The organism is Streptococcus infantis (assembly GCF_047465185.1).
GTDB lineage: Bacteria > Bacillota > Bacilli > Lactobacillales > Streptococcaceae > Streptococcus > Streptococcus infantis_O.
Window position 1 is genome coordinate 171,790 of sequence record NZ_JASHAJ010000001.1, and the last position, 57,671, is coordinate 229,460.

A 57,671-nucleotide genomic window follows, 5' to 3' on the forward strand; every position below is an offset into this window, starting at 1 on the left:
ATGTTGAAAAAGCGAGCATGGATAAGATTTTAGCTAATGAGGAGATCCGCAGTCTTTTCACAGCTATGGGAACAGGATTTGGGGCTGAGTTTGATGTTAGCAAAGCTCGCTATCAAAAACTGGTGATCATGACAGATGCCGATGTCGATGGAGCACATATTCGTACTCTTTTGTTAACTCTGATTTATCGTTATATGAAACCCGTTCTAGAGGCAGGTTATGTTTATATCGCTCAGCCACCAATTTACGGTGTCAAAGTCGGTAGTGAGATTAAAGAATATATTCAACCAGGCGCAGACCAAGAAATCCGCCTACAAGAAGCCTTGGCTCGCTACAGTGAAGGTCGTTCCAAACCAACCATCCAACGTTATAAAGGTCTTGGAGAGATGGATGACCACCAACTTTGGGAAACTACGATGAATCCTGACCATCGTCTCATGGCTCGTGTATCAGTAGACGACGCTGCAGAAGCAGATAAGATTTTTGATATGCTCATGGGTGATCGAGTAGAACCACGTCGAGAATTTATCGAAGAAAACGCTGTTTACAGTACTCTTGACGTATAAAAATATTGGGAAATAGTTCCCAAGGTTTGAAAAATATGATATAATCATTACAATTGTGTCATGTATAAAAGGAGTTTGATATGTCAAATAATCAGTTGATTATTACTTTGATTGGAATTGCTGTCCTGCTTCTTATTGCCTTTGCAGTGGCTATTTTGCTACGTAAACGTAATGAGAGTAGACTTGCAGCGTTAGAAGAAAGAAAAGAAGAATTATATAACCTTCCTGTTAATGATGAGGTAGAGGTTGTTAAAAACATGCATCTGATTGGTCAAAGTCAGGTTGCTTTTAGAGAATGGAACCAAAAATGGGTAGATTTATCTCTGAACTCTTTTGCAGATATTGAGAATAATCTCTTTGAAGCTGAAGGATACAATAACTCATTCCGTTTCTTGAAAGCTAAGCACCAGATTGATCAAATTGAAAGTCAGATTGAACTTGTTGAAGAGGATATTACAGCAATTCGTAATGCCTTGTCTGATTTGGAAAAACAAGAATCAAAAAATAGCGGACGTGTTCTGCATGCCCTAGATTTATTCGAAAAACTACAAAATACGGTAGCTGAAGATTCTGAAAAATATGGTCAAGCTCTTCCGGAAATTGAAAAACAATTGGAGAACATTCAATCTGAGTTTTCTCAATTTGTAACCTTGAATTCTTCAGGGGATCCGGTTGAAGCAGCAGGGATTTTAGATAACGCTGAAAATCATATTTTAGCCTTGACACATATCGTTGAAAGAATTCCAGCTATTGTAACCAAGCTTACGACTGAATTGCCAGAACAACTTGAAGATTTAGAAGCAGGTTACCGTAAGCTACTCGATGAGAACTATCATTTTGTAGAAACAGATATCGAATCTCGTCTTCAACTTCTCTATGAAGCCTTGAAAAATAATCACGAAAATATCCGTACATTGGAGTTGGATAATGCAGAGTATGAAAATACTCAAATCCAAGAAGAAATCAATGCACTTTATGATATTTTCACACGTGAAATTAAAGCACATAAAGCTTTTGAAAAATTGGTAGCTACTCTTCCTACGTATCTTAACCACTTGAAAGAAAATAATCAGGTCTTGGTTAAAGATATTGAACGTCTTGGGAAAACCTACTTGATTTCTGAAAGTGATGTAAATCGAGTTCGTCGTCTTCAAGCTGATATCTCAGCTTTGAATGCTACAATCGAAGAGTTAACAAATGACCAAACAGAAGTTTCAGAAGCATATTCTGTATTACAAGAACGTTTGGAAAATGTTCAATCTACATTAAAAGATATTGAAGATGACCAAATCGGTGTCAGTGAGCGTCTAGTTCAGATTGAAAAAGATGACATCAATGCTCGTCAAAAAGCAAATGTCTATGTCAACCGTCTGCATACGATTAAACGCTACATGGAGAAGAGAAATCTTCCAGGAATTCCACAAAAATTCTTGAAGCTCTTCTTTGATGCAAGTCACAGTACAGAAGACTTGATGGCTGAGTTGGAACAAGCTAAAGTGAATATCGAATCTGTAAATCGTATCCTTGAGATTGCGACAAATGATATGAATATGTTGGAAGAAGAAACATACAGTATTGTCCAATATGCGACACTTACGGAACAATTGCTTCAGTATTCGAACCGTTACAGATCATTTGATGATCGTATTCAACAAGCCTTTCAAGAAGCTTTGAATATCTTTGAAACAGCCTTTGATTATAAAGCATCTTTCGAAAAAATTTCTCAAGCATTAGAAGTAGCCGAACCAGGCGTGACAGATCGCTTTGTTACTTCTTATGAGAAAACAAGAGAAAGTATCCGTTTCTAATTTATAAAAGAATCCTAGATTTTTCTAGGATTCTTTTACTTTTCTTTACCTTTTTCAAATATTTTTATGCCATGTTTTCATTGAAATTATAGCTCGTATTTGATATGATAAGACTATGACAAAAAAGAGATTACCCCAGAATAATGTAAAGAAGAAAAATAATAAAAAGCTTGGCACTCTTGTCTTGCTTTTATTTCTAACAGTGTTAGCACTCGGTAGTGTGATTACCTATAAAGTGATGAACAAACAAGCCTTTGAACAGAAAATTGAGAGCCTCAAGAAGGAAAAAGATGGTGCCTACTCCCAAGGAAGTCAAAAAGAGCATTTCCGCAAAGAGAAAACAGAAATTATCACCTATTATCCACTAGTTGGAGACAACGTTATCACCTCTGTCAAGGATGTCATCGTAAAAGACATCACTGACAAAGTAGAAGGTAAAGAACAGTTGATCTTTTATTACTCAGAAAAAGGGGATTCCTCTTTGACTGGGGTTGAAAATCGTTTGATCAAAAAGCAAGCCTATGACTTGGCCAATTCTAATGTTGTTGAAATAGAAAATACTACTTTAGATCAGCTGTATCTTAAAGAAGATGGTTCTGTCTTTACCCTGGATCAACTTTTTACAGACTCATCCACGGCAAAAGAAAAATTGCTTGAGGGAGTTAAGTCAACTCTTCAAGCTAAAAAAGTAGAGCAATCTGTTGTTGATCAAGTTTCAGCTGATTTCTCTGCTGCAGAATTGTCAAGCTGGAAGTTTGCCTATAAAGATAGTCAATTAGTTCTTTATCCATTCAAAGCAACGACTAATGTTGAAGAAATAGCGATGCCTATTTCAGATTTCTTTGATTTTATTCAGACATCCTATCTAACAGAAAAAGATGCTGAACTTTATAAAAAAGTTCAAGCAGAGAAACATAAAAAAGTTGTAGCCTTAACCTTTGATGACGGTCCCGATGGCAATACAACACCACAGGCCTTGGATATTTTAGCTAAGTACAAAATCAAAGCGACTTTCTTTGTACAAGGAAAAAACATTGCAGGTAATGAAGCTATCCTCAAACGTATGCAGGCTGAGGGGCATGAAGTTGGAAACCATAGTTGGAACCATCCAGTTTTAACTCAACTCTCATTAGAAGATGCTAAGAAACAAATTACAGATACAGAAGATGCTATTAAAAGTGTGCTTGGGAAGAGCACAAAATTGATGCGTCCACCATATGGTGCTATTTCGGATGATATTCGTAATAGCCTCGATTTGAGCTTTATCATGTGGGATGTCGATAGCTTAGACTGGAAGAGTAAAAACGAAGCTGCTATTTTAACAGAAGTCCAACGTCAAACGACAGATGGGTCTATCATCCTCATTCACGATATCCATCAAACATCTGTTAACTCATTGCCAAAAGTTATTGAATATTTGCAGGGACAAGGGTATAGCTTTGTTACAGTCTCTGAATTACTAGGAAATCGTTTAAAACCACATGGTATTTACTATTCTCGTAACCAATAGTTGGGATTAAAATCAAATATTAGAAAAAAACAAAAAAAGATTATTTTTATCTTGACAAGTAGGGAAAAACTTGATATCATATACAAGATGAGAAAAGCAGAAGTGAGAACTTCTCGCCTTGCGACTAACGTTGTCTGGCCCCTACAGATCAAGTTTCAGAAATGAAATATAATCATGTAGAGCGGATTTGCGTTAGCAAGTCCGCTCTTGTTTTTCTCTAAACTAAAAAAAGAGGTGAAAACCATAGCAAAGCAAGACTTATTCATCAATGATGAAATTCGTGTACGTGAAGTTCGCTTAATCGGTCTTGAGGGCGAACAATTGGGTATCAAACCACTTGGTGAAGCGCAAGCACTTGCGGACGACGCTAATGTGGACTTGGTTCTCATTCAACCTCAAGCTAAACCTCCTGTTGCGAAAATTATGGACTACGGTAAGTTCAAATTTGAGTACCAGAAGAAACAAAAAGAACAACGCAAAAAACAAAGCGTTGTGACCGTGAAAGAAGTTCGATTGAGCCCAGTTATTGATAAGGGTGATTTCGATACGAAACTTCGCAGTGCTCGCAAGTTCCTTGAAAAAGGGAACAAAGTGAAGGTTTCCATTCGCTTTAAGGGTCGTATGATTACCCATAAAGAGATTGGAGCAAAAGTTTTAGCCGATTTCGCTGAAGCAACTCAAGATATTGCTATCATCGAACAACGTGCTAAAATGGATGGTCGTCAAATGTTCATGCAGTTGGCCCCAGCAACTGACAAGAAATAATCTGTCAGAAAGTTAAAAAAAGGAGAAAATATCATGCCAAAACAAAAAACACACCGCGCATCAGCTAAACGTTTCAAACGTACAGGTTCTGGTGGACTTAAACGTTTCCGTGCTTACACTTCTCACCGTTTCCACGGAAAAACTAAGAAACAACGTCGTCATCTTCGTAAAGCATCTATGGTGCATGCAGGAGATTTCAAACGTATCAAAGCAATGCTTACTCGCTTGAAATAATCGCGTATTTGTAAGTTAAGAATTCTAGGAAATATTGGAGGAAATATAAATGGCACGTGTTAAAGGTGGCGTTGTATCACGCAAACGTCGTAAACGTATTTTAAAATTAGCAAAAGGTTACTATGGAGCTAAACACATCTTGTTCCGTACTGCAAAAGAACAAGTAATGAACTCTTACTACTATGCATACCGTGACCGTCGTCAAAAGAAACGTGACTTCCGCAAATTGTGGATTACACGTATCAATGCGGCAGCTCGTTTGAACGGACTTTCATACTCACAATTGATGCATGGTTTGAAATTGGCTGAGATCGAAGTAAACCGTAAAATGCTTGCTGACTTGGCTGTTAACGATGCAGCAGCTTTCACAGCTCTTGCTGATGCAGCCAAAGCAAAACTTGGTAAATAATTATTCATAAGACTGGTGCAAGTTTGTCCCAGTCTTTTTTAAAACAAAGGAGAAAAAAATGGCTTCAAAAATGTTACACACTTGCTTGCGAGTAGAAAATCTTGAAAAATCAATTGCTTTTTATCAAGATGCTTTTGGATTTAAGGAATTGCGTCGTCTGGACTTCCCAGAACACGCTTTTACCATTGTTTATCTAGGTCTTGATGGCGATGATTATGAATTGGAGTTGACTTACAACTATGATCATGGACCTTATGTTGTAGGTGACGGTTTTGCTCACATCGCTCTAAGCACACCTGACCTTGAGGCTCTTCATAAAGAACATAGCGACAAGGGTTACGAAGTGACAAATCCAAATGGACTTCCAGGAACACAACCAAACTATTACTTTGTCAAAGATCCAGATGGATACAAGGTAGAAGTGATTCGTGAAAAATAATAAAAACTCCTCATTTGTCAAATTGAGTTAGACCATTTCACCTGACTCAGAAAAACTTGATAGGGAGGACTGTAGGTCATTTATGTTAGTTTCTTTCAGACAAATGTGAGCGTTTGTCTTAGACTAACATAGATGGCTTTTTTCTATCTAGCTTAATGTGACAAATTGGGATATAATAAAAATAACTTAACAAATTAGTGGGAGAAAAAAATGTCAGACCAAAATCCAAATGTAGAGCTAAACAAAGAAGAAGATAAATTAATTGTAGAAAATAATTCGATGGAAGATATGAAGAATGGTCCAAAAGCAGTCAAGAAACCTTCGACTTTTCTATCTTTCTCATTTTATTTGGCACTTACCTATATTCTTCTATTTATAACTCTTGCTTTATTTACTGCTCCATGGGGAATTCTATTCTTGATTTTTCTAGGTCCTAATTTAATTGCTTACGCTGTAGCAACTTTTTTAACTAGGATAGGAATCAAGAAAGTAAATAGAAATTTCTTGTATGCGAGTGCAGGATTTTATTTGCTTTCCGGACTTTTAGCATTCGACCCGGATTGGCAGATGTTTAGGGTTTTTCCTTATCTCTCACTAGTCCTAGTTCTAATCGGGATATTTTTTACGAAAGATACAAGTAAATAAGTTTAAAAAGCTAGGCGCAACTCTTCTTCGAACTTATTTCATATCATAAAACCATAGCTTTTTAGGCTATGGTTTTTTAGTTTAATGATTAGAAAGAAATTGTGTTTCTATTTTCTAAAATGGTATAATATAAAGAGAATAAGGGAGGTGGTAGTGAGTGATTGCCCAACTGGATACGAAAACTGTCTATAGTTTCATGGAGAGTATGGTTTCAATCAAGAGATATGTCAGCCTAGGGAAAGAATATGGCTATTCATCACTTGGAATCATGGATGAAGACAATCTCTATGGAGCCTATTATTTCATCAAAGAATGCCAAAAACAGGGGGTTCAACCTTTATTAGGTCTTGAGATGATAGTTTATCATAAAGAAGAAGTGCTCAATCTACGTTTTCTAGCCCTCTCAAACCATGGTTATCGAAACCTGATGAAGCTGTCGTCTTTAAAGATGACAGGTAAAAAAGAATGGGCTGATTTCTCTTCCTACCTTGAAGATATTTGTGTCATTGTTCCTTACTATCCTGAAGTTGATTCCTTGGACTTAGGGCATGACTACTATATCGGAGTGTATCCAGATACACCTCAATTGAATGTTTTTCACCCTATTCTCCCTCTTTATCGTGTTAACTCTTTCGAGTCTGAGGATTTAGAAGCTCTACAAATGCTTAAAGCGATTAAAGAGAATGTGACCTTGAGAGAGGTTGATGTTCAATCTCAACAGGGCTTGTTTTTGCCTGCTGAACGTCTTGAACAGGTTTTTCTAGAGAAGTTCCCAATTGCACTGGATAATCTTGCAAGATTAATCAAGGATACCTCCTACGAGATTGATAGTAGTCTCAAGCTTCCACGTTTCAATCCAGAGAGACCTGCTGTTGAAGAACTTCGGGAGAGAGCTATCAAGGGCTTGGAGCAAAAAGGCTTGCTTGATTCAGTCTATCAGGAACGTATAGAAGAAGAACTGTCTGTGATTCATGATATGGGATTCGATGACTATTTCTTGGTTGTCTGGGACCTTTTACGTTTTGGTCGTTCTCAAGGTTATTATATGGGAATGGGACGCGGATCCGCAGTTGGAAGTTTAGTGGCCTACGCTTTAGATATTACTGGAATTGATCCTGTAGCTAAAAATCTTATCTTTGAGCGCTTCTTGAATCGTGAACGTTACACCATGCCAGATATCGATATTGATATTCCAGATATCTATCGTCCAGAGTTTATTCGTTATGTTCGTGACCGTTATGGTAGTATCCATGCTGCGCAGATTGTCACTTATTCAACCTTTGGAGCCAAGCAAGCCATCCGAGATATCTTCAAACGCTATGGCGTACCTGAGTATGAGTTGACAGCTATTACAAAAAAAATTGGTTCTAAAGATACTCTAACGACAGCCTATGAAGGAAATCTTGGTTTTAGACAACTCATTCAGAGTAAGATTGAGTACCAAAAGGCCTTCTCTATTGCCAAAAAGATTGAAGGTTATCCACGACAGACTTCTATCCATGCAGCTGGTGTCGTTATCAGTGATAAAAATCTAACAGACTACATCCCTCTCAAGTATGGAGAGGATATGCTGATTACCCAATATGATGCGCATGGAGTTGAAGGAAATGGCTTGCTCAAGATGGATTTCTTGGGCCTACGAAACTTAACCTTCGCTCAAAAAATGCAGGAGCTCTTATATGAAACTCAAGGTATTTCACTAAGAATTGAGGATATTGATCTTGAAGATAAGGCAACCTTAGCCCTCTTTGCTGCAGGTAAGACCAAGGGAATCTTTCAGTTTGAACAACCTGGAGCCATTCGCTTATTGAATCGCGTGAAACCAGAAAACTTTGAAGAAGTAGTGGCGACGACTTCCTTGAACCGACCAGGTGCGAGTGACTATATCGATAACTTTGTGGCCAGAAAACATGGTAAAGAAAAGGTTACGGTTCTGGACCCTGTGCTAGAAGATATCCTAGCTCCAACCTATGGCATCATGCTTTATCAAGAGCAAGTGATGCAAGTAGCTCAACGCTATGCAGGTTTCAGTCTTGGAAAAGCAGATATCTTACGTCGTGCTATGGGGAAAAAGAATGCGGCTGAGATGCATCGGATGGAGGAGAGTTTTATCCAAGGGGCCCTCGAAAAAGGGCATGGACAAAAACAGGCTCAAGAAGTTTTTGCTGTAATGGAAAAATTTGCGGGTTATGGTTTTAACCGTTCGCATGCTTATGCTTATGCTGCCTTAGCTTTTCAGCTTGCCTACTTTAAAACACATTATCCTGCTATCTTTTATCAGGTCATGCTCAATTATGCGAGTGGAGATTATATTCTCGATGCGCTTGAAATGGGGTTTGAACTAGCTCCACTTTCTATCAATACGGTTCCATATCAAGATAAACTAGCAGATAAGACAATCCATCTAGGACTCAAGACTATCAAAGGAATGCCTCGTGATTTTGCCTACTGGATTATCGAGCATCGTCCATTTAGCAGTGTTGAAGATTTTATCACACGATTACCCAAAAATTATCAAAAGATTAGCCTCTTAACCCCTTTAGTGGAAGTAGGTCTTTTTGATGGATTTGATAAAAATCGTCAAAAAATCTTAACCAATCTACCAACTCTATTTATCTTTGTAGAAGAATTAGGTAGCCTTTTTGCGGATTCTAACTATAGTTGGACAGATACAGAGGACTTTTCAAATATTGAAAAATTCCAAAAAGAGCAAGATTGGTTAGGTGTTGGAATTAGCCAACACCCATTGCTGGTTTTAGCGAAGAATCCTTTGTATCCAATTGTGAGTTTATCTGAGCTTTCCGAGGGACAGACAGCTACAGTGCTCGTTGAAATTCAGTCTATCCGAGTGATTCGAACTAAAAAAGGTGAAAACATGGCCTTTTTGAAAGTTACTGATAGTAAAACAAGTCTGGAGGTTACTGTTTTTTCTGAACAGTACCGCCAATTTAAAAATCTTTTGCACGAAGGAAGTTTCTATTACCTAAATGGAAAAGTACAAGCCAGAGATGGTCGCCTTCAATTAGTGTTAAATAATCTAAAAGAAGCAGTGAGTGAACGTTTTTGGATTCAAGTTGCTAATCATAACCATGATTCTGAAATTTATCATTTTTTAGAGCAATACAAGGGACAAATTCCTGTCGTCATTCGCTATGAGGATGAACAAAAAAATGTCCTTTTGCCAGGTTATTTTGTAGCAAAAGACGCAAGCTTACAAGAATCTTTAAGTCAAATCACAATGAAAACGATTTATCGTTAAAAATCAATGAAAATAAAAGAATTTTAACTTTAAATATGGTATAATCAGTTAGAATGTTAAAGAAAAAGGAGCAAAACCAAATGAAACGTATTGCTGTTTTGACTAGTGGTGGGGACGCCCCCGGTATGAATGCTGCCATTCGTGCAGTTGTTCGTCAAGCAATCTCAGAAGGAATGGAAGTTTTTGGTATCTATGATGGATATGCTGGTATGGTTGCTGGTGAAATTTATCCACTTGATGCTGCTTCAGTAGGAGACATCATTTCACGTGGTGGTACTTTCCTTCACTCTGCTCGTTACCCTGAGTTTGCGAAACTCGAAGGTCAACTTAAAGGGATTGAGCAATTGAAAAAACACGGTATCGAAGGTGTCGTAGTTATTGGTGGTGATGGTTCTTATCATGGAGCTATGCGCTTGACTGAGCATGGATTCCCTGCTATTGGACTTCCTGGAACAATCGATAACGATATCGTAGGTACTGACTTTACAATCGGATTTGATACTGCAGTAACAACTGCTATGGATGCAATCGATAAGATTCGTGATACATCATCAAGTCACCGTCGTACTTTTGTTGTTGAAGTAATGGGACGTAACGCTGGTGATATTGCTCTTTGGGCAGGTATCGCAACAGGTGCTGACGAAATCATCATTCCTGAAGAAGGCTTCAAGATGGAAGACATCGTAGCAAGTATCAAAGCTGGATATGAACACGGTAAAAAACACAACATTATCGTTTTGGCAGAAGGTGTTATGTCAGCGGCTGAATTTGGTCAAAAACTAAAAGAAGCTGGAGATACAAGCGACCTTCGTGTAACCGAACTTGGTCATATCCAACGTGGTGGCTCACCAACTGCTCGTGACCGTGTATTGGCTTCACGCATGGGTGCACACGCTGTTAAACTCCTTAAGCAAGGAATCGGTGGTGTCGCTGTGGGTATCCGAAACGAAAAAATGGTTGAAAATCCAATTCTTGGTACAGCAGAAGAGGGAGCTTTGTTTAGCCTAACAGCTGACGGTAAGATTGTTGTCAACAATCCTCACAAGGCTGACTTAGAACTAGCCAAATTGAATAAGAGCTTGTCCTAATTTACTTTCATTAACTTAGTTAATCAGACCTAAAAGGTCTAAAAAATAAAGGAGTTTCATAATCATGAACAAACGTGTAAAAATCGTTGCAACTTTAGGTCCTGCGGTTGAAATCCGCGGTGGTAAAAAATTCGGTGAAGACGGATATTGGGGTGAAAAGCTTGATGTTGAAGCATCAGCAAAAAACATTGCTCAATTGATTGAAGCAGGAGCTAACACTTTCCGTTTCAACTTCTCACACGGTGACCACCAAGAACAAGGTGAACGTATGGCAACTGTAAAACTTGCTGAAAAACTTGCAGGTAAAAAAGTTGGTTTCCTTCTTGATACAAAGGGACCAGAAATTCGTACTGAATTGTTTGAAGGTGAAGCTAAAGAATATTCATACAAAACTGGTGAAACAATCCGTGTTGCAACTAAACAAGGTATCAAATCAACTCGTGATGTCATTGCATTGAACGTAGCTGGTGCACTTGATATTTTTGATGATGTTGAAGTTGGTCATCAAGTATTGGTTGATGATGGTAAGCTTGGTCTTCGCGTTGTTGAAAAAGATGCTGCTAACCGTGAATTTGTTGTTAAAGTTGAAAACGATGGTATCATTGCTAAACAAAAAGGTGTGAACATCCCTAACACTAAAATTCCTTTCCCAGCCCTTGCTGAACGCGATAACGATGATATTCGTTTTGGTCTTGAACAAGGTATCAACTTCATCGCGATCTCATTCGTACGTACTGCTAAAGACGTGAACGAAGTTCGTGCAATCTGTGAAGAAACTGGTAACGGTCACGTTCAATTGTTCGCTAAAATCGAAAACCAACAAGGTATCGATAACTTGGATGAAATCATTGAAGCTGCTGACGGTATCATGATCGCTCGTGGTGACATGGGTATCGAAGTACCATTCGAAATGGTTCCAGTTTACCAAAAAATGATCATCACAAAAGTGAATGCTGCTGGTAAAGTTGTTATCACTGCAACAAACATGCTTGAAACAATGACTGAAAAACCACGTGCAACTCGTTCAGAAGTATCAGACGTATTTAACGCTGTTATCGACGGAACTGACGCGACTATGCTTTCAGGTGAGTCAGCAAACGGTAAATACCCACTTGAGTCTGTCCGTACAATGGCAACAATCGACAAGAACGCTCAAACTCTTCTTAATGAATACGGACGTTTGAACTCAGATTCATTTGAACGTAACTCTAAAACAGAAGTTATGGCTTCAGCAGTTAAAGACGCTACAAACTCAATGGATATTAAATTGGTTGTAACGTTGACTAAGACTGGTCATACAGCACGTTTGATCTCTAAATACCGTCCAAATGCTGACATCTTGGCATTGACATTTGACGAATTGACAGAACGTGGTTTGATGTTGAACTGGGGTGTTATCCCAATGTTGACAGAAGCTCCATCATCAACTGATGACATGTTTGAAATTGCTGAACGTAAAGCAGTTGAAGCAGGCCTTGTACAATCTGGTGACGACATCGTTATCGTTGCAGGTGTGCCACTTGGAGAAGCAGTTCGTACTAACACAATGCGTATCCGCACAGTACGTTAATCTGACATTAAAAACCTATCATATCAAGCTTTCCAGCTTGTGTGATAGGTCTTTTTTTGTTTCATAAGGTCCAGAACCCCATTCGTTTAGGACAAGAAAAAACTCTCTGGAAAACCAGAGAGTGTGAGAGGCATCTCCATGAGAGAAACTGGTTCACACAATTTCTCAAGGTCCGCTCCTGCGTTATGACCTCCTTTGCGCAATTGTAGCTTTCGCTACATATCGACTCATCGCAGACTTTATTTTACTATAGAGCCAATACTTTGTCAAGAAAAAAACAGCTCCCCACATAGGAACTGCTGAATTGATGCTAATTGCCGGGATCGAACCGGCGACCTCATCCTTACCATGGATGCGCTCTGCCTACTGAGCTAAATCAGCTTACTTTGAAAGTATACTATAGATTTAAGCTTTTGTCAATATGCTAATTAGTATGCTAACTCATTGGAAAAGCCCAAGTAAGAAACTTGAGCTTGTGGAGATTCGATTATTGTAATTGCTCTCTCTTTTTATCTGGATTCCAAACAAAACTTGCAACAAAGGTAAAGAGGATTGTCAGAATTCCGATTACAATTGCGAGGATCAAGGCCGGGATACGGATGAGCCACCACAGTGGGTTTGGTTTTTTATTGTTGTGCCACTCTTTTGTTTCCTCATCCAGGCGTTGAAACTCAGATTGGATGCGATCTGCAACCATCTCAATTCCCTCATCATTCATCTTTTTAATGTCTGAGATATCAATAGGATTTCCAAAATTCATATCAATTCGCTCGCGGCTGATGAGTCCTTTTAGAGTCATAGGTCCAGTATAAGTAACTGGCACAATACGAACCTTAGCCATTTTCGCAATCAGAGCAACACCACCCTTAACATCGTTGGAATGGCGACTACCACTTGGGAACATAATCAGTGAGCGATTGCTCTTTTTAAGGACATTGATTGGATATTTGATGGCAGAAGAACTTGGATTTTCACGATCGATAGGGAAGGCACCGCACATACGAATCCACCACCCAAAGATACGATTTGCAAAGAGTTCTTTTTTTGCCATAAAAACAAATTGTTTTGGTTTGGTTGCAAAAGCCATGTAGACGGGGTCCCACCAAGTACGATGAGGGGCAACAAGGATATAATTCTCATCCATACTTGGAATTTTATCAGTATTGTGAAAGTGAGCATTTCCATTGATTGACCATAGAATCAACATAACCAACCCACGTAGATAAGTATAAAACATGGTGTCTCCTTCAGTTTTCTTTCTTTTATTATACCTTATCATAGTAGGACAGGCAAATGTTTTTTGTTTAGGCGGAATAGCTTTTCATATGAAATTAGAAATATTCCAAAAAAAATGATATGATATAATTTATGGATAAAAATAAAATGATGGGCTTAAGCCAATCAGAAGTTAAAGATCGTCAGAAACAGGGACAGGTCAATGATTTCAAAGCTTCAGCTAGTACCAGTACCTGGCAGATAGTGAAGAGAAATGTCTTTACTTTATTTAATGCTTTAAATTTTGCCATTGCCCTAGCTCTCGCCTTTGTTCAAGCTTGGAGCAACCTAGTTTTCTTTGCAGTTATCTGTTTTAATGCTTTTTCAGGGATTGTTACCGAGCTACGTGCCAAACATATGGTTGATAAACTCAACCTCTTGAATAAAGAAAAGATTACGACTATTCGTGATGGACAAGAGATTGCTTTGGACCCTGAAGAGCTTGTTTTGGATGATGTGATTCGCTTGTCTGCAGGGGATCAGATTCCAAGTGATGCAGTTGTATTAGAAGGCTTTGCTGAAGTCAATGAGGCCATGTTAACAGGCGAGAGTGACTTGGTACAAAAAGAAGTAGAAGACTTGATGTTGTCAGGTAGCTTTCTTGCAAGTGGGTCTGTCTTAGCACAGGTCCATCATGTTGGGGCGGATAACTATGCTGCTAAACTCATGCTTGAAGCCAAGACAGTGAAGCCAATTAACTCTCGTATCATGAAATCGCTAGACCAGTTAGCCGGCTTTACTGGGAAAATTATCATTCCTTTTGGTATTGCTCTCTTGCTTGAAGCCTTGATCTTAAAAGGTCTGCCACTGAAGTCTTCTGTAGTCAATTCTTCTACAGCTCTTTTGGGAATGTTGCCTAAGGGGATTGCCCTCTTGACCATTACCTCTCTTTTAACCGCTGTTATCAAGCTTGGTTTGAAAAAGGTCTTGGTGCAGGAGATGTACTCTGTTGAAACCCTAGCGCGCGTGGATATGCTCTGTTTGGATAAGACAGGAACCATTACTCAAGGAAAGATGCAGGTTGAGACTGTTCTTCCTCTGACCCAGGCTTATGACAAGGATGCTATTGCAAAAATACTAATCAGCTATATGGCACACAGTGAGGATAAAAATCCAACTGCTCAAGCTATTCGAAAGCGTTTTGCGGGAGAGGTAGCCTATCCAATGATTTCTAGTCTTCCATTTTCAAGTGATCGAAAATGGGGAGCGATGGAATTGGAAGGTCTCGGAACTGTTTTCCTAGGTGCACCTGAGATGTTGTTGGATGCTGAAGTTCCTGAAGCTAGGGAAGCTCTTGAACGAGGGTCTCGTGTCTTAGTTCTGGCTCTAAGTCAAGAAAAACTTGACCACCACAAACTGCAGAAACCATCGGATATGCAAGCCTTGGCTCTGCTTGAGATTCTAGATCCGATTCGAGAAGGTGCTGCTGAGACGCTAGACTATCTTCGTTCTCAGGAAGTGGGATTGAAAATTATCTCTGGTGATAATCCAGTCACTGTTTCAAGTATTGCTCAAAAAGCAGGTTTTGCAGACTATCAGAGCTATGTAGATTGCTCGAAAATTAATGATGAAGAATTGATAGCCATGGCTGAGGAAACAGCCATTTTCGGACGTGTCTCGCCTCATCAAAAGAAACTCATCATCCAAACTCTGAAAAAAGCAGGACATACGACTGCAATGACAGGGGATGGTGTCAATGATATCCTAGCTCTCCGTGAGGCAGACTGTTCCATTGTTATGGCTGAAGGAGACCCAGCAACTCGTCAGATTGCAAATCTGGTCCTCTTGAATTCAGATTTCAATGATGTTCCTGAGATTCTCTTCGAAGGTCGTCGTGTGGTCAATAACATTGCCCACATTGCTCCGATTTTCTTGATTAAGACAATCTATTCCTTCTTGCTAGCAGTTATCTGTATTGCCAGTGCTTTGTTGGGACGTACTGAATGGATTTTGATTTTCCCATTCATTCCGATTCAGATTACCATGATTGACCAGTTTGTGGAAGGATTCCCACCGTTTGTATTAACTTTTGAACGAAATATCAAACCTGTGGAACAAAACTTCCTCAGAAAATCCATGCTCCGTGCACTACCAAGTGCCTTGATGGTAGTTTTTAGTGTTCTCTTTGTTAAAATTTTTGGAACAAGTCAAGGCTGGTCAGCCATTGAAATTTCGACTCTTCTGTATTATCTGCTAGCATCGATTGGTTTCATGTCAGTAGTTAGAGCTTGTTTGCCATTTAGTCTGTGGCGTGTGCTCTTGATTATTTGGTCAGTTGGTGGTTTCCTTGGAACTGCTCTATTTCCAAAACTTCAAAAATTACTTGAAATTTCAACACTGACAGGACAAACATTACCTGTCTATGGCATTATGATGGTCATATTTGCTGTCATTTTCATCCTGACAAGTCGTTATCAAGCTAAAAAATAAAGAAAGGCTGCAATCTTTGATTGCGGTCTTTTTTAGGTACAGGATTGCTAGATAAAATATGGTATAATAAAGGGAAATAGAGTTTTTGAAAGTGAGAGAAGATGATTTCAAAGAGATTAGAAACGGTAGCTTCCTTTGTACCTCAAGGAGCCGTTTTGCTGGATGTCGGGAGCGATCATGCTTATCTGCCTATTGAATTAGTTGAAAAAGGGAATATTGAAGCTGCCATCGCGGGTGAAGTTGTAGAGGGGCCCTATCAATCTGCAGTTACAAATGTTGAGAGTCATGGTTTGACTGAGAAAATTCAGGTTCGTTTAGCCAATGGTTTGGCTGCTTTTGAAGAGGCTGACCAAGTTTCTGTTATCACTATTGCTGGAATGGGTGGTCGCTTGATTGCTACGATATTAGATGATGGTTTGGACAAACTAGCAACCGTTGAGCGATTGATTCTTCAACCAAATAACCGTGAAGATGAGTTACGTAGTTGGTTACAAGAGCATGGATTTCAGATTGTAGCTGAAAGTATCCTAGAAGAGGCTGGCAAATTTTACGAGATTCTAGTAGTAGAAGCTGGTGAAATGAATCTATCAGCTAGCGATACCCGTTTTGGACCTTTCTTGTCCAAAGAAGTCAGTCCAGTCTTTGTTCAAAAATGGCAAAAAGAAGCTGCTAAGCTTGAGTTTGCCCTTAGTCAAATCCCCGAAAAAAATCATGAAGAACGTCAAGTTCTAGCAGATAAAATTCAAGCCATCAAGGAGGTGCTTCATGAAAGCAAGTGAAGTGATAAATCGTTATGAAGCCTATTGCCCCCAAGAATTTTCTATAGAAGGCGATAGTCGTGGACTACAAATTGGAACATTAGACAAAGAAATCAAAAAGGTCATGGTTGCCCTCGATATTCGTGAAGAAACGGTTGCAGAAGCCATTGAAAAGGGAGTAGATTTGATTATCGTCAAGCACGCGCCTATCTTTCGTCCAATCAAGGACTTGGTAGCTAGCCGTCCTCAAAATCAGATTTATATTGATCTTATCAAGCATGATATTGCAGTCTACGTTAGCCATACCAATATTGATATTGTTGAAAACGGCCTTAATGACTGGTTTTGCCAACTATTGGATATTGAGGACACAACTTATCTACAGGAAACAGGTCCTGAACGTGGGATTGGCCGTATTGGAACTATTAGACCTCAAACCTTTGAAGAATTTGCCAGTCATGTTAAGGAAGTCTTTGGTCTAGATAGTCTCCGTATGGTGTTTTATCATGAGAGTGATTTGCAAAAAACAATTTCAAGAGTGGCTATTTGTGGCGGAAGTGGGCAGTCTTTCTACTCTGATGCTTTAGTAAAAGGAGCGGATGTCTACATTACTGGAGACATATACTACCACACTGCCCAAGATATGCTATCAGATGGTTTATTAGCTCTAGATCCGGGACACTATATCGAAGTGCTTTTTGTGGAAAGAATCGCGGCACTTCTGAACGAATGGAAGGAAGAGAAAGCTTGGTCTCTAGAGGTTGTCGCAAGTCAAGCGTCCACCAATCCTTTCCGTCATATCTAATTAGAAGGTAAAGACAATGAAAAAAGTTGCCATTGTAGGTGCAGGAATTGTAGGTGCAACAGCTGCCTACTATCTTTCTAAAGAAGCTGATATTGAAGTAACAGTTTTTGATTATGGAAAGGGCCAAGCAACTAAGGCCGCAGCAGGAATTATTAGTCCCTGGTTTTCTAAACGACGCAATAAAGCCTGGTATAAGATGGCGCGACTAGGAGCTGATTTCTATGTGGATTTATTAGCTGACTTGGAAAAATCGGGTCAAAAGGTTGATTTCTACCAGCGCTCAGGAGTCTTACTTCTCAAAAAAGATGATTCCAAGCTCGAGGAACTCTATGACTTAGCCTTGAAACGTAGAGATGAATCTCCCTTAATTGGCGAATTAGCCATTTTGGACCAAGCTACTGCAAGTAGTCTATTCCCTGGATTAGAGAGATTTGAGAGATTGCTCTATGCTTCTGGAGGGGCTCGAGTAGATGGACAACTTTTAGTTAGTCGCTTGCTTGAAGCCAGTCAAGTGAAGGTCGTAAAGAAAGAGGTCAGTCTAAAACCCTTAGCATCGGGTTATCAAATAGACAACCAAATGTTTGACCAAGTTATCTTGTCCACAGGAGCTTGGCTTGGACACATGTTAGAGCCTTTAGGCTATGAGGTTGATGTTCGTCCTCAAAAGGGGCAACTTCGAGATTACCAAGTGGAACAAGACATGGGAGCTTATCCTGTAGTTATGCCTGAAGGGGAGTGGGATTTGATTCCATTTCCAGGTGGGAAGTTGTCTCTAGGAGCTACTCATGAAAATGATATGGGATTTGACCTAACAGTTGATGAAAATTTACTTCAGCAAATGGCTGAGGCAGCGAGTCCATTTTATCCTAACTTAAAAGATACAATGATAAGTGGTGAGCGCGTGGGGATTCGTGCCTATACAAGTGATTTCTCTCCATTCTTTGGACAGGTTCCAAACTTATCAGGAGTCTATACAGCGAGTGGTTTAGGATCTTCAGGGTTAACGACGGGTCCTATTATAGGCTATCATCTAGCCCAAATGCTTCAGGGGAGAAGTGGAGTATTAAATCCAGCAGATTATCCGACTGAAAGATACATTAAAAAGAAACAATCGTAAATCTTTTACCTAGTTTTTACGGTAGTATTAGGAAAGTAAATGACTTTCTCTATCAAAAATGGTAAAATGAAAAAAATAATTCAAGAATTGAGGAAATAAAATGCAAGAAAAAATTCTGGTAACGGGTGGAGCAGGTTTTATTGGAAGTCACACTGTCATTGAACTGGTTCAAGCCGGACACCAAGTTGTTGTCGTGGATAATTTGGTCAATAGTAGTCGTAAAAGTCTTGAAGTAGTTGAAAGAATCACAGGCGTAGAAATTCCTTTCTACGAAGCAGATATTCGTGATACAGATACACTTCGTGATATTTTCAAACATGAAGAACCAACAGGAGTCATCCATTTTGCTGGTTTGAAGGCTGTGGGAGAATCTACACGTATCCCACTTGCCTACTATGATAACAATATCGCAGGAACTGTCAGTCTCTTGAAAGTTATGGAAGAGACAAACTGTAAGAACATCATCTTCAGCTCATCAGCAACAGTTTATGGAGATCCGCATACAGTTCCAATCCTCGAAGATTTCCCACTTTCAGCTACCAACCCTTATGGTCGTACCAAGCTAATGCTTGAAGAAATCTTGACAGATATCTATAAAGCAGACTCAGAATGGAATGTTGTTTTACTTCGTTATTTCAACCCAATCGGTGCGCATGAGAGTGGTGACCTAGGAGAAAATCCAAACGGCATTCCAAACAACCTTTTGCCGTATGTAACACAAGTCGCAGTTGGTAAGTTGGAACAAGTTCAAGTCTTTGGAGATGACTACGATACTGAAGATGGAACAGGTGTTCGTGACTATATCCACGTCGTTGACCTAGCAAAAGGACACGTTGCCGCCCTTAAGAAGCTTCAAAAAGGCTCTGGACTCAATGTGTATAACCTTGGTACTGGAAAAGGCTACTCAGTTCTTGAAATTATCCAAAATATGGAAAAAGCTGTTGGACGCCCAATTCCATACCGTATCGTTGAACGTCGCCCAGGTGATATCGCAGCTTGCTACTCAGACCCAGCAAAAGCTAAGGAAGAGCTCGGTTGGGAAGCAGAACTTGGTATTACAGAGATGTGTGAGGATGCATGGCGTTGGCAAAGTCAGCATCCAAATGGATTTGAAGATTAATCGTTTGATTAAACAAAAAAAGAGGAAGTCATTCCTCTTTTTTTATAACTTTATATGTGGTTGAAATAAAAATTTGATTAGTGCTTAAGTGATAGAAAAATGTCTTAAAAGAACAGTTTATTTATTATTGAAATCCTGGAACAAATAAAAGTAAAATTGTATAAAAATAGCTAGCAAAAGACTATAATTTTCTAGAAAAATATGCTAAACTAGAGGGAGTGGAAATTAGAGATTGATGTTCCACCAAATTTTAAGATTCATCTATAATCAGAGCACGAGTAGGGCAATTTTTAACGGCTTCTAAAATGTCGTCGTTGCAAGCAATTTCTCGCTCTAATTGCTCAGATTCATCGTAAAAACGGACGATACCATTATCATGGTAATCAAATAATTCTGAATAAGTTTGGCAGAGCCCACAAGCGATGCAACGTTCAGGTATAAGTCTAATCTTCATATTTATATTGTAATAAGAAACTAAAAAAAACTCAAGGAGTAAGGTATGGAAAAGGAACCGTGGCAAGAAGATATTTATGAAAACCAAGAAGAGGAATCAAGAACAGAACGCCGTCAACGAAACAAAAAAGGTTCAGGTGTCGTTGCCAATCGTATTTTAACGGTTCTAGCTATTCTCTTCTTTGTCATTGTTGTTGGGATGGTAGTTGTATTGGTCTACTTGTCATCAGGCGGAAGTGATCGCACTTCAGCTTTGAAAGATTTTTATGATTCTTCAGCTCCAAAAGTAGAAGAAGTTACAACAGTGGCTACTACTGCTCAGTCAACAGAGTCAACAGAAGCAGAGAAAACTCAACAAGAACATACAGAGGCACATACTGATTCTGAAGGAACTATTACAGTCATGGCAGGAGAAGGGGAAGCAGCTATTGCAGCTCGAGCTGGAATCTCTATTGCTCAACTTGAAGCCTTGAATCCTGGTCATATGTCTTCAGGAACTTGGTTTGCAAATCCTGGTGATGTCCTTAAGACAAGATAGGAGTGACAATGAAAACAATTCAGATTGCGATTGATGGGCCAGCTTCCAGTGGTAAGAGTACAGTAGCTAAGATTATTGCTAAGGACTTTGGCTATACTTATCTGGATACAGGCGCTATGTATCGTGCGGCGACTTACATCGCATTGAGAAACCAAATTAGCCCAGATGAGCCATCTCAACTTCTTGAAGTATTGGAACAATACCCGATTAGTTTTGGCCGCGCTGAAACAGGAGAGCAGCTTGTTTTTGTTGGAGATGTAGATGTAACAAATCCAATCCGAGAAAATGAAGTAACCAACGCTGTTTCTGCTTTTGCGGCAATTCCAGCTGTTCGTGAAAAATTGGTAGCCTTTCAGCAAGAAATTGCCCGACAAGGTGGTATCGTTATGGATGGCCGCGATATTGGAACAGTAGTCTTGCCTCAGGCTGAATTGAAGATTTTTCTAGTAGCATCTGTAGATGAGCGTGCGGAACGTCGTTATAAGGAAAATCTTTCAAAGGGAATTGAAACAGATTTGGAAATTTTGAAAGAGGAGATTGCTGCGCGTGATTATAAAGATAGTCATCGTGAAACTTCACCTCTCAAGCAAGCTGAGGATGCAATCTATTTGGATACGACTGGCCTCTCTATTTTAGAAGTTGTTGAAAAAATTAAATCAGAAGCTCAAAAACATCTATAAGAACTATAAAAACGATGAACTGAATTTCGGTTTGTCGTTTTTTATCATAATTTGTCAAATAGTCTGTTTTAAGGTATAATAGTTGCTGTTGAAGAAAATTTGAAATTCAAATAATCATAAATTTTTTTAAGGAGATAACATGAGTCAATTACCAAATTGCCCAAAATGTAATTCAGAATATGTATATGAAGATGGCGCACTTCTAGTTTGTCCAGAATGTGCTTACGAGTGGAATCCTGCTGAGCAAGCAGAAGCAGAAGAAGGCATTGTTGCCATCGATGCTAATGGAAACAAACTAGCTGATGGAGATACAGTAACCTTGATTAAAGATTTGAAGGTTAAAGGGGCTCCTAAAGACCTCAAACAAGGAACTCGTGTGAAAAACATCCGTATTGTAGAAGGTGACCACAACATAGACTGTAAGATTGATGGTTTTGGTGCTATGAAGCTTAAATCAGAATTTGTGAAGAAGATTTAATCATGATTAAAAATGAAAAAGTAATATTTTATAGTCGTATCTTTTTATTTATAGCAGCCTTTACCGGTGTATACTTGGAGATTACCAAACGCGGTGGTTTAGGGATGTTGCTTTACTATACAGTACTTTCTAATCTTTTGGTTGTACTTTTTACAGGTTATCTTTTGTTAAAGATGCGTAGTGGAGGTGATAGTTGGCAGAGTCCTGGTATTCTACGTCTCAAAGGTGGCGTCACTATGAGTATTATGATTACTTGTGTCATCTATCATTTCATGCTAGCTCCTTTGACGACAGATTTTTACCGTTTGGAAAATTTCCTTTGTCATTATATTGTCCCTCTCTGGTTTTTAGCAGATACAATTATTTTTGATAAGAGTCGTCAATATAAGTTAGTTGATCCCATGCTTTGGACTAGCCTCCCTTTGCTTTATATGATTTTTGCCCTTTTAAACGGTTTTGTTCTAAAGATGGATGTCCCTAATGCTAAGGATAGTCCCTTCCCTTATTTCTTTTTGAATGCTACCAAACATGGTTGGGGCTTTGTCTTTAAATGGGCAGCAACTATCTTTGTTGCCTACATGGTTTCAGGATATCTCTTTTATCTTGTGAAAAGTATTAAAAAATCTAAGAAATAAAAGTATCCAATGTGGGTGCTTTTTTGATAGAGATAATTGTACCCGGACAAATCAATTTATTTTATCTTGTTATGCAGTCTTTTATACCTTACAATAAAACTGTAGCTACTAATACAAGTAATGAGGAAGAAAAATGACTGAAAATCGTTATGAATTAAATAAGAATTTGGCACAGATGCTTAAGGGTGGCGTCATCATGGATGTTCAAAATCCTGAACAGGCAAGAATTGCTGAGGCTGCAGGTGCGGCAGCAGTGATGGCTTTGGAACGAATCCCAGCAGATATTCGTGCAGCGGGTGGTGTCTCTCGCATGAGTGATCCAAAGATGATTAAGGAAATCCAAGAAGCGGTCAGCATTCCAGTTATGGCTAAGGTTCGAATTGGGCATTTTGTTGAAGCTCAGATTTTAGAAGCTATCGAGATTGACTATATCGATGAGAGCGAAGTTCTATCTCCGGCTGACGATCGTTTCCATGTGGACAAGAAAGAATTTCAAGTTCCTTTTGTCTGTGGTGCTAAAGACCTAGGAGAAGCCTTGCGTCGTATCGCTGAAGGAGCTTCTATGATTCGTACAAAAGGGGAACCAGGAACAGGAGATATCGTTCAGGCGGTTCGTCATATGCGTATGATGAATCAAGAAATTCGCCGCATTCAAAACCTCCGTGAGGACGAGTTATATGTTGCTGCAAAAGAACTCCAAGTACCTGTAGAATTAGTTCAATATGTCCACGAACATGGGAAATTGCCAGTTGTTAACTTTGCAGCTGGAGGAGTTGCAACACCAGCGGACGCTGCTCTTATGATGCAGCTAGGTGCAGAAGGTGTGTTTGTTGGCTCAGGGATTTTCAAGTCAGGTGATCCTGTTAAACGTGCGGCAGCAATTGTCAAAGCTGTTACCAATTATCAGAATCCTCAAATTCTGGCTCAAATTTCGGAAGACTTGGGAGAAGCCATGGTTGGTATCAATGAGAATGAAATCCAAATTCTCATGGCTGAGCGAGGAAAATAGATGAAAATCGGAATCTTGGCCTTGCAAGGTGCCTTTGTAGAACACGAGAAAATGCTTGCTCAACTAGGAGTTGAAAGTATTGAACTGCGAAACCTAGAAGATTTTCAGCAACACCAGAGTGACCTGTCGGGGTTAATCTTGCCAGGGGGAGAGTCTACAACTATGGGGAAACTGTTGCGAGATCAGCAGATGATAATTCCTCTAAGAGAGGCTATTCTCAATGGTTTACCGGTCTTTGGAACTTGTGCGGGTTTAATTTTGCTAGCAAAACAAATCACTTCTCAAGAGGAAAGCCATCTAGCGACCATGGACATAGTAGTAGAGCGCAATGCCTATGGACGTCAGCTAGGAAGCTTTTATACAGAAGCTGACTGCAAGGGTGTTGGAAAAATTCCAATGACTTTTATCCGTGGTCCTATTATCAGCAGTGTTGGTGACAGTGTTGATGTTCTAGCGATTGTGAACAATCAAATCGTTGCGGCACAAGAAAAGAATATGCTGGTAACTTCCTTTCATCCTGAATTGACAAATGATCTTCGTTTGCATCAGTACTTTATGAATATATGTAAATAAAAAAGAGGTTGGGATTTTTCCCAACTTCTTTTTTACATGTAATAAACAATAGCAATATATTGGAGAGCAGAGGCTGCTAGAATGAAGAGATGCCAAATCATATGGAAGTATGGTTTCTTTTTAGCGTAGAATCCAGCGCCAACTGTATAGCAAAGGCCACCCGATACCATAAGACTCCAAAACATTGGACTTGTCTGACTGATGATTGCTGGTAAGATAGCCAATACAAGCCACCCCATGATGAGGTAAAGGATGAGACTAAATTTTTCATTGACCTTCTTGGCAAAGATTTTATAAAGAATACCGAAAATAGTTGTCCCCCATTGGATAGCAATAATGAGGTAACCAAACCAATTATTCATCAGGGTTAAAACCACCGGGGTATAAGAACCTGCAATCGCAACATAAATCATAGAATGGTCAATAATTCGTAACACATATTTATGAGTTGAACCATAAGCCATAGAATGATAAATAGTTGATGATAAGAACATGAGAAAGAGGCTAATGACAAAAATGGAGACACCTACAGAGGATAAAAGACCATGAGCCTCATAGCTGTAAGTGGAAGAGATAGGAAGTAAAATCAGCATGATAAAGGCTCCAACAGCATGGGTGACACTGTTGGCAATTTCTTCTCCAAAACTAAGTCGTTTACTAAGTTTGAAACTAGTATTCATTTGTTTCCTCCTCTGGGGTTTCTGTATAGACTTGTGCAAGTGTTTGATGATAGAGTTTGACCGTTTGGCAGCTTGCTTGGATAATGGGATTAGCTGGATCAATATCTTCATTCATATAGTCCACAAAAGCATTGTAAAGTTCTTGTGAGTTAGTCTCTGTGTGTAGGGTGTTTAGGGTTTGAGCAATTTCTTGGATAGAAAAAACAGACTTGAGAGTGGTAATAGCAATCAATCGTGCGATTTGTTTGCGTTGATATTTTTTCTTTTCAGGTTTACTGATATAACCGTGTTTGACATAGTTGTTCACCATGGATGCTGTCAAACCTTTCTCCTTGTCAGGAGAAGCAGGAGGACAGATTTGATTGACATAAAGCAGAACCTGGTCCAGATAGAGATTGATACTTGGAATTTCTTCCCATTTTGGATAGGAAAAAGTAGTATTCATTTTCAACTCCTTTTTATCTAGTTTTAATAACTAGATTATAAAATATTAGAAATAATAAGTCAAGTTTCAAGTGCTTGTAGAAAGAAATAATTTATGCTATGATGAGAGAAATAGTATGAAAAGAGGATAAATGATGGAGATTCGCTTAGCCTTTCCAAACGAAGTTGATGCAATTATGCAAGTGATTGAGGGAGCCAAGAAATGTTTGGCAGAAGCTGGCAGCACTCAGTGGCAAAACGGCTACCCAGATGCAGATACCATTATTGAAGACATCGTCTCTGGTCAAGCTTATGTAGCCCTAGACGAAGGGGACCTCTTAGCCTATGCAGCAGTGACTAAGAGCCCAGAAAAAGCTTATGAAGCAATTTATGATGGCAACTGGGAGGGAAATGAAGCAGAATACTTAGTATTTCACCGTATTGCTGTTGCTAGAGACTCGCAAGGTCAAGGTGTTGCTCAGACCTTTTTAGAAGGCTTGGTTGAAGGCTTCGATCACCTAGATTTTCGTTCAGATACGCACGCTAAAAACATAGCCATGCAGCATATCTTTGAAAAACTTGGCTTCAAACAGGTTGGTAAAGTTCCAGTAGACGGGGAACGCTTGGCCTATCAAAAATTAAAATCAAATGCCTAAGAAGTATGTAAAGATGCTATACAAGTCACCGATTGGCCCCCTATCTCTGGTAGCAGATGACCATTTTTTGTTTGGGATATGGATTGAAGAAGAGAGCGATTTTGAGAAGGGATTATCTGAAAATGATGTGACTGTTGTTGAGAGTCATCCCATTTTAAATCAAATTACTTCCTATTTAGAAACTTATTTTAAGGGGCAAGATCAAGACTTATCTGGATTACCTTTAGCTCCTGTCGGTAGTGATTTTGAAAAAAGAGTCTGGAACTACTTGCGAGGAATTCCTTTTGGTCAGACAGTTACTTATGGGCAAATAGCTAAGGACCTGCAGGTGGCTTCTGCTCAAGCAGTCGGAGGAGCAGTAGGTCGCAATCCTTGGTCTATCCTTGTACCCTGTCACCGTGTGCTAGGTGCTGGAGGACGTCTGACAGGCTATGCTTGGGGACTCGAAAAGAAGGCTTGGCTTTTGAGGCATGAAGGTGCAAGTTATCAAGAAAATAAAAAATAGAAAGAGAAGAAAATGTTAGAATTTATCGAATATCCAAAATGTACAACTTGTAAAAAAGCTAAGAAAGAATTAGATCAACTCGGACTAGAATATAAAGACGTTCATATCGTTGAAGAGACTCCGAGTGAAAAGGTCATTTTAAACTGGCTCGAAACTTCGGGATTTGAATTGAAGCAATTTTTCAATACTAGTGGAATCAAGTATCGTGAACTCGGGTTGAAAGATAAGGTTGGAACATTGTCAAACAAAGAAGCAGCCAAACTCTTGGCCAGTGATGGTATGCTATTGAAACGTCCAATACTAGTTGAAAATGGTCTTGTAAAACAAATTGGCTATCGTAAATCATACAAGGACTTGGATTTGAATTAGTTTTTTTCTATCTCCTTGATAGATAAAATATATAACCTCCCACTTTTAAAGTATGATACACTAGAAGGTAGATGAAATCTGATATGCTCGTAGCAAATATTTTTAATTAGAGCATAAGTATGATAGAATGAATCATTATCTTGAGAGGATGTTTCTATGAATATTACAACGATTTTAGCATCTGATTGGTATCAAAATTTGATGCAATATATTCCAGATGGCAAACTTTTTAGTTGGCGTTCTGTCTTTGATGGGATTCCAAGAATTGTACAGCAATTACCTACAACTTTGATGTTAACAGTATTTGGTGCCTTTTTTGGTATCATGCTAGCCCTAGTCTTTGCTATCGTGAAAATCAACCGAGTTAGATTTATATACCCATTACAAGCCTTTTTTGTAAGTTTCCTAAAAGGAACTCCAATTTTAGTTCAACTGATGTTGACTTATTATGGAATTCCATTGGCTTTGAAAGCCTTGAATCAACAATGGGGAACTTCTCTGAACATTAATGCTATTCCAGCAGCAACATTTGCGATTGTGGCTTTTGCTTTTAACGAGGCAGCCTATGCTAGTGAAACCATTCGTGCGGCAATTCTTTCTGTAAATCCAGGTGAGATTGAAGCTGCTCGTAGTCTTGGTATGACACGTGCGCAAGTTTATCGTCGAGTGATTATTCCCAATGCAGCAGTAGTTGCAACACCAACCTTGATTAACTCCTTGATTGGCTTGACCAAGGGGACTTCCCTAGCCTTCAGTGCAGGTGTTGTAGAAGTCTTTGCCCAAGCTCAGATTTTGGGTGGTGCAGACTATCGTTACTTTGAACGTTTCATCTCAGTAGCTCTCGTCTATTGGGTGGTAAATATCGTTATTGAAAATATTGGCCGTTTCATTGAAAGAAAAATGGCTATTACAGCACCAGATAATGTTGAGACAGATGTGAAAGGAGAGCTTCGCTGATGATTAAAATTTCAAATTTAAGCAAATCCTTTTCAGGTCAAACCGTTTTGGATCATCTGAATTTAGATATTCAAAAAGGAGAAGTTGTTGCCTTAATTGGTTCTTCAGGAGCTGGGAAATCAACTTTTCTTCGTAGCCTAAACTATCTAGAAACTCCTGATAGTGGAAGTATTCAGATTGATGATTTCAAAGTTGATTTTTCTCAAATTACGCAAGAAGAAATTCTGACTCTTCGTCGTAAACTATCGATGGTTTTCCAACAGTTTAATTTATTTGAGCGTAGAACAGCGCTAGATAATGTTAAAGAAGGCTTGGTTGTCGTTAAAAAACTATCGAACGAAGAAGCGACTGAAATTGCTAAGGAAGAGCTAGCTAAGGTTGGGCTTTCTGATCGTGAACAGCATTATCCGCGTCACTTGTCAGGGGGGCAAAAACAACGGGTCGCTATAGCGCGTGCTCTAGCCATGAAACCAGACGTCTTACTCTTGGATGAACCAACTTCAGCACTGGACCCAGAATTGGTTGGTGAGGTAGAAAGATCGATTGCCAATGCTGCAAAATCAGGTCAAACCATGGTTTTGGTTAGTCATGATATGTCATTTGTTGCTCAAGTGGCTGATAAGGTTTTATTCTTGGATAAAGGAAAGATTATTGAATCTGGAACACCGGATGAGATTATCAACCATCCTAAAGAAGAACGAACAAAAGAATTCTTTGCTAGTTACAAACGAACCTATATCTGATATAATAGAAGATAAGAAAAACTCAGTTGGCTAAGCTAACTGGGTTTGCTCTTTAAAAATAATAGAAATGAGAGAGAGCATGCTAGTTCAGCTATTTGCTTTGTATTTAGAGAGTTTGGTTTTGACGATTTTACTAGTCTTGGTTGTCTTAGGGCTTTGGATTGGTTTGAGAGCTCTATCAGGTGTGGACAAAACTGCTAAGGAGCGTCAGGCTCACCTCTATGATATGATTATGATTGGAGTTCTAACAATTCCAGTATTGTCTTTTGCAACCATGAGTATTTTGCTGGTTCTCAAGGCTTAATAGTTGTCAAATAGGATTTTATCCGTTAGAATAAGAATAGTTACAACAAGAAAGAAGGAAATAGAATGTACGATACGATTATTATCGGTGCAGGTCCTGCTGGGATGACTGCAGCCTTGTATGCAGCACGCAGTAATCTGGAAGTTGCTTTGATCGAAGGTGGTCTTCCAGGTGGTCAGATGAATAACACTTCTGATATTGAAAACTATCCAGGCTATGCCAATATCAGTGGTCCAGAATTAGCTGAAAAGATGTTTGAACCACTTGAAAATCTTGGTGTTGAGCATCTTTATGGCTTTGTTGAAAATGTTGAGGACCATGGCGAATTTAAAAAAGTCGTAACAGACGACCAAGTTTATGAAACTCGCACAGTTATCGTAGCGACAGGTTCTAAGCACCGTCTCTTGGGAGTTCCAGGTGAAGAAGAACTGAATAGTCGTGGAGTTTCTTACTGTGCGGTTTGTGATGGAGCCTTTTTCCGTGACCAAGATTTGTTGGTTGTAGGTGGAGGAGATTCGGCTGTTGAAGAAGCAATCTTCTTAACACAGTTCGCCAAATCTGTAACCATCGTTCACCGTCGTGATGAACTTCGTGCTCAAAAAGTCTTGCAAGACCGCGCCTTTGCCAATGATAAAATCAACTTCATTTGGGATTCTGTTGTCAAAGAAATCAAGGGTGAAAACCGTGTGGAGTCAGTTGTCATTGAAAATGTTAAAACAAATCAAGTGACTGAACATGCCTTTGGAGGTGTCTTCATCTATGTTGGTTTAGATCCAGTTAGCGATTTTACAAAAGATTTACAAATCCAAGATGAGTCAGGTTGGATTGTGACAGATGACCACATGAAGACAAGTGTTGCAGGTGTCTTTGCAGTTGGAGATGTTCGTCAGAAAGACCTTCGCCAAGTTACAACAGCAGTTGGAGATGGTGCTATTGCAGGTCAAGAAGCCTATAAATATATTACTGAACATAGTTAAAAAGGCGGTGGGACAGAAATCGATAGACAAAGTCTCGATTTCGTAGTCCCAGCCCCGCGAGGATGATTAGGAGCTTTTTGGAGTCTAAAAGACGAACAAAAAGTTCAATCAGCTACCGCGTCAAAGTTTGATTGCTAATAAAAAGTGAGGTCGGGATCTTTTGTCCCAACCTCACTTTTTTATAATCGATTGCGGAAGACTTCGTACATAAGAATAGCAGCAGCAACGCTTGCATTGAGACTCTGTACATGTCCATTCATTGGAATAGTGATCATCTCGTCCACTTGCTTTTTGATGTTACTTGAGATACCTTTTCCTTCATTTCCGATAATGAGGGCGACCTTTCCACTGGTGTTCCATTTATGGCAAGGAGTTCCATTCATATCAGTTCCAAAGGTCCAAAAGCCTTCTTCTTTTAGCTTGTCCAAGGTTTGGCTGAGATTGGTAACACGAGCGATAGGCACATGCTCGATGGCGCCCGTTGCTGTTTTTGCAACTACGGGTGTCACACCAACAGCTCGATGTTTGGGAATAATGACGCCTGAAACATTGGTTGCATCAGCTGTTCTTAGGATAGAACCTAAGTTATGAGGGTCAGTTAGTCCGTCTAGAATCAATAGTAGTGGATTTTCTTCTTGACGAGTCTTAGCAAGAATCTGCTCAAGTTCTGTGTAGGCAAATTCAGAAACACGTAGGACAAAACCTTGGTGAACAGCTCCTTCAGTCATTTCGGAAAGAGATTTTTTTGAAGTCCAAGAGATGGATACTTTCTTTTCAGTCGCCAGTTCCTTGACTTTTTCTACATTCTTACCTCGTAAATCATCCTGGAGATAGAGTTTGTTTCCAGTATTTGCTAACAGTGCTTCGGTAACGGCGTGAACGCCATAGACAATATCATTTGTTTTCATGGCTCTATTATAACATAAAACCCCGTCTTGCAACGGGATTTTCTTTATTCGAGAATGAGTAGGCCTTCTTTGATTTCAAAGGGATCTTTTTCGTTAATTCGATCGTAAAACATAATACCATTTAAGTGGTCAATTTCATGTTGGACAACGATTGAGTTGTAGCCTTTTAGCTTGATACGATGTTTTTCGCCATCCTTGTCAAAGTAGTCAACAGTCACTCGAGCATGACGGATAACATAACCAGGTACAGCTCGATCGACTGATAGACAACCTTCTCCCTCGCCTAGAGCAGCATCTTGAACTGAGTGTGAAACAATCTTAGGATTGTACATAACAGCTTGTAAATCATAGGCTTCCTGAGGTGTTTCACCATCCTCAGTGATATTTGGAACCAAAACAGCGATGATGCGTTTTGAGATGTCCAATTGTGGTGCTGCAAGTCCAACTCCTCCACGTAGTCCAAGTTTTTCAGCCATAACTGGATCTTGTGAATGTTTTAAAAATTGCATCATTTTCTCACCGAGAATGATATCTTGATCGCTCAATGGGAAAGTGACCTCCTCGGCAACAGCACGTAGGGTTGGATTGCCCTCTCGAATAATATCTTTCATATCAATCAAATGTGAAGCTTTTGTAATACGTTCTATAGCAGACATGTTCTCTCCTTCCTTCCATTACATTTACATGATAACACAAATCAGATGAGAAAGAAAGTCACAGAAGCTGTTAAAAAATTATAGAATAAAAGGAAATACCAATTTGTCTGTGGTATAATAAAGTAAGGAGACTTGCATCAAAAAGCAAGGAGAAAAAAGATGGAAAAACGCAGTAGTAGAAATCAAAATGGTCCTATCTTTCGGCTTGTCGGGAAATTGATTCGATTTTTTAGGAACTATCACCAATGGAGTAATAAAACCTTTATCGCTGTTTTGTTGATTGCCGTTGCAATCTCAATGGCTTTGACTTTATTAGCCGAGGGGCTAAAGGGATTTCCATTGACCAGTAGTAGTACAACTGTCGTAAGTCAGACAGCTGATTCTAAGGAGAAAACTACGGCAACAGAGCAAGAAACAAGTGCTCGGATCATGGCCAATGGTGATTTGCTCTATCATGACATTATCTATATTTCAGCCAAAAAATCAGATGGTACCTATGATTTCCATGAAAATTTTGAATACGTAAAGCCTTGGCTTAAGCAAGCTGACTTGGTCATTGGTGATTTTGAAGGCACTGTAAATAAAGATCACTATCTTGCAGGTTACCCCTTGTTTAATGCACCTGGTGAAGTCATGGACGCTATAAAAGATGCAGGCTATCAAGTGCTAGACTTGGCTCATAATCATATTTTGGATTCTCAGATTGAGGGAGTCGTTTCAACCGCAGATGCGATTGAAAAAGCTGGAATGACACCAATCGGAGTCTACACTCATGAACCACGAGATAAAGCACCTATTGTCATCAAGGAAGTCAATGGGATTAAAGTTGCCCTTTTAGCTTATTCCTATGGTTTTAACGGAATTGAACAAAGCATTTCTCAAGAGGATTATAATCGTTATCTTTCAGATTTAGATGAAGATAAAATGAAGGCTGAAATTGAACGAGCAGAGAAGGAGGCGGATATTACAATTATCATGCCTCAGATGGGAGTTGAGTATCAAATTGAGCCGACTGAGGAGCAAAAGAAACTTTACCATAAAATGATTGATTGGGGTGCTGATATTATCTTTGGTGGTCATCCTCACGTTGTTGAACCAGCTGAAACGGTTGAAAAAGAAGGTGATAAAAAGCTTATCATTTACTCTATGGGGAATTTCATCTCAAATCAACGGATTGAAACCATGCAGGATGTTGAAAATGCCAAGTGGACGGAACGTGGAGTTCTCATGGATGTGACCATTAAGAAGAAATCCGGTAAAACGACTATCGAAACTGCCCAAGCCCATCCAAGCTGGGTGAGTAGGACTCCAAAGGGAGGCTATTCTCCAGAAGGATACCCACTCTATCTTTACCAAACTTATATCCTGGAAGACTTTATTGAGGGTGGGAAATACCGTAGTCAGTTAGACGAGGCTACCAAGGAACGGATTGATACAGCCTATAAAGAAATGAATGAACATGTAGGTTTGAAGTGGTAGTGATTCGAATCTCAAGGAGACAAAATGGAAATTAAGATAGTAGCAACGGATATGGATGGTACTTTGTTAGATCCAAGAGGTCAACTAGACCTTCCTCGCTTAGAGAAAATTTTGGATAAGCTGGACCAACGTGGCGTTCGTTTTGTAATCGCGACTGGAAATGAAGTTCATCGTATGAGACAATTACTGGGACATCTAGCAGAAAGAGTCGTTCTGGTAGTTGCTAATGGTGCTCGGATATTCGAAAATAATGAATTGCTTCAAGCACAAACTTGGGATGATGCCATGGTTGATAGGGCTTTAGCTCACTTTAAAGGTAGAGAATGTCAGGATCAGTTTGTCGTAACTGCGATGAATGGTGGTTTTGTAAAGAAAGGTACTGTTTTTACAGAACTTGATAAATTTATGACTCCAGAGATGATTGAAAAGCTCTATCAACGAATGAACTTTGTCGATGAATTTGACTCTAATCTCTTCGGTGGTGTTCTCAAGATGAGCATGGTAGTTGGTGAAGAGCGATCTGAATCGGTTTTACAGGAAATTAATGACCTATTTGATGGGCATGTGCGAGCTGTTTCCAGCGGTTATGGCTGTATTGATATCTTACAAGATGGGATTCATAAAGCGTGGGGGCTAGTAGAATTGCTCAAACGTTGGAACTTAAAACCTGAACAAATTATGGCCTTTGGTGATAGTGAAAATGACATTGAAATGTTAGAGTTGGCAGGAATTTCATACGCTATGGAAAATGCAGAAGAGGCTGTTAAAGAAATTGCGACAAAAGTAGCTCCAGCCAACAGTCAGGCGGGTGTTTACCAAGTTTTAGAGAACTGGCTAGAAAGAGGAGAATAACTTGGCAGTACAGCTATTAGAAAACTGGCTCTTAAAAGAGCAAGAGAAAATCCAAACCAAGTATCGTGAACTCAATCAGATTTCGGTAATTGAACCAGATATCATCTTTATTGGAGATTCTATTGTTGAGTATTATCCCTTGCAAGAATTGCTAGGGACAACAAAGACCATTGTAAATAGAGGTATTCGGGGTTATCAGACCGGACTTTTACTAGATAACCTTGATGCCCACCTCTATGGTGATGCAGTGGATCAAATTGTGCTTTTGATTGGGACCAATGACATTGGGAAAGATGTTCCGATGAGTCAAGCATTAACAAATCTTGAAAGTGTGATTCAAAGTATTTCTCGTGACTATCCGCTGTCACAGATTAAGCTAGTTTCTATTCTGCCAGTTCATCAAGGGGAAGAATACAAACAGACAGTTTATATTCGCACAAATGAGAAAATCAAGGCCTGGAACCAAGCCTATCAAGAGCTAGCTTCTGCATACATGCAGGTAGAATATGTGTCTGCTTTTGAAGAGCTACTCGATCAGGAAGGGCAACTCAAATCTGACTATACAACAGATGGGCTTCACCTTAGCGTTTCTGGCTATCAGGCTCTATCAGAAACCTTGAAAACTAGACTTTTCTAGACATCTACTTGCATTTTTGCTTTTTTAACCTAGATAAGGTATAATATCTTTATAGTCTTTGGGGTCGTTACGGATTCGACAGGCATTATGAGGCATATTTTGCGACTCGTGTGGCGACGTAAACGCTCAGTTAAATATAACTGCAAAAAATAACACTTCTTACGCTCTAGCTGCCTAAAAACCAGCAGGCGTGACCCGATTCGGATTGCTCGTGTCTGATGATGGGTCTTATTATTAGCGAGATACGATCAAGCTTTGTCTAGCAGTTTGGTAAGAGATTTATAGACTCGCAGTTCCTAGGCTTGAGTTATGTGTCGAGGGATTGTTAAAACAATACATAACCTATGGTTGTAGACAAATATGTTAGCAGGTGTTTGGACGTGGGTTCGACTCCCACCGGCTCCATTGATAATTTACATTGTTTTGTAAATCTTTCTAAAACGTTGTTTTTACAACGTTTTTTATTTTATTCTTTGGTATTCTTTTGCAAAAAAAGAATACAACATTTTGTTGTATCCTAAATATTAAATCAAGTCCTGAATTTTCTTAAGTTTTTATCATATTTTCTGTTATAATTAAGGTGCCTTAAGAAAAATAATGAAAAAACTAAATGTTTTTCATATAGTTTTCATTTTTTGTGTTATAATTAAGGTGCCTTAATAAAAATATTAAGGTGCCTTAAGAAAAATATTAAGGCGCCTTAAGAAAAATAATGAAAAAACTAAATGTTTTTCATATAGTTTTCATTGTTTTAATAGTTTAAAGTCAATCTTATTTTTCTCTAATAGAAAATAATGAAAAAGTAGGTTTAGAAAGAGGTAAGTATCTATGTCTTCTCATAAAAAAGTGTCACTCTCTGAGATTAATCAATCTATCGATACTCCAAATAACAATCATTTCTGGCAAAATTTAAAGGCCTTTTTAGGTCCGGGTGCTCTTGTCGCAGTTGGTTATATGGATCCAGGAAACTGGATTACCAGTGTAGTCGGTGGTGCTTCCTATAAGTATAGTCTCTTGTTTGTTATCTTGATTTCATCTCTCATTGCCATGCAACTTCAGCAGATGGCAGGAAAGCTTGGTATTGTAACCCAGATGGACCTGGCTCAAGCAACGGCTCATCATTCACCTAAATGGCTTCGTTATAGTCTATGGGTGATTTTAGAATTAGCCTTGATGGCGACAGATCTGGCAGAAGTTCTAGGTTCAGCGATTGCTCTCAATCTTCTCTTTAAGATTCCGATTATGATAGCCATCCTTTTGACGGTTCTAGATGTCTTTCTCTTATTGCTTTTGATGAAATTTGGCTTTAAGAAGATTGAAGCTATTGTGACAACACTGATTTTAACGATTTTAGCAATCTTTACTTATCTGGTAGCTTTGTCACATCCAAGCTTCCAAGGAATCGTTGAGGGTTATCTACCGAATGCAACCTTATTTGAAAGTCCTTTGCCAGGGCATGAAAGTCAATTAACCTTGGCGTTAGGTATCGTGGGTGCGACAGTGATGCCCCATAACCTCTATTTGCATTCTTCCTTGTCTCAAACTCGGAAAATCAATCACAAGGACAAGAATGATGTTCGAAAAGCCGTGCGCTTTATGACCTGGGATTCAAATCTTCAACTGTCCTTGGCCTTTATCGTTAACTCCCTTCTATTAATTCTCGGGGCGGCTCTCTTTTTCGGCCATGCATCCGAGATTTCTGCCTTCTCTCAAATGTATAATGCCTTGCAGGATTCTACTATTGCAGGAGCTATAGCTAGCTCAACCTTATCAACCTTGTTTGCCTTGGCTTTATTAGCCAGTGGTCAGAATTCGACAATTACGGGTACCTTGACTGGACAAATCGTTATGGAAGGTTTCTTGCATATGAGATTGCCTCAATGGTTCATTCGTTTGGCAACTCGTCTCTTTGCCTTGTTGCCTGTCATGATTGTAGCGGTTGTGTTTGGTCATCAGGAAAAAACCTTGGATCAGTTATTGGTTTATTCGCAGGTCTTTCTTTCAATCGCTCTTCCATTTTCAATCTTCCCTTTGATTTATCTAACTTCTAAGAAATCACTGATGGGTGAATTTACCAATGCTAAATGGAATACCATCCTTGGTTATATTGTTTCCATTATCTTAACAATTCTCAATGTGAAATTGTTATTTGATATTTTCTAAGAAATTCACCCGAGTTATAAAACAAGTATATAAGAAAAAAGATACCCAAGATTTCTTGGGTATCTTTTTTGAAACTAAACGGAAGACATGGGATTCGAACCCACGCACGCTTTAACACGCCTACCGCGTTTCCAACACGGCCTCTTAAGCCTCTTGAGTAATCTTCCATTGTTTACTAACCTAGTCTACCATAAAGCCTTCTTTCTTGCAAATTTATTTAAAGTTGAGGATCCAGTGATAGAAAATGAAAGAAATTGACAAAAAATGCTTGACTTTGATATTTTTTATGATAGAATGAATAATGTAATCGTTAACAGGAGGTGGGTTCGTGCTAAAAAGCGAGAGAAAAAAGTTGATTTTAGAAGAATTGAGTAAGCATAAAATCGTCTCTCTAGAGAAATTGGTAGGCTTGTTAGATACTTCAGAATCAACAGTCAGACGTGATTTAGATGAATTGGAGTCCGAAAATAAACTTCGTCGAGTGCATGGAGGAGCAGAGTTGCCTCACTCCTTGCAAGAAGAAGAAACCATTCAAGAAAAATCTGTCAAAAACCTTCAAGAGAAGAAGTTGATTGCGCAAAAAGCGGCTTCCCTCATCAAAGAAAAAGATGTTATCTTTGTGGATGCAGGAAGTACGACAGCCTTTCTCATTAAGGAATTGGAGCGAAAAGACATTACAGTGGTAACCAATTCCATTCACCATGCGGTTCAATTAGTGGATAAGCAAATCCCAACAGTCATTATCGGTGGTGGAGTTAAAATGACAACAGATGCCAGTATCGGAGGAGTAGCTCTCAATCAGATTAACCAACTGCACTTTGATCGTGCCTTTATTGGAATGAATGGTGTAGATGAAGGTTACTTTACAACTCCAGATATGGAGGAGGGCGCCGTCAAGCGTGCTATCTTAGAAAATGCTAAACAGACATATGTTCTAGCAGATTCATCCAAGATTGGTCAGTCTTGTTTTGCTAAGGTAGCTCCTATAAAACGTGCTATTGTCATTACAAGCAAGGGTCACGAGCTCTTGCCAGCTATCAAAGAGAAAACGGAGGTAATAGAAGTATGATTTATACAGTCACACTCAATCCATCTATAGACTACATTGTCCGTTTGGACAAAGTGGAAGTTGGTAGTGTCAATCGTATGGACAGTGATGATAAGTTTGCTGGTGGTAAAGGAATCAATGTTAGCCGTGTCTTGAAACGCTTGGATATTCCAAATACAGCGACAGGCTTCATCGGTGGCTTTACAGGTAAATTTATCACAGATACTTTAGCTGAAGAACAAATTGAAACGCAATTTGTTCAAGTGGCAGAAGATACGCGTATCAATGTCAAGATCAAAGCAGACCAAGAAACTGAAATCAATGGGACAGGTCCTAATGTTGAGCCCGAACAACTTGAAGCGTTAAAAGCCATTCTTTCAAGTCTGACAGCAGAAGATACTGTGGTATTTGCTGGTTCAAGTGCAAAGAACTTAGGCAATGTTATCTACAAGGATTTGATTGCCTTGACCCGTCAGACAGGCGCTCAAGTAGTCTGTGACTTTGAAGGTCAGACCTTAATCGATAGTTTGGATTATCAACCTCTTTTGGTCAAACCAAATAATCATGAACTTGGAGCAATCTTTGGAGTCAAACTTGAAAGCTTAGATGAGATTGAAAAATACGCTCGAGAATTGCTGGCTAAAGGTGCTCAAAACGTGATTATCTCTATGGCTGGTGATGGAGCCCTTCTGGTAACATCAGATGGAACCTACTTTGCTAAACCGATTAAGGGAACCGTGAAAAACTCAGTGGGTGCTGGTGACTCGATGGTTGCTGGATTTACGGGTGAGTTTGTCAAATCAAAAGACGCAGTAGAAGCCTTCAAGTGGGGAGTGGCATGTGGAACAGCGACCACCTTCTCAGATGATTTGGCAACTGCAGCATTTATTAAAGAAACTTATGAAAAAGTTGAGGTAGAAAAAAGATGAAAATTCAAGATTTATTGAGAAAAGATGTCATGTTGCTTGATTTGCAAGCAACTGAAAAAACAGCAGCTATCGAAGAAATGATTCATAGCTTGGTTGAACACGGATACGTGACAGATTTTGAAACCTTTAAAGAAGGAATCTTAGCGCGTGAAGCTTTGACTTCTACAGGCTTGGGCGACGGTATCGCTATGCCACACAGCAAAAATGTTGCTGTAAAGGAAGCTACTGTTCTCTTTGCTAAGTCGAACAAGGGTGTTGACTACGAAAGTTTAGACGGGCAAGCAACTGATCTCTTCTTTATGATTGCTGCTCCAGAAGGTGCCAATGATACTCACTTGGCTGCCTTGGCAGAATTGTCACAATATTTGATGAAAGACGGATTTGCTGATAAACTTCGTCAAGTAACATCAGCTGATCAAGTCATTGAACTCTTTGACCAAGCTTCAGAAAAAGCTCAAGAACCAGTTCAAGCTCCTGCAAATGAATCTGGTGACTTTATCGTAGCAGTTACAGCTTGTACAACAGGAATTGCCCACACATACATGGCCCAAGAAGCTCTTCAAAAAGTGGCTGCGGAAATGGGTGTTGGTATCAAGGTTGAAACCAACGGTGCAAGTGGTGTTGGCAACAAATTGACAGCAGAAGATATCCGCAATGCCAAAGCTGTTATCATCGCTGCAGATAAGGCAGTTGAGATGGATCGTTTCGATGGTAAACCATTGGTGAACCGTCCGGTTGCAGATGGTATTCGTAAGACAGAAGAGTTGATCAACTTGGCTCTTTCTGGTAATGCTGAAGTATATCGTGCTGCTAATGGAGCGCAAGCTTCAACAGCATCTAATGAAAAACAAAGTCTAGGTGGTGCCTTCTACAAACACTTGATGAGTGGTGTATCACAAATGTTGCCATTCGTTATCGGTGGAGGTATCATGATTGCCCTTGCCTTCTTGATTGATGGTGCTTTGGGTGTGCCACAGGATAGTCTTGGCAATCTCGGTTCCTACCATGAGCTAGCTTCCATGTTCATGAAAATTGGTGGTTCAGCCTTCGGTTTGATGCTTCCAGTATTTGCTGGATATGTTGCTTACTCAATCGCTGAAAAACCAGGTTTGGTAGCAGGTTTCGTAGCTGGTGCTATCGCTAAAGAAGGTTATGCCTTTGGTAAAATCCCTTACGCACAAGGTGGCGAAGCAACTTCAGCCCTTGCAGGTGTGTCATCAGGTTTCCTTGGAGCCCTCGTAGGTGGATTTATCGCAGGTGCCTTAGTGCTCTTGGTTAAGAAATACGTGAAGGTTCCTCGCTCACTTGAAGGTGCTAAATCAATCCTTCTTTTGCCACTTTTTGGAACAATCTTGACAGGCTTTGTCATGCTAGCTGTTAATATCCCAATGGCCGCAATCAACACTGGTATGAACAACTTCCTTGGTGGTCTTGAAGGTGGATCAGCTGTCCTTCTTGGAGTCGTTCTTGGAGGAATGATGGCTGTCGATATGGGTGGACCTGTCAATAAAGCAGCTTATGTCTTTGGTACTGGTACTCTTGCAGCAACAGTGGCGACAGGTGGTTCAGTAGCCATGGCAGCAGTTATGGCTGGAGGAATGGTTCCACCGCTTGCAATCTTTGTGGCAACACTTCTCTTCAAGAATAAATTTACCAAAGAAGAACGTAACTCTGGTTTGACGAACATCGTTATGGGCTTGTCATTCATCACTGAAGGTGCGATTCCATTTGGTGCAGCAGACCCAGCTCGTGCTATCCCAAGCTTCATCCTTGGTTCAGCGGTAGCAGGTGGACTCGTTGGTCTTGCAAATATCAAACTCATGGCTCCTCACGGAGGAATCTTCGTTATCGCCCTTACTTCAAATGCTCTTCTTTACCTTGCCTTTGTCTTGGTAGGAGCAATTGTCAGTGGTGTCGTTTACGGTTACCTTCGTAAACCATTAGAAAAATAATCACAAATACATTCAAATGACTGAACACGAAAGTGGGCAGTCATTTTTTTAACCCCTCGAAAAGTTCATGAAATATGTTATAATAGAAGAATGGCAAACAAGAATACAACTAAAACAAGACGCAGACCGTCGAAAGCAGAATTGGAAAGAAAACAAGCGATTCAACGAATGTTGATTTCCTTAGCTTTGGCTATCTGTTTAATTTTTGCTGCCCTTAAATGGGGAGCTGTAGGAATCACCGTTTACAACCTAATCCGCTTACTTGTGGGGAGTTTAGCTTATCTAGCTATTTTCTCTCTCTTGATCTATCTCTTCTTTTTCAAATGGATTCATAAACAAGAAGGATTGCTAGCAGGTTTCTTTTTCATTTTTACAGGCTTACTACTAATCTTTCAATCTTATCTTGTCTGGAAATTTAGCATGGCAAACGCTGTTTTCCAAGGAACGGTCGGACAAATTTTTAAAGATTTAACCAGCTTTCAAGTGACGAGCTTTGCTGGTGGAGGTGTGATTGGGAGTGGACTCTACATTCCGATAGCCTTTTTGTTCTCAAACATTGGCACCTACTTTATCGGAGCGATTCTAATCTTAATCGGAGCTCTTTTAATAAGTCCATGGTCTATCTATGATATCGCTGATTTTCTGTCAGCTCGATTTGCTATCTGGATGGAACGCCACGAACAGAAAAAACAAGAGCGTTTTATCAAGCGTGAAGAAGAAAAGGCAAGAAGAGAAGCTGAAGAGCAAGCAAGACTTGAGAAAGAAAGAGAAGAGCAGGCATTGCTTGATCTGCCTCCTGTAGATATGGAAACAGGAGAAATTTTATCAGACGAACCAATACAAGAATTTCCTCCACTACCAGAGGAAGAATGGGTAGAGCCTGAGATTATTCTCCCTCAAGCCGATTTTGAATATCCTGAGGAAGGTCACTATCCGATGGAAGAAGATTTCCCAGAAGATGATGACGAAGATGTTGAAGTAGACTTTTCTGCTAAAAAGGCCTTGGAGTATAAGCTCCCAAGCTTGCAACTCTTTGCACCTGATAAACCAAAAGATCAGTCTAAAGAAAAGAAAATTGTTCGAGAGAATATCAAAATTTTGGAAGAAACCTTTGCAAGTTTCGGTATCAAGGTAACGGTTGAACGTGCTGAAATTGGCCCATCTGTTACTAAGTATGAGGTTAAACCAGCAGTTGGTGTTCGTGTCAATCGTATTTCCAATCTAGCAGACGACTTAGCTCTGGCCTTGGCTGCTAAGGATGTCCGTATTGAAGCACCGATTCCTGGAAAATCCTTGGTAGGTATCGAAGTTCCTAACTCGGAAATTGCAACTGTATCCTTCCGTGAGCTTTGGGAACAATCTCAAACAAAACCTGAAAATCTTTTAGAAATTCCTCTTGGGAAAGCAGTCAATGGTACGGCTCGTAGTTTTGATTTGGCTAAAATGCCTCACTTGCTAGTTGCCGGTTCTACGGGTTCTGGTAAATCCGTTGCAGTTAATGGAATTATCGCAAGTATTCTGATGAAGGCTCGCCCAGACCAAGTCAAATTTATGATGGTGGACCCTAAGATGGTTGAGTTGTCAGTATACAACGATATCCCTCATCTCTTGATTCCAGTTGTGACCAACCCTCGTAAGGCCAGCAAGGCCCTTCAAAAAGTCGTTGATGAGATGGAAAATCGCTATGAACTTTTCGCCAAAGTCGGAGTTCGAAATATTGCTGGTTTTAATGCTAAGGTTGAGGAATTTAACACTCAATCAGAGTACAAACAAGTACCTCTACCTTTAATCGTCGTGATTGTGGATGAGTTGGCTGACCTCATGATGGTTGCTAGCAAGGAAGTAGAAGACGCCATTATCCGACTCGGACAAAAGGCGCGTGCGGCTGGTATTCACATGATTCTTGCAACCCAGCGTCCTTCAGTGGATGTTATCTCTGGTTTGATTAAGGCAAATGTGCCTTCACGTGTAGCATTCGCGGTTTCTTCAGGAACGGATTCACGTACAATTTTGGATGAAAATGGTGCTGAGAAATTGCTTGGTCGAGGGGATATGCTCTTTAAGCCAATTGATGAAAACCATCCTGTTCGCCTGCAAGGTTCCTTTATCTCTGATGATGATGTGGAACGCATCGTAAACTTCATTAAGGCTCAAGCAGATGCTGATTATGATGACAGTTTTGATCCTGGAGAAGTTTCTGAGACTGATGGTGATTCTGGTTCTGGCGATGAGGGCGGGGATCCACTCTTTGAAGAAGCCAAGGCTTTGGTTATTGAAACTCAAAAAGCAAGTGCATCCATGATTCAGCGCCGTCTATCTGTTGGTTTTAACCGAGCCACTCGATTGATGGAAGAATTAGAGATGGCTGGAGTTATTGGTCCTGCTGAAGGGACAAAACCTCGTAAAGTCTTACAACAATAAATTGTTTGAAAATAGAATAAAAATTCAAGAAATTACCTTTCGAAAATGGGGATAATCTACTCTAATTTTTCGAAGGTAATTTCTTTTTTATGCCTATGATTATAGGTGTTCTTGTAGTAAAAAAACTTTCAGTCTGGTTCGGAATTTAGATTTTACTTTTACTAATTTTAACTAATAAAGTATTGATTTTTAAACTGGTTTTTGATATATTAAACTGGTATAAGAAATATTTAAATGTTTAAAAAATAAGCGAAAAGAATAAAGGGGGTTATTTTTTTAAGGGTAAATGCAAACGCTTACTTTTTAAGCAGAAAGGAATAAAAAACAAATGAATAAAAGGTTATTTGAAAAACGTTGTAAATATAGTATTCGGAAATTTTCATTAGGTGTTGCCTCTGTTGTCATTGGTGCGACATTTTTTGGAACAAGTACCGTTTTAGCAGATACAGCCCAAACTGGATCTACCGCAAATATGCCAGCTGATTTAGCAGCAGCTCTTGCCAATGCAAAAGATGACAATGGGCATGATTTTGAAGCACCGAAAGCTGGAGAAAATCAAGGTTCTCCTGAAGTTACTGAAGGACCAAAAACTGAGGAAGAATTACTAGAGAAAGAAAAAGAAGGTGCAGCAACTTCAGCAACTGAAAATGAACTTCCAAAAGATCTGCGTGAAAAACTCGATAAAGCCGAAGACAGTGGCCATACTGCTTCAAAAGAAGACCTGGAAAAAGAAGATAAAAGTTTAGTTCCAGAAGAAGTTGCCAAAACAAAAAATGGGGAATTGAACTACGGTGCTACAGTTGAAATTAAGAGCGAAGCTGGGACTGGTAGTGGTATTGTTATTGGAGAAAATCTTGTCTTATCAGTATCTCATAACTTTATCAAGGATGTTCCGGATGGGAACAATCGTAAAGTAGCTGATAATATTGATAGTGATAAAGATGTTTATACAGTTTCTTATGAAGGTGCACCAGACGTTAAATTTAGTAAAAATGATGTAAAACACTGGGATCGTGAAGGCTTCCTGAAAGGTTATAAAAATGACTTAGCCATTGTCAAACTTCGCAGTCCTCTTGCAAATGCTCCAGTTGAAGTTGCGGATAAACCGTCAACTATCAAGAAAGGAGATAAGGTTCATGTATTTGGATATCCAAAAGGAGTGCTCGATCCAATCCTCAATACTACTGTCGAAGATATTAATGACCATGGAGAAGGCGTTCGTGGAATTAGCTACCAAGGAAGTGAACCTGGTGCAAGTGGCGGTGGAATCTTTGATGAAAATGGAAAATTAATTGGGATTCATCAAAACGGTGTATCTGGTAAACGTAGTGGTGGTATTCTTTTCTCACCTGCACAGTTAGAGTGGATTCAAAACTATATTAAGGGTATTGAAACAACTAAACCAGCTGGTCTAGATGCTCTTGATAAACAAGTTGAAGATAAAGAAGAAAAACCAAAAGAGGATAAACCTCAGGAAGAAAAACCAGCTGACAATAAACCAGCAGAAAACAAACCAGCAGAAAACAAACCAGCTGAAGCAGCAACGGGAGAAACTAGCGACGCTACTGCCGAAGTGAAAAAAGAGTGGAATTCAGTAAGTCGTGTGAAAGGGAATGTTGAAGTCGTTGAAGAAGGCGGAGTACGCTACAACAAATTAACTTCAACAACAGCTAACGACAATGGAGCAAACGAAGCTTTATTTGAAAAAGCTGGATTACAGGCGGATGCGGAAGGAAATGTAAGCGTTGACTTAACGTTCAAGGCAAACACTCCTCCAGCTGAAACTCGCTTTGGGGTATATCTAAAATATAAAGATAATGACAACAACATCTTTGTAGGGTATGACAAGGGCGGTTGGTTCTGGCAATACAAAGGACCAAATGTAAACACATGGTATAGCAAGACTCGTGTAGAAGCACCAAATGTAGGGGAAGAAAACCATCTATCTATCGTGTACAAGAAAGACGGTCAATTAAACGCTACAAATAATGGACAAAATTTATTTAGCACAGAAGTCGTTCCAGAAGCTGTCAAGAACGCTTTAGCTGATGTGAATAAAGTTTACCTCAAAGCTGGGACTTACGGTACAGAATTATCTTCTGTATCGATCAAAGCGGATAACCAAGATAACATCAAACCTGAAGAAGAAACTCCAGCTGTGGATGATGGATTACGTCGCAATGACCAAGATGTTCACTATGAAACTTTACAATCAGAACAATTAAAAGCGATTATCGACACAGCGTTTCCACGTGTTAAAGAATATGAATTAGATGGAAAAACGTTAACAGGTCAAGTTCAAAAATTAGATAAAATGTCAATCAACGGTGTATTAGTCACTCCAGAAGTTCAATACCGTAAGATTGATGACACTACTGCAGAATATGTAATGAAAGTAAGAAACGATGATGAATTCATCAACGCTGAAATCACTGTGAAATTACAATTAGTCGGCAACGAAATGCACTTCGATGTGACAAAAGTAGTGAACAAAAACAATGTCGAAATGGGTAAACCAGTCGACAATGTTCGCAAATTAATCCAAACCATTGAATTCCCAGGAAACACATTAGTGTCTGTAGGTTCAAATAAACAAGGTGCGAAATTCGATGGTGCTCAAATGTCAACAAACACACATAACCGTGGAGACTATCATTTAGACTTGAAAGAAGGCAAGATGAATGAATATACTTACGGTTTCATGTATGGATTTGTTTCTTCTAACGAATTAGCAGCGTCTGTTTGGAGTAACTCTCAATTTACTTACAGAGGAAATGACTTTGCACGTTTAACAACAGCGTTAGAACGTGTAGAAGGCGTGAACTACTTAGGTATTCAAAGCTCACCTTACTGGTACCAACGTGCTTATAAGAACTTGGTATTCCCAGAATACACATTAGAATTACCAAGTTCTAAAGTAGTCATCACAAAAGACTTAAACAAAGATAATGTTGTGGACTGGCAAGATGGTGCGATTGCCTATCGTAATATCATGAACAATCCTAAAGGAGCAGAATCTGTTCCAGATTTAGTAGCGTATCGTATTGCGATGAACTTCGCATCTCAAGCGCAAAACCCATTCTTAATGACATTAGATGGTATTAAGAAGATTAACTTACACACAGATGGTTTAGGCCAATCAATCCTACTTAAAGGGTATGGTAGTGAAGGTCACGACTCAGGTCACTTAAACTATGCAGATATCGGTAAGAGAATCGGTGGCGTTGAAGACTTCAAGAAATTATTAGCGAGAGCAAAAGAATACGGAGCTAAAATCGGTATTCACGTAAACGCTTCTGAAACATATCCTGAATCTAAATACTTCAGTGAAGCCATTTTACGTAGAAACTCTGACGGAACATATATGTACGGTTGGAACTGGTTAGACCAAGGTATCAACATCGATGCAGAATATGACTTGGCTCATGGACGTTTGGATCGTTGGAAAGAATTAAGAGAAAAACTAGGTGCTGACTTAGACTTCATCTATGTGGATGTTTGGGGTAACGGACAATCAGGAGATAACACTGCTTGGCCAACTCACATACTTGCTAAAGAATTAAACTCTCAAGGATGGCGTATGGCTATCGAGTGGGGCTTCGGTGCGGAATATGACTCAACATTCCAACACTGGGCGGCTGACTTAACTTACGGTGGATATTCACTGAAAGGTATTAACTCAAACATCACTCGATTCATCCGTAACCACCAAAAAGACTCATGGGTTGGTGATTATCCAAGCTACGGTGGTGCCGCTAACTATCCATTACTTGGTGGATATAACATGAAAGACTTCGAAGGATGGCAAGGTCGAAGCGACTACGAAGGATATATTCGTAACCTCTTCGAAAACAACATCATGACGAAGTTTTTCCAACACTACAAAGTTTCTAAATGGGTGAACGGTGACCCAGTTGCGATGAGCGACAATGGTCAAAACTACAAGTGGACTCCAGAAATGGAAGTTGATTTAACAAATGACAATGGGGATGAAGTGAAGATTGTTCGTCAATCAAACGACCCTAACAGCCCAGACTACCGTAAACGTGTCACAACATTAAACGGTCGTGTTATCGAAAATGGTGGAAGCTACTTAGTACCATGGAACTGGGATGAAAATGGTAAAGCTTTAACAGGCGACAAAGAAAAGATGTACTTCTTCACAAATACTGCTGGAACAACTGAATGGACACTTCCAGACGATTGGACTGGAGATAAAGTATACCTCTATCGTCTAACAGACCAAGGAAAACAAGATGTTGTGGAATTAACAGTCGGCGCAGACCGTAAGATTCAAATTACGGGAGATGCGTACCAACCATATGTACTTTACAAAGCTCCTCAAGGCAAGAAGACAATGGTATGGAGTGAAGGACTACACATCTATGACCAAGGTTTCAACAGCGGAACATTAGATCATTGGGAAAAAACTGGTGACAGCGAACATGCTGAAATCGTGAAATCTCAAGGGGCAAACGAAATGTTACGTATTCAAGGTAACACTGAACGTGTGACATTGAAACAACGCTTAACAGACTTGAAACCTAATACAAGATATGCCGTTTATGTAGGCGTGGATAACCGAAGCGATGCACGTGCAGATATCACAGTCCGTGTCGGAGATAAAGTGATTTCTAACTACACAAATAAATCAATCGCGAAGAACTATGTACAAGCACATGCGCATAACACACTTAAGAAGAATGCGACAGTAGATAATACAAGTTACTTCCAAAACATGTATGTATACTTCACAACAGGCGAAGATGTTTCTAATGTGACATTAGAACTTGGACGTGATGCGGATGCAGCAGCAACTTACTTCGATGAAATTCGTGTATTTGAAAATCAATCTGTAATGTACAACGAAAAACACGATACAGGAAATGGTAAATTCAAACAAGACTTTGAAGAAGTGCCTCAAGGTATCTTCCCATTCGTAGTTGGCGATGTTGAAGGCGTACAAGATAACCGTACTCACTTATCTGAGAAACACGAACCATATACTCAACGTGGATGGAATGGTAAGAAAGTCAACGATGTTATCGAAGGCAATTGGTCATTGAAGACGAACGGTTTAACAGGAAATGACAAACTCGTTTACCAAACAATTCCACAAAACTTCCGCTTCGAAGAAGGTAAGACTTATAAAGTAACCTTCGATTATGAAGCAGGTTCAAATGGAGCATACTCATTCGTTATCGGTAATGGCGAAAATTCTCGTCGTAGTAAATTAACGAAATACGACTTAGAAAACACTTGGGAAAATTCATCAACTCCTAAGAAAGTAAGCTTCTATGTTACTGGTGAAAAAGGTGGAAACACTTGGATTGGTATTTACTCAAATGCGCGTGGTGCCGATACTAAAGGAGATACAGATAACAACGAAATCAACTTCAAAGGTTATAAAGACTTTATGTTAGATAACCTTGAAATTGAAGAAATTAAGTTAACTGGTAAGATGATCATCGATGAAGCATACGAAAAGAATACTCCAATCGTAAATGGCAACTACAAACAAGATTCATTAAATGCTTATAAAGACGCTGTAGCAGCTTTATTAGAAGCAGACGATGATATTAGTGTGGATGATGCTAAAGCTCTTGTAGAACGCGTTAACGAGGCTAAAGAAAAACTTGCGGTGAAACGTAGCGCTCCAGATTGGGACGATATTCATGATCTTGATGCTCCTTATGAAGAAGCAGATAATGTATGGTATGCATTTGATGGAAATACAAATACTTTATGGCATACACCTTATGGAGTGAATAGCTTAGGAAAACCATTAACAGTAGAGTTCAATAATCCGATGGAATCAACTCGCTTTGAATATGTTCCTCGTCCTTCAGGTCCAAACGGACGTGTGATGAGCGGTAGCCTTACAGTGATTGATGAAAAAGGACAAGAACATAACTTTAACTTTACTGGATGGGCAAATGATGCGAAGACAAAAGTGATTAACTTTGATGCTCCAATCAAGGTGAAGAAAGCTATCTTTACTGGTAACGAAACATACGGTGACCCTGGACATATTTCAGCAGCGGAATTACGCTTCGTCCTTCCAATTGAAAATGATAAACCATTAGATGAAGCTGCATACAATGCTGAAGTAGAACGTGTTCGTAAGATTGATCGTCAAGATGCGAAAGAATACTTGGCAGCTGTTGAAGCGTACAAGAATGGTCTTGCAGAACATAACTTATTAACTCCAAACGGACTTAATAAATTGGTAGAAGGCTTGAAAGAAATTAAAGAAACTGAAGAACCAACTCCAAATCCAGAGCCAACTCCAGATCCGAAACCAACTCCAAATCCAGAGCCAACTCCAAATCCAGAGCCAACTCCAAATCCAGAGCCAACTCCAGATCCAAAACCAACTCCAGATCCAGAGCCAACTCCAGATCCAGAGCCAACTCCAGATCCAGAGCCAACTCCAGATCCAGAGCCAACTCCAGATCCAAAACCAACTCCAGATCCAGAACCAACTCCAGATCCAAAACCAACTCCAGATCCAAAACCAACTCCAGATCCAGAGCCAACTCCAGATCCGAAACCAACTCCAGATCCAGAGCCAACCCCAGATCCAAAACCAACTCCTGAACCTGAAGTATTATCAAGTAAGGGAGAACAGCAACCACCAGTAGTTGAAATTCCAGAATTCAAGGGTGGCGTTAATGCTGCAGAAGTGGCTGTTTATGACATTCCAGAATTCAAGGGTGGCGTTAATGCTGTAGAAGCGGCTGTTTATGACATTCCAGAGTTCAAAGGTGGCGTTAATTGGGTTGAAGCGGATAAGAATGAGCTCCCAGAGTTCAAAGGTGGCGTTAATTGGGTTGAAGCGGACAAGAATGAGCTCCCAGAATTCAAAGGTGGCGTTAATTGGGTTGAAGCAGCTAAGAATGATGTTCCTGAGTATAAAGAAACATTAGGTGCAGGAGACAATCAGACAAGTCCAATTGCAGAAAAACTTGATCAGAAACCAGCTCTAACACCAACACCTGCTATGCAAGCAGCACAAAAAGAAGCGGATCAGGCCAAACTTCCTGAAACAGGAGAAGGAGCAACTGGACACCTCTTCCTAGCTGGTCTTGCAGTAGCAATGTCTGCTCTATTTCTTGAAAAAAGAAAAGAAGATTAAAATATCATAGAGTTTTACACTATGAAAACTCAAACTCCTAACGGATTGTAATGGAGAACAACAAACACCTAGAGAGGACCTCTTGGTCCTCCCTTTTTAAAAGGGAAATGATAACGCTTACCCAATTTAAGCGTGGGAAAGGAAATAAAGAAAATGGGAAAACATTTTTTTGAGAGACGGTGTCATTACAGTATACGTAAATTTGCAATTGGCGCTGCTTCTGTCATGATTGGTGCTAGCATTTTTGGTGCTGGTATGGTTCAAGCAGCCGAAACAGAAGGACCTGCAGAGACAGAAGGAACAGTAACACAGGTTCAGCCCCTGGATAAGTTACCAGCGGATATAGCAGCAGCTATTGAAAAAGCTGAATCAGCAAAACCAACTGATCCTACTGAAACGAATCCGACTGATGCGGAAGCTCAGCCTGAAAATACTGGAGAAGTATCTCCAAAACCAGCTGAAACTCCAGTTCCTAAGGAAGAAGCAACACCAAAACCAGCTGAGACTCCAAAAGAAGAAGCAACACCAAAACCAGCTGAGACTCCAAAAGAAGAAGCAGCACCAGTAGCTAAACCAGCAGAAAAACCAGTTACTAAAGATTTGGTTGAAACTCCAGATGTCAATCATTTGGAAAAGGCTACTGCGACAGCATCAAACCATGAAGCGAACACACCATTTACAGCTGAGAAGGCAATTGACGGAAATCCAGATACTCGTTGGGCAACTGACCGTGATGTTGTGAAACCAACAATCGAATTTAAGCTTGAAAAGACAACCTTAATCAAGCATGTGGAAATCGATTGGGATCGTCGTGTTCGTGGCGAGCAAAATGATCCAAACATCAAATCTTGGAATCTCTATTATGCAGGTCAAGACGAGGTCAATGGATCAGGTCCTGGAGAATGGAAGTTGGCTCATCAACGAACAGGAACTCCGGTTCTAGATGAAAAAGTTGACTTAAAAGAAGCCGTTCAAGCTAAGTATCTTAAACTTGAAATTACAGATTATCAAGCCGGTACTATGCAATGGAAAAATGTGGGTATTCAAGAAATTCGTGCCTACTCAAATATTCCAGACACCAGCAAACCAACAGATATTCGCCAAGTTACAGAAATAGCGGTTTCTGAAGACGGAAAATCACTTGTATTGCCTAAATTACCTGGTCAAGTTAGCTTGATTGGAAGCAATAAGCAAGGTGTTATCGATCTAAATAATAAAATCTACACACCGCTGACAGAACAACATGTCAAAGTGATGGTCCAACAAACCAATGATAACCATACCTTCACAAAAGAATTTGAAGTTGTCATTAAAGGCTTGCATGCTGATGAAGGCGTGGGAACCAAACCTGCAGTTGCCCCAGCAGTTCAACAATGGTACGGCACTGAAGGTAAAACTTCTATTACTTCTGAAACTGTCATTTCCGTTGGGAATTCTGGATTTGACAAGGAAGCTAAGTTCTACCAAACTGACCTTGAAAATCGTGGTTTGGAAGTCGCTACAGGTGATCAATCAGCTCAAAACCGAATTGAATTTAAAAAGGTTGAAGACAAGGGCTATGGTAAAGAAGGCTATGGTATCACCATTAAAGATGGAGTTATCACAGTAGAAGCAGCGACTAATACTGGTGCCTTTTATGCAACTCGTACTCTCCTTCAGATGGGAGAAAAAGACTTACAGAACGGTGAAATCCGCGACTTCCCAAGCTTTAGCCACCGTGGCTTTATGCTAGATACAGGTCGTAAGTTTATTCCTTATGATACGCTTGTAGATATCATGCTTAACATGGCTTACTACAAGATGAACGATCTTCAATTGCACTTGAATGACAACTATATCTTCCTAGATAAACATGTGGAAGGTAAACATCTCAGTCAAAAAGAAGAACTGGATTATGTTCTTAAAAATGCCAAAACAGGTTTCCGTGTAGAAACGGATGTTGTCGGAGAAAATGGTGAAAAATTAACATCAGACGAGCATTATACTAAGGAAGAAATGCAACAGATCATCAAATTGGCTAAAGACTTGCATATCAACCTTGTACCTGAAATTGACACACCTGGTCACGCCTTGTCCTTTGTCAAGGTTCGTCCAGACTTGATGTATCAAGGACGACTTAGTGCTAACAAGCATAATGTAGAGCGTGTAGCGATGCTAGACTTGGATAACAAGTACGAAGAAACTCTCGCTTTTGTTAAATCTGTTTACGACAAGTTACTGGTTGGTGAAAATGCACCTCTTCGTGGCGTTTCAACAGTTCATATCGGTACAGATGAGTACTATGGTAGTCCGGAAAGTTATCGACGCTATGTCCATGATATGATTCAGTACATCAAAGACAAGGGCTTAACACCACGTATTTGGGGTTCACTCACTGCTAAGCAAGGAAATACACCAGTCGATTGGAATGGTGTAGAAGTGGATATCTGGAGCCTTGGTTGGCAAAATCCACAGGCAGCGATTGCTAAGGGTGCTAAGATTATCAATATCTTGGATGTACCAACCTATAGTGTTCCAAGTGGTAGCAACAGTCAGGGACCTTACAGTGACTATGCCAACTATGAAATGCAATACAATGGTTGGGCACCAAATGACTTCACTGCTCGAAGAGGCCCACGCTTAGAAGCCTCTAATCCAAATATCATTGGTGGTGGTCATGCAGTTTGGAATGACAACATCGACCTCCATGAAACAGGACTTACCTCTTTTGATATCTTTAAACGCTTCTTCAAGAGTATGCAATCAACTGCAGAACGCACTTGGGGTTCAGATCGTGCAGCTAAGACCTATGCTGACCGTATCCAACCAACAAGTGTCTATGCACCACGTTCAAATCCAGATAAGACAGTAGAAGAAAGCGACCTCTTTACAATTAAAGCAGAAACTATCAAAGAATATCTTGCTAAGAATGTGAAGAAAACAGAAGCAGGATTGAATTTTGAAAAAGATTCTAGCATCGAAGGTCTCGTTGGTGATGTTGGTCCGAGTCATGTTTTGAAATTGGATGTGACAGTGACAGGAGACGGTGAGCAAGTCTTCTCAACTAGTGGAGACAACCAACTTTATCTTGCGGACAAGGATGGCTACCTCGCTTATAAATTTGAACAATTCCATATTCAATTTAATAAGAAACTTGAAAAGAACAAACGTTATCAAATCTCAGTTGTAACCAAACCTCAAGTGACAGAAGTTTATGTAGATGGCGAAAAGGTTGAACGTATTGCAAATCCAGCTCATCCTCGCTTGGCCCACAATACCTTGGTACTTCCACTTGAAACAATCGGTGGCTTCCAAGGAATCTTGCATAGTGCTGAGTTGTCCAATGAAGCATTTGTAAATCCACGTTTGATCCCAACGGATCACTTTAGTGTTTCTGCAACTAGTCAGGAAACACCAGGAACAGAAACTGAAGGACCAGTAGAAAAAGCTTTCGATAATGATCCGAATACTTTCTGGCATTCAAAATGGACTGGAGACCGTGCTCCATATACAGTTGCAATGAATTTGAATGCTCCTGAAAAAGTCAATGGTTTGACTTATCTTCCACGTCCAGGTGGAGGCAACGGAGTCGTGACCTCATATGAAATCTATGCTCAAAAAGATGGTCAAATGGTAAAAGTTGCTTCAGGAACTTGGGAAAATAATGCCAAAGAAAAAACTGTTAATTTTGCGACAGTTGAAACCAACAAGGTAGAATTTAAAGTTCTATCAGGTGTCGCAGGATTTGGTAGTGCTGCAGAAATCCAACTACTTAAGCCACTTTCTGATAGTAAAACAGAAGAACCAGTTGTTCCAGAAAAACCAGTGACTCCAGAGAAACCAGTGACCCCAGAACCACCAAAAGTTGAAGAAGTGGGCGATGGTACAACTGAACTCGCTGATAGTTTTGTAGCTAAGAAGCCAGCTAGTGATGATGCGATTGCTGCTGCAGCACAAAGTCAAGATTATCTCAAGAAAGAATACAAGGTATTCCCAACACCACAAAAAGTCACTTATGGTGAAGGTGTCACCAAGCTTCAAAAACAAGTTAATCTTGTAATGGGCAATCAGTTAGATATTTATACTCGCAACCGCTTGAAGAGTGTCTTGCAAGATCATCAAATCTCTTACACAAGCAGTTCAGCAGCAGTAGCAGGTGCTACAAATATCTATCTTGGTGTTCATGGTCAAAATTCACAGGCTGAAAAAGAAATCTCTGGTATTTCTCAAGGACTCTTTGATAAGATTGATGCCTATGCTTTGTCAATCAAGAACAATACAATCTCTATCGTCGGTAAAGATACAGATGCTGTCTTCTATGGTTTGACTACTCTTAAACACATGCTTAATGAAAGTGAAGCTCCAGTTTTACGTAATGTAACAGTTGAAGACTTTGCTGAAATTAAGAACCGTGGCTTTATCGAAGGATACTATGGTAACCCTTGGACAAATGCTGACCGTGCTGAACTCATGCGCTATGGTGGTGACTTGAAGTTGACTCAATACTTCTTTGCACCAAAAGATGATCCATACCACAACAAGAAATGGCGTGAACTTTATCCAGAAGAAAAATTAGCTGAAATCCGTGAATTGGCGCGTGTCGGAAACCAAAACAAGACTCGCTATGTTTGGACTATCCACCCATTCATGAACGATCGTATCCGTTTTGGTAATGATGCACAATATCAACAAGATTTAGATACGATTAAGGCTAAATTCACTCAATTGATGGATGTCGGTGTCCGTGAGTTCGGTATTCTAGCTGATGATGCTCCAAGCCCAGTTGGTGGCTACAATAGCTACAACCGCTTGATGAAGGACATGACTGATTGGTTGACTGAAAAACAAGCAACTTATGTTGGCCTTCGTAAGGAAATGATCTTCGTTCCAGGTCAGTATTGGGGTAATGGTCGTGAAGATGAATTGAGATCTCTAAATGAAAACCTTCCGACTTCAACTTCAATGACCCTTACTGGTGGTAAGATTTGGGGTGAAGTATCAGAAAACTTCCTTTCTAACCTTAAGAACAACCTAACTGCAGGTGGTAAGACCTACCGCCCAGTATCTCTATGGATTAACTGGCCATGTACAGACAACTCTAAACAACACTTAATCTTGGGTGGCGGTGAGAAATTCCTTCATCCAAATGTGGACCCAAGTCTCCTTTCAGGTATCATGTTGAATCCAATGCAACAATCTGAGCCTTCTAAGATTGCCCTCTTCTCTGCAGCTCAGTATGCATGGAAACAATGGAAGTCTGAAGAAGAAGCTAAGAAAGTCAACGATATCGCCTTCAACTTTGTTGAAACTGGTAAGTTTACAGATAGTGAAACATCTGTTGCCTTCCGTGAACTTGGTAAACACATGATTAACCAAAACATGGATGGTCGTGTTGTGAAGTTAGAAGAGTCTGTTGAACTTGCACCGAAATTGGATGCCTTTATGGCTAAGCTAAAAGCAGGTCAAGATGTTAGTGCAGAGCGTGCTGAATTGCGTGCAGAATTTGCAAAACTGAAAGCAGCAGCTCAACTTTATAAAGCGTCTGGTGACGAAAAGATGCGCTCTCAAATCCACTACTGGTTGGATAATACGATTGACCAAATGGATGCTTTGAGTGCTTTCCTAGATGGAATAGAAGCGATTGAAAACAATGATTCTGCTAGACTTTGGGATAGCTACTACAAGGGATTGAAACTTTACGAACAATCACAAACTTATACTTTCCATTATGTAGACCATGATGAGAGAGCTGAGTTGGGTGTCCAACATATCCGTCCATTCTTGCTTGGCCTTCGTGAAGTATTGGCAACTGAAGTTCAAAAAGCCTTGCACCCTGACCAAGTGATTAGCACCTTTATCACAAATCGTACTGGTGTAGAAGGTGGACTTGCTGAAATTACTGATGGAGATTTAGGAACACATGCCCTTATCAAATCACCAAACAGTATCCAAACTGGTGACTATATCGGTTTGAAATTTAATAAGGCTGTTCCAATCCAAAACTTGACATTTGCAATGGGAACTCAAGCAAATCCACGCGATACCTTTAACAATGCTAAAGTTGAGTATCTCAATGAAAATGATCAATGGGTAACACTTTCAGAACCAAGCTACACTGGTAATGAGCCTCTTCTTAAATTTGAAAATCTCAATATCAATGCCAAAGCTGTTCGAATGATTGCCACTTCTGATCGTGGAAATACTTGGTTTGCAGTGCGAGAAATTGCTGTTAATCGTCCTGTAGAAGTAAGTCGTCCTAAACAGACAGCTACAGTGACTATCAGTCCAAATCTCATGTACAAGTACAACACGACAGTTGCTCAGATTACAGATGGTCGTGATAATACTGAAGCTATGCTTGCAAATGCTGATCGCACGGATACAACTCCTGTAGATGGTTGGGTACAACTAGACTTGGGCGAAGTCAAACCTGTAACTAAGGTTCGTCTCGTTCAAGGTTCAGGAGATAAGTTAGCAGAAGGTGTCCTTGAGTATTCTACAGATGGAAGTTCATGGCAAGAATTGGATCGTTTGACTGGTGAACAAACCAAAGAAATTGAAACTCCAATTTCAGCTCGCTACATCCGTGTTCGTAACACCAAGAATATCAATCTATGGTGGCGTATCGCTGACTTCTCAGTTGAGACACGTGCTGGTAATAGCGAGATGACAGACACCAATGTTGAAAGTTTGAAATCAACTCCAGTATATGACAGTCTCGGTCGTTATGACATGCAAATTCCAAGTGGCACTAAGCTTCCAGCTCATAGCTACTTGGGTATGAAGCTAGACCGCCTACACCAAGCTGAAAGCATTCAGGCTATTGGTATTGGAAATCCAGCCCTTGACTTGGAATACTCTCCAAATGCACAAGAATGGTATCCAGCTAGCCAAGTAACTGATAAGTCCTTGGTACGTTATGCTCGTTTGGTCAATAAGACCGACCAAGAACAAGCAGTGACAGCAACATCTCTATTGGTTAAGACAAAAGAAGTCCAACCAACTAAACTGGATTCTACATCTATGGGAATCGATGCCCATTATGGTGCAAATGATGTTCGCAAGATCAAGAATTTGGATCAGTTGTTTGATGGTGTTTACAATAATTTTGTAGAGTTCTCTGACTATGCACGTAAAGATGGTCACATTACCTTGAAACTTGGTAGTGAACGTGAAATCAAGAAGATTAGAGCCTACATCCAAGACGGTACGAAGAACTATCTTCGTGATGGTAAGATTCAAGTCAGCCAAGACGGTAAGACTTGGACAGACGTTGTGACAGTAGGTGATGGTGTCGCTAATGAAATGCGTGATGATTCATTGACAGATGGATGGACACATGATTCTAAGATGCCTGGAAATCGCTACATTGAGGGTGAACTTGCAAGCCCAGTTAAAGCTAATTATCTCCGTGTTCTCTTCACTGCTAATTACGATGCTCGTTTTGTTGGATTTACTGAGTTGGTTATCAATGATGGCGAATTTGTGAAACCAATTAACGACCCAACTGTTCAAGGAAATAGTGGAGAAAGTCGAGGAAATCTTTACACCAATCTTGTAGATGGCAAAGTCTTGACAAGCTATAAGGCTGAGAAAGACCAAGGTGAGCTGGTTTACCACTTGTCAGAACCAACAGATGCTAACCACATCCGACTTGTTTCTAGTCTACCTCAAGGCGTGGTAGCTCGTGTTCTTGCTCGCACTCTGAAAACAGACAGAGACGGTGCTTGG

General features: G+C 39.8%; 45 protein-coding genes, 2 tRNA genes, 1 other RNA gene and 1 other annotated feature (2 of these 49 only partly in view). Of the genes, 40 read left to right on the forward strand and 8 right to left on the reverse strand.

Annotation, left to right across the window (positions count from 1 at the left end; translation table 11 throughout):
• The 11 genes from gyrB to pyk form a co-directional block, all read left to right on the forward strand.
• Positions 1-566, forward strand: partial view of a DNA topoisomerase (ATP-hydrolyzing) subunit B gene (gene gyrB, locus QM382_RS00825; RefSeq protein ID WP_414272132.1) — the 3' portion only. 1,381 nt of this gene lie to the left of the window's left edge; only the last 566 of its 1,947 coding nucleotides appear in the window; its start codon lies off the left edge, out of view; its stop codon occupies positions 564-566.
• A gap of 80 nt (positions 567-646) precedes the next feature.
• Complete coding sequence (gene ezrA / locus QM382_RS00830; protein WP_414272133.1) at positions 647-2,374, forward strand: septation ring formation regulator EzrA; 1,728 nt, start codon at positions 647-649, stop codon at positions 2,372-2,374.
• Positions 2,375-2,489: 115 nt separating this feature from the next.
• The gene (gene pgdA / locus QM382_RS00835) at positions 2,490-3,884 is read left to right on the forward strand and encodes a peptidoglycan-N-acetylglucosamine deacetylase PgdA (protein WP_414272134.1); all 1,395 of its coding nucleotides are present in this window, start codon (positions 2,490-2,492) and stop codon (positions 3,882-3,884) included.
• 88 nt (positions 3,885-3,972) lie between these two features.
• Positions 3,973-4,103, forward strand: a sequence feature (ribosomal protein L20 leader region).
• A 15-nt stretch (positions 4,104-4,118) separates the two neighbouring features.
• Positions 4,119-4,649 carry a translation initiation factor IF-3 gene (infC, locus tag QM382_RS00840; protein WP_004253871.1) on the forward strand — a complete coding sequence of 177 codons (531 nt, stop codon included), beginning with the start codon at positions 4,119-4,121 and terminating at the stop codon, positions 4,647-4,649.
• 33 nt (positions 4,650-4,682) lie between these two features.
• Positions 4,683-4,883: a 50S ribosomal protein L35 gene (gene rpmI / locus QM382_RS00845; protein ID WP_003003453.1), complete on the forward strand. Its 201-nt coding sequence runs from the start codon at positions 4,683-4,685 to the stop codon at positions 4,881-4,883.
• A 49-nt stretch (positions 4,884-4,932) separates the two neighbouring features.
• The gene (gene rplT, locus QM382_RS00850; RefSeq protein WP_000124830.1) at positions 4,933-5,292 is read left to right on the forward strand and encodes a 50S ribosomal protein L20; all 360 of its coding nucleotides are present in this window, start codon (positions 4,933-4,935) and stop codon (positions 5,290-5,292) included.
• A 58-nt stretch (positions 5,293-5,350) separates the two neighbouring features.
• Positions 5,351-5,731, forward strand: a complete 381-nt coding sequence (locus QM382_RS00855) for a VOC family protein (protein WP_004253875.1) — start codon at positions 5,351-5,353, stop codon at positions 5,729-5,731.
• 210 nt (positions 5,732-5,941) lie between these two features.
• Positions 5,942-6,376: a hypothetical protein gene (locus tag QM382_RS00860; RefSeq protein ID WP_049494875.1), complete on the forward strand. Its 435-nt coding sequence runs from the start codon at positions 5,942-5,944 to the stop codon at positions 6,374-6,376.
• Positions 6,377-6,533: 157 nt separating this feature from the next.
• The gene (locus tag QM382_RS00865) at positions 6,534-9,635 is read left to right on the forward strand and encodes a DNA polymerase III subunit alpha (protein ID WP_414272135.1); all 3,102 of its coding nucleotides are present in this window, start codon (positions 6,534-6,536) and stop codon (positions 9,633-9,635) included.
• Positions 9,636-9,715: 80 nt separating this feature from the next.
• The gene (gene pfkA / locus QM382_RS00870; protein ID WP_263393376.1) at positions 9,716-10,723 is read left to right on the forward strand and encodes a 6-phosphofructokinase; all 1,008 of its coding nucleotides are present in this window, start codon (positions 9,716-9,718) and stop codon (positions 10,721-10,723) included.
• A gap of 64 nt (positions 10,724-10,787) precedes the next feature.
• Entirely contained in the window at positions 10,788-12,293 is a 1,506-nt protein-coding gene (gene pyk, locus QM382_RS00875; RefSeq protein ID WP_263393377.1) for a pyruvate kinase, read from the forward strand.
• A gap of 308 nt (positions 12,294-12,601) precedes the next feature.
• Here the strand turns inward: pyk and QM382_RS00880 are convergent.
• Both QM382_RS00880 and QM382_RS00885 read right to left on the reverse strand, forming a co-directional pair.
• Positions 12,602-12,674: transfer RNA gene (locus QM382_RS00880), tRNA-Thr, on the reverse strand.
• Positions 12,675-12,780: 106 nt separating this feature from the next.
• On the reverse strand, positions 12,781-13,530 hold the full coding sequence (locus QM382_RS00885; protein WP_317852495.1) for a 1-acyl-sn-glycerol-3-phosphate acyltransferase: 750 nt from the start codon (positions 13,528-13,530) through the stop codon (positions 12,781-12,783).
• Between the two features lie 131 nt (positions 13,531-13,661).
• On the opposite strand from QM382_RS00885, the gene QM382_RS00890 reads away from it, so the two are divergent.
• The 5 genes from QM382_RS00890 (at position 13,662) to galE (ending at position 19,798) form a co-directional block, all read left to right on the forward strand.
• A complete protein-coding gene (locus QM382_RS00890; RefSeq protein ID WP_414272136.1) occupies positions 13,662-15,998 on the forward strand; it encodes a cation-translocating P-type ATPase in 2,337 nt (778 codons plus the stop codon).
• A 101-nt stretch (positions 15,999-16,099) separates the two neighbouring features.
• A complete protein-coding gene (locus QM382_RS00895; RefSeq protein ID WP_414272137.1) occupies positions 16,100-16,777 on the forward strand; it encodes a tRNA (adenine(22)-N(1))-methyltransferase in 678 nt (225 codons plus the stop codon).
• Positions 16,764-17,561, forward strand: a complete 798-nt coding sequence (locus QM382_RS00900) for a Nif3-like dinuclear metal center hexameric protein (protein WP_414272138.1) — start codon at positions 16,764-16,766, stop codon at positions 17,559-17,561. The genes QM382_RS00895 and QM382_RS00900 overlap by 14 nt, the downstream gene beginning before the upstream one ends.
• A gap of 16 nt (positions 17,562-17,577) precedes the next feature.
• Positions 17,578-18,678 carry an NAD(P)/FAD-dependent oxidoreductase gene (locus QM382_RS00905; protein ID WP_414272139.1) on the forward strand — a complete coding sequence of 367 codons (1,101 nt, stop codon included), beginning with the start codon at positions 17,578-17,580 and terminating at the stop codon, positions 18,676-18,678.
• Between the two features lie 100 nt (positions 18,679-18,778).
• Positions 18,779-19,798: a UDP-glucose 4-epimerase GalE gene (gene galE, locus QM382_RS00910; RefSeq protein WP_414272140.1), complete on the forward strand. Its 1,020-nt coding sequence runs from the start codon at positions 18,779-18,781 to the stop codon at positions 19,796-19,798.
• 250 nt (positions 19,799-20,048) lie between these two features.
• Here galE and QM382_RS00915 read toward each other — a convergent pair whose 3' ends face one another.
• A complete protein-coding gene (locus QM382_RS00915) occupies positions 20,049-20,252 on the reverse strand; it encodes a ferredoxin (RefSeq protein WP_006148835.1) in 204 nt (67 codons plus the stop codon).
• Between the two features lie 45 nt (positions 20,253-20,297).
• Here QM382_RS00915 and QM382_RS00920 point away from each other — a divergent pair, with 45 nt between their 5' ends.
• The 6 genes from QM382_RS00920 (at position 20,298) to pdxT (ending at position 24,164) form a co-directional block, all read left to right on the forward strand.
• Positions 20,298-20,789 carry an SAG1386/EF1546 family surface-associated protein gene (locus tag QM382_RS00920; RefSeq protein WP_254724011.1) on the forward strand — a complete coding sequence of 164 codons (492 nt, stop codon included), beginning with the start codon at positions 20,298-20,300 and terminating at the stop codon, positions 20,787-20,789.
• Positions 20,790-20,797: 8 nt separating this feature from the next.
• Positions 20,798-21,469 carry a (d)CMP kinase gene (gene cmk / locus QM382_RS00925; protein ID WP_414272141.1) on the forward strand — a complete coding sequence of 224 codons (672 nt, stop codon included), beginning with the start codon at positions 20,798-20,800 and terminating at the stop codon, positions 21,467-21,469.
• A 139-nt stretch (positions 21,470-21,608) separates the two neighbouring features.
• Complete coding sequence (locus tag QM382_RS00930) at positions 21,609-21,947, forward strand: zinc ribbon domain-containing protein YjdM (RefSeq protein ID WP_006152514.1); 339 nt, start codon at positions 21,609-21,611, stop codon at positions 21,945-21,947.
• Between the two features lie 2 nt (positions 21,948-21,949).
• On the forward strand, positions 21,950-22,582 hold the full coding sequence (locus tag QM382_RS00935) for a Pr6Pr family membrane protein (RefSeq protein WP_049494849.1): 633 nt from the start codon (positions 21,950-21,952) through the stop codon (positions 22,580-22,582).
• Positions 22,583-22,715: 133 nt separating this feature from the next.
• Positions 22,716-23,591 (forward strand): pyridoxal 5'-phosphate synthase lyase subunit PdxS, encoded by an 876-nt coding sequence (gene pdxS, locus QM382_RS00940; protein WP_006153788.1) that lies wholly within the window; start codon positions 22,716-22,718, stop codon positions 23,589-23,591.
• Positions 23,592-24,164, forward strand: coding sequence for a pyridoxal 5'-phosphate synthase glutaminase subunit PdxT (gene pdxT / locus QM382_RS00945; protein ID WP_414272142.1), 573 nt, complete (start codon positions 23,592-23,594; stop codon positions 24,162-24,164). It abuts the gene before it with no gap.
• 32 nt (positions 24,165-24,196) lie between these two features.
• Here the strand turns inward: pdxT and trhA are convergent, their stop codons facing one another.
• The gene (gene trhA / locus QM382_RS00950; RefSeq protein WP_195183936.1) at positions 24,197-24,844 is read right to left on the reverse strand and encodes a PAQR family membrane homeostasis protein TrhA; all 648 of its coding nucleotides are present in this window, start codon (positions 24,842-24,844) and stop codon (positions 24,197-24,199) included.
• Positions 24,834-25,289 carry a DUF1836 domain-containing protein gene (locus QM382_RS00955; protein WP_414272143.1) on the reverse strand — a complete coding sequence of 152 codons (456 nt, stop codon included), beginning with the start codon at positions 25,287-25,289 and terminating at the stop codon, positions 24,834-24,836. The genes trhA and QM382_RS00955 overlap by 11 nt, the downstream gene beginning before the upstream one ends.
• 133 nt (positions 25,290-25,422) lie before the next feature.
• On the opposite strand from QM382_RS00955, the gene QM382_RS00960 reads away from it, so the two are divergent.
• The 7 genes from QM382_RS00960 (at position 25,423) to trxB (ending at position 29,778) form a co-directional block, all read left to right on the forward strand.
• The gene (locus tag QM382_RS00960; RefSeq protein ID WP_414272453.1) at positions 25,423-25,923 is read left to right on the forward strand and encodes an N-acetyltransferase family protein; all 501 of its coding nucleotides are present in this window, start codon (positions 25,423-25,425) and stop codon (positions 25,921-25,923) included.
• 13 nt (positions 25,924-25,936) lie between these two features.
• Positions 25,937-26,428, forward strand: a complete 492-nt coding sequence (locus tag QM382_RS00965) for a methylated-DNA--[protein]-cysteine S-methyltransferase (RefSeq protein ID WP_195183934.1) — start codon at positions 25,937-25,939, stop codon at positions 26,426-26,428.
• A gap of 12 nt (positions 26,429-26,440) precedes the next feature.
• Entirely contained in the window at positions 26,441-26,797 is a 357-nt protein-coding gene (locus tag QM382_RS00970; protein ID WP_223332764.1) for a Spx/MgsR family RNA polymerase-binding regulatory protein, read from the forward strand.
• 156 nt (positions 26,798-26,953) lie between these two features.
• A complete protein-coding gene (locus QM382_RS00975) occupies positions 26,954-27,754 on the forward strand; it encodes an amino acid ABC transporter permease (protein WP_414272144.1) in 801 nt (266 codons plus the stop codon).
• Positions 27,754-28,497 carry an amino acid ABC transporter ATP-binding protein gene (locus tag QM382_RS00980; RefSeq protein WP_195183932.1) on the forward strand — a complete coding sequence of 248 codons (744 nt, stop codon included), beginning with the start codon at positions 27,754-27,756 and terminating at the stop codon, positions 28,495-28,497. The genes QM382_RS00975 and QM382_RS00980 overlap by 1 nt, the downstream gene beginning before the upstream one ends.
• Before the next feature lie 79 nt (positions 28,498-28,576).
• Positions 28,577-28,801 carry a DUF4059 family protein gene (locus tag QM382_RS00985; protein WP_195183931.1) on the forward strand — a complete coding sequence of 75 codons (225 nt, stop codon included), beginning with the start codon at positions 28,577-28,579 and terminating at the stop codon, positions 28,799-28,801.
• A 65-nt stretch (positions 28,802-28,866) separates the two neighbouring features.
• Entirely contained in the window at positions 28,867-29,778 is a 912-nt protein-coding gene (gene trxB, locus QM382_RS00990) for a thioredoxin-disulfide reductase (RefSeq protein WP_414272145.1), read from the forward strand.
• A gap of 179 nt (positions 29,779-29,957) precedes the next feature.
• Here the strand turns inward: trxB and rlmB are convergent, their stop codons facing one another.
• The gene (gene rlmB, locus QM382_RS00995; RefSeq protein WP_414258893.1) at positions 29,958-30,686 is read right to left on the reverse strand and encodes a 23S rRNA (guanosine(2251)-2'-O)-methyltransferase RlmB; all 729 of its coding nucleotides are present in this window, start codon (positions 30,684-30,686) and stop codon (positions 29,958-29,960) included.
• Between the two features lie 44 nt (positions 30,687-30,730).
• Entirely contained in the window at positions 30,731-31,342 is a 612-nt protein-coding gene (gene def / locus QM382_RS01000; RefSeq protein ID WP_006151109.1) for a peptide deformylase, read from the reverse strand.
• Between the two features lie 159 nt (positions 31,343-31,501).
• Here def and QM382_RS01005 point away from each other — a divergent pair, with 159 nt between their 5' ends.
• From QM382_RS01005 to QM382_RS01025, 5 genes are all read left to right on the forward strand, one after another.
• Complete coding sequence (locus tag QM382_RS01005; protein ID WP_414272146.1) at positions 31,502-32,821, forward strand: CapA family protein; 1,320 nt, start codon at positions 31,502-31,504, stop codon at positions 32,819-32,821.
• A 24-nt stretch (positions 32,822-32,845) separates the two neighbouring features.
• Complete coding sequence (locus QM382_RS01010; RefSeq protein ID WP_414272147.1) at positions 32,846-33,673, forward strand: Cof-type HAD-IIB family hydrolase; 828 nt, start codon at positions 32,846-32,848, stop codon at positions 33,671-33,673.
• A gap of 1 nt (position 33,674) precedes the next feature.
• Positions 33,675-34,310, forward strand: a complete 636-nt coding sequence (locus tag QM382_RS01015; RefSeq protein WP_247922133.1) for an SGNH/GDSL hydrolase family protein — start codon at positions 33,675-33,677, stop codon at positions 34,308-34,310.
• Between the two features lie 60 nt (positions 34,311-34,370).
• Positions 34,371-34,718, forward strand: a transfer-messenger RNA (tmRNA) gene (gene ssrA, locus QM382_RS01020).
• 420 nt (positions 34,719-35,138) lie between these two features.
• On the forward strand, positions 35,139-36,473 hold the full coding sequence (locus QM382_RS01025; RefSeq protein WP_225750159.1) for an Nramp family divalent metal transporter: 1,335 nt from the start codon (positions 35,139-35,141) through the stop codon (positions 36,471-36,473).
• A gap of 79 nt (positions 36,474-36,552) precedes the next feature.
• Here QM382_RS01025 and QM382_RS01030 read toward each other — a convergent pair.
• Positions 36,553-36,640 (reverse strand) — tRNA-Ser (locus QM382_RS01030).
• A 161-nt stretch (positions 36,641-36,801) separates the two neighbouring features.
• On the opposite strand from QM382_RS01030, the gene QM382_RS01035 reads away from it, so the two are divergent.
• The 6 genes from QM382_RS01035 to QM382_RS01060 form a co-directional block, all read left to right on the forward strand.
• Positions 36,802-37,542 (forward strand): DeoR/GlpR family DNA-binding transcription regulator, encoded by a 741-nt coding sequence (locus QM382_RS01035; RefSeq protein ID WP_414264160.1) that lies wholly within the window; start codon positions 36,802-36,804, stop codon positions 37,540-37,542.
• Positions 37,539-38,450: a 1-phosphofructokinase gene (pfkB, locus tag QM382_RS01040; RefSeq protein ID WP_414272148.1), complete on the forward strand. Its 912-nt coding sequence runs from the start codon at positions 37,539-37,541 to the stop codon at positions 38,448-38,450. The genes QM382_RS01035 and pfkB overlap by 4 nt, the downstream gene beginning before the upstream one ends.
• Positions 38,447-40,402 carry a fructose-specific PTS transporter subunit EIIC gene (locus QM382_RS01045; RefSeq protein ID WP_414272149.1) on the forward strand — a complete coding sequence of 652 codons (1,956 nt, stop codon included), beginning with the start codon at positions 38,447-38,449 and terminating at the stop codon, positions 40,400-40,402. The genes pfkB and QM382_RS01045 overlap by 4 nt, the downstream gene beginning before the upstream one ends.
• 141 nt (positions 40,403-40,543) lie before the next feature.
• Positions 40,544-42,823: a DNA translocase FtsK gene (locus tag QM382_RS01050; RefSeq protein ID WP_414272150.1), complete on the forward strand. Its 2,280-nt coding sequence runs from the start codon at positions 40,544-40,546 to the stop codon at positions 42,821-42,823.
• Between the two features lie 328 nt (positions 42,824-43,151).
• Positions 43,152-49,961: a SpGH101 family endo-alpha-N-acetylgalactosaminidase gene (locus QM382_RS01055; protein ID WP_414272151.1), complete on the forward strand. Its 6,810-nt coding sequence runs from the start codon at positions 43,152-43,154 to the stop codon at positions 49,959-49,961.
• 153 nt (positions 49,962-50,114) lie between these two features.
• On the forward strand, positions 50,115-57,671 hold the 5' portion of the coding sequence (locus QM382_RS01060; RefSeq protein WP_414272152.1) for an SIALI-17 repeat-containing surface protein. 936 nt of this gene lie beyond the right edge of the window; only the first 7,557 of its 8,493 coding nucleotides appear in the window; the start codon lies at positions 50,115-50,117; the stop codon falls past the right edge of the window.

What these genes read in the sequence shown, in the direction of transcription:
- rplT (WP_000124830.1), top strand. Translation starts at nt 4,933, where the DNA reads ATGGCACGTGTTAAAGGTGGCGTTGTATCACGCAAACGTCGTAAACGT.
- QM382_RS00970 (WP_223332764.1), top strand. Translation starts at nt 26,441, where the DNA reads ATGTTAGAATTTATCGAATATCCAAAATGTACAACTTGTAAAAAAGCT.
- pfkA (WP_263393376.1), top strand. Translation starts at nt 9,716, where the DNA reads ATGAAACGTATTGCTGTTTTGACTAGTGGTGGGGACGCCCCCGGTATG.
- QM382_RS00920 (WP_254724011.1), top strand. Translation starts at nt 20,298, where the DNA reads ATGGAAAAGGAACCGTGGCAAGAAGATATTTATGAAAACCAAGAAGAG.
- rpmI (WP_003003453.1), top strand. Translation starts at nt 4,683, where the DNA reads ATGCCAAAACAAAAAACACACCGCGCATCAGCTAAACGTTTCAAACGT.
- QM382_RS00895 (WP_414272137.1), top strand. Translation starts at nt 16,100, where the DNA reads ATGATTTCAAAGAGATTAGAAACGGTAGCTTCCTTTGTACCTCAAGGA.
- trhA (WP_195183936.1), bottom strand. Translation starts at nt 24,844, where the DNA reads ATGAATACTAGTTTCAAACTTAGTAAACGACTTAGTTTTGGAGAAGAA.
- QM382_RS01045 (WP_414272149.1), top strand. Translation starts at nt 38,447, where the DNA reads ATGAAAATTCAAGATTTATTGAGAAAAGATGTCATGTTGCTTGATTTG.
- QM382_RS00860 (WP_049494875.1), top strand. Translation starts at nt 5,942, where the DNA reads ATGTCAGACCAAAATCCAAATGTAGAGCTAAACAAAGAAGAAGATAAA.
- QM382_RS00885 (WP_317852495.1), bottom strand. Translation starts at nt 13,530, where the DNA reads ATGTTTTATACTTATCTACGTGGGTTGGTTATGTTGATTCTATGGTCA.
- galE (WP_414272140.1), top strand. Translation starts at nt 18,779, where the DNA reads ATGCAAGAAAAAATTCTGGTAACGGGTGGAGCAGGTTTTATTGGAAGT.
- QM382_RS00905 (WP_414272139.1), top strand. Translation starts at nt 17,578, where the DNA reads ATGAAAAAAGTTGCCATTGTAGGTGCAGGAATTGTAGGTGCAACAGCT.
- pgdA (WP_414272134.1), top strand. Translation starts at nt 2,490, where the DNA reads ATGACAAAAAAGAGATTACCCCAGAATAATGTAAAGAAGAAAAATAAT.
- cmk (WP_414272141.1), top strand. Translation starts at nt 20,798, where the DNA reads ATGAAAACAATTCAGATTGCGATTGATGGGCCAGCTTCCAGTGGTAAG.
- QM382_RS00975 (WP_414272144.1), top strand. Translation starts at nt 26,954, where the DNA reads ATGAATATTACAACGATTTTAGCATCTGATTGGTATCAAAATTTGATG.
- QM382_RS01010 (WP_414272147.1), top strand. Translation starts at nt 32,846, where the DNA reads ATGGAAATTAAGATAGTAGCAACGGATATGGATGGTACTTTGTTAGAT.
- QM382_RS00985 (WP_195183931.1), top strand. Translation starts at nt 28,577, where the DNA reads ATGCTAGTTCAGCTATTTGCTTTGTATTTAGAGAGTTTGGTTTTGACG.
- def (WP_006151109.1), bottom strand. Translation starts at nt 31,342, where the DNA reads ATGTCTGCTATAGAACGTATTACAAAAGCTTCACATTTGATTGATATG.
- QM382_RS00930 (WP_006152514.1), top strand. Translation starts at nt 21,609, where the DNA reads ATGAGTCAATTACCAAATTGCCCAAAATGTAATTCAGAATATGTATAT.
- trxB (WP_414272145.1), top strand. Translation starts at nt 28,867, where the DNA reads ATGTACGATACGATTATTATCGGTGCAGGTCCTGCTGGGATGACTGCA.
- QM382_RS00915 (WP_006148835.1), bottom strand. Translation starts at nt 20,252, where the DNA reads ATGAAGATTAGACTTATACCTGAACGTTGCATCGCTTGTGGGCTCTGC.
- QM382_RS00935 (WP_049494849.1), top strand. Translation starts at nt 21,950, where the DNA reads ATGATTAAAAATGAAAAAGTAATATTTTATAGTCGTATCTTTTTATTT.
- QM382_RS00855 (WP_004253875.1), top strand. Translation starts at nt 5,351, where the DNA reads ATGGCTTCAAAAATGTTACACACTTGCTTGCGAGTAGAAAATCTTGAA.
- rlmB (WP_414258893.1), bottom strand. Translation starts at nt 30,686, where the DNA reads ATGAAAACAAATGATATTGTCTATGGCGTTCACGCCGTTACCGAAGCA.
- QM382_RS00955 (WP_414272143.1), bottom strand. Translation starts at nt 25,289, where the DNA reads ATGAATACTACTTTTTCCTATCCAAAATGGGAAGAAATTCCAAGTATC.
- QM382_RS01055 (WP_414272151.1), top strand. Translation starts at nt 43,152, where the DNA reads ATGAATAAAAGGTTATTTGAAAAACGTTGTAAATATAGTATTCGGAAA.
- QM382_RS00965 (WP_195183934.1), top strand. Translation starts at nt 25,937, where the DNA reads ATGCTATACAAGTCACCGATTGGCCCCCTATCTCTGGTAGCAGATGAC.
- QM382_RS00960 (WP_414272453.1), top strand. Translation starts at nt 25,423, where the DNA reads ATGGAGATTCGCTTAGCCTTTCCAAACGAAGTTGATGCAATTATGCAA.
- pdxT (WP_414272142.1), top strand. Translation starts at nt 23,592, where the DNA reads ATGAAAATCGGAATCTTGGCCTTGCAAGGTGCCTTTGTAGAACACGAG.
- pyk (WP_263393377.1), top strand. Translation starts at nt 10,788, where the DNA reads ATGAACAAACGTGTAAAAATCGTTGCAACTTTAGGTCCTGCGGTTGAA.
- QM382_RS01005 (WP_414272146.1), top strand. Translation starts at nt 31,502, where the DNA reads ATGGAAAAACGCAGTAGTAGAAATCAAAATGGTCCTATCTTTCGGCTT.
- QM382_RS00890 (WP_414272136.1), top strand. Translation starts at nt 13,662, where the DNA reads ATGGATAAAAATAAAATGATGGGCTTAAGCCAATCAGAAGTTAAAGAT.
- QM382_RS00980 (WP_195183932.1), top strand. Translation starts at nt 27,754, where the DNA reads ATGATTAAAATTTCAAATTTAAGCAAATCCTTTTCAGGTCAAACCGTT.
- ezrA (WP_414272133.1), top strand. Translation starts at nt 647, where the DNA reads ATGTCAAATAATCAGTTGATTATTACTTTGATTGGAATTGCTGTCCTG.
- pdxS (WP_006153788.1), top strand. Translation starts at nt 22,716, where the DNA reads ATGACTGAAAATCGTTATGAATTAAATAAGAATTTGGCACAGATGCTT.
- QM382_RS01025 (WP_225750159.1), top strand. Translation starts at nt 35,139, where the DNA reads ATGTCTTCTCATAAAAAAGTGTCACTCTCTGAGATTAATCAATCTATC.
- pfkB (WP_414272148.1), top strand. Translation starts at nt 37,539, where the DNA reads ATGATTTATACAGTCACACTCAATCCATCTATAGACTACATTGTCCGT.
- QM382_RS00900 (WP_414272138.1), top strand. Translation starts at nt 16,764, where the DNA reads ATGAAAGCAAGTGAAGTGATAAATCGTTATGAAGCCTATTGCCCCCAA.